Annotated in this window: 52 protein-coding genes and 1 pseudogene (1 of these 53 cut by a window edge); 30 read left to right on the forward strand and 23 right to left on the reverse strand. The window is 57.3% G+C overall.

Annotation, left to right across the window (positions count from 1 at the left end; all coding sequences use genetic code 11):
* Nucleotides 1–310: 310 nt before the first annotated feature.
* Nucleotides 311–3,835 carry a pyruvate:ferredoxin (flavodoxin) oxidoreductase gene (nifJ, locus tag HBA26_RS12075; protein WP_126345479.1) on the reverse strand — a complete coding sequence of 1,175 codons (3,525 nt, stop codon included), beginning with the start codon at nt 3,833–3,835 and terminating at the stop codon, nt 311–313.
* A gap of 271 nt (nt 3,836–4,106) precedes the next feature.
* On the opposite strand from nifJ, the gene HBA26_RS12080 reads away from it, so the two are divergent.
* Nucleotides 4,107–4,373, forward strand: coding sequence for a DUF333 domain-containing protein (locus HBA26_RS12080; protein WP_028013313.1), 267 nt, complete (start codon nt 4,107–4,109; stop codon nt 4,371–4,373).
* Here the strand turns inward: HBA26_RS12080 and hslJ are convergent, their stop codons facing one another.
* From hslJ to HBA26_RS12100, 4 genes are all read right to left on the reverse strand, one after another.
* On the reverse strand, nt 4,374–4,811 hold the full coding sequence (gene hslJ, locus HBA26_RS12085) for a heat shock protein HslJ (RefSeq protein WP_126345480.1): 438 nt from the start codon (nt 4,809–4,811) through the stop codon (nt 4,374–4,376).
* Between the two features lie 126 nt (nt 4,812–4,937).
* Nucleotides 4,938–5,066, reverse strand: a complete 129-nt coding sequence (locus HBA26_RS12090) for a DUF2474 domain-containing protein (protein WP_008501283.1) — start codon at nt 5,064–5,066, stop codon at nt 4,938–4,940.
* The gene (gene cydB / locus HBA26_RS12095) at nt 5,066–6,076 is read right to left on the reverse strand and encodes a cytochrome d ubiquinol oxidase subunit II (protein WP_126345481.1); all 1,011 of its coding nucleotides are present in this window, start codon (nt 6,074–6,076) and stop codon (nt 5,066–5,068) included. The genes HBA26_RS12090 and cydB overlap by 1 nt, the downstream gene beginning before the upstream one ends.
* Complete coding sequence (locus tag HBA26_RS12100; RefSeq protein WP_126345482.1) at nt 6,076–7,476, reverse strand: cytochrome ubiquinol oxidase subunit I; 1,401 nt, start codon at nt 7,474–7,476, stop codon at nt 6,076–6,078. Before HBA26_RS12100 ends, cydB begins: the two co-directional genes overlap by 1 nt.
* Nucleotides 7,477–7,869: 393 nt before the next feature.
* On the opposite strand from HBA26_RS12100, the gene HBA26_RS12105 reads away from it, so the two are divergent.
* From HBA26_RS12105 to patD, 7 genes are all read left to right on the forward strand, one after another.
* Nucleotides 7,870–8,058 (forward strand): hypothetical protein, encoded by a 189-nt coding sequence (locus HBA26_RS12105; RefSeq protein WP_028013309.1) that lies wholly within the window; start codon nt 7,870–7,872, stop codon nt 8,056–8,058.
* Between the two features lie 81 nt (nt 8,059–8,139).
* Nucleotides 8,140–9,549, forward strand: a complete 1,410-nt coding sequence (locus HBA26_RS12110; RefSeq protein WP_049136489.1) for a PLP-dependent aminotransferase family protein — start codon at nt 8,140–8,142, stop codon at nt 9,547–9,549.
* A 270-nt stretch (nt 9,550–9,819) separates the two neighbouring features.
* The gene (ydcS, locus tag HBA26_RS12115; RefSeq protein WP_126345483.1) at nt 9,820–10,965 is read left to right on the forward strand and encodes a putative ABC transporter substrate-binding protein YdcS; all 1,146 of its coding nucleotides are present in this window, start codon (nt 9,820–9,822) and stop codon (nt 10,963–10,965) included.
* A 17-nt stretch (nt 10,966–10,982) separates the two neighbouring features.
* A complete protein-coding gene (locus HBA26_RS12120) occupies nt 10,983–11,996 on the forward strand; it encodes an ABC transporter ATP-binding protein (RefSeq protein WP_126345484.1) in 1,014 nt (337 codons plus the stop codon).
* Nucleotide 11,997: 1 nt separating this feature from the next.
* On the forward strand, nt 11,998–12,942 hold the full coding sequence (locus HBA26_RS12125; protein ID WP_028013305.1) for an ABC transporter permease: 945 nt from the start codon (nt 11,998–12,000) through the stop codon (nt 12,940–12,942).
* Nucleotides 12,932–13,738, forward strand: a complete 807-nt coding sequence (locus HBA26_RS12130; protein WP_126345485.1) for an ABC transporter permease — start codon at nt 12,932–12,934, stop codon at nt 13,736–13,738. The genes HBA26_RS12125 and HBA26_RS12130 overlap by 11 nt, the downstream gene beginning before the upstream one ends.
* A gap of 24 nt (nt 13,739–13,762) precedes the next feature.
* Nucleotides 13,763–15,187 carry an aminobutyraldehyde dehydrogenase gene (gene patD / locus HBA26_RS12135; RefSeq protein WP_126345486.1) on the forward strand — a complete coding sequence of 475 codons (1,425 nt, stop codon included), beginning with the start codon at nt 13,763–13,765 and terminating at the stop codon, nt 15,185–15,187.
* A gap of 39 nt (nt 15,188–15,226) precedes the next feature.
* On the opposite strand, the gene HBA26_RS12140 is transcribed toward patD, so the two are convergent.
* Genes HBA26_RS12140 through HBA26_RS12150 form a run of 3 tightly spaced genes read right to left on the reverse strand, consistent with a single transcriptional unit; the run spans nt 15,227 to nt 16,121 of the window.
* Nucleotides 15,227–15,409: a DUF1869 domain-containing protein gene (locus HBA26_RS12140; protein ID WP_003856955.1), complete on the reverse strand. Its 183-nt coding sequence runs from the start codon at nt 15,407–15,409 to the stop codon at nt 15,227–15,229.
* A 4-nt stretch (nt 15,410–15,413) separates the two neighbouring features.
* Complete coding sequence (locus HBA26_RS12145) at nt 15,414–15,767, reverse strand: DUF1971 domain-containing protein (RefSeq protein WP_126345487.1); 354 nt, start codon at nt 15,765–15,767, stop codon at nt 15,414–15,416.
* Between the two features lie 27 nt (nt 15,768–15,794).
* The gene (locus HBA26_RS12150) at nt 15,795–16,121 is read right to left on the reverse strand and encodes a DUF1971 domain-containing protein (protein WP_041912006.1); all 327 of its coding nucleotides are present in this window, start codon (nt 16,119–16,121) and stop codon (nt 15,795–15,797) included.
* A gap of 244 nt (nt 16,122–16,365) precedes the next feature.
* Here HBA26_RS12150 and HBA26_RS12155 point away from each other — a divergent pair, with 244 nt between their 5' ends.
* The gene (locus tag HBA26_RS12155; RefSeq protein WP_014883956.1) at nt 16,366–16,539 is read left to right on the forward strand and encodes a GhoT/OrtT family toxin; all 174 of its coding nucleotides are present in this window, start codon (nt 16,366–16,368) and stop codon (nt 16,537–16,539) included.
* Between the two features lie 86 nt (nt 16,540–16,625).
* A complete protein-coding gene (locus tag HBA26_RS12160; RefSeq protein WP_047365021.1) occupies nt 16,626–17,381 on the forward strand; it encodes an alpha/beta hydrolase in 756 nt (251 codons plus the stop codon).
* 56 nt (nt 17,382–17,437) lie between these two features.
* On the opposite strand, the gene HBA26_RS12165 is transcribed toward HBA26_RS12160, so the two are convergent.
* Genes HBA26_RS12165 through HBA26_RS12175 form a run of 3 tightly spaced genes read right to left on the reverse strand, consistent with a single transcriptional unit; the run spans nt 17,438 to nt 23,935 of the window.
* Nucleotides 17,438–19,612: a virulence factor SrfC family protein gene (locus HBA26_RS12165; protein ID WP_126345488.1), complete on the reverse strand. Its 2,175-nt coding sequence runs from the start codon at nt 19,610–19,612 to the stop codon at nt 17,438–17,440.
* On the reverse strand, nt 19,609–22,590 hold the full coding sequence (locus tag HBA26_RS12170) for a virulence factor SrfB (protein WP_126345489.1): 2,982 nt from the start codon (nt 22,588–22,590) through the stop codon (nt 19,609–19,611). The genes HBA26_RS12165 and HBA26_RS12170 overlap by 4 nt, the downstream gene beginning before the upstream one ends.
* A 4-nt stretch (nt 22,591–22,594) precedes the next feature.
* Nucleotides 22,595–23,935: an SrfA family protein gene (locus HBA26_RS12175; RefSeq protein ID WP_126345490.1), complete on the reverse strand. Its 1,341-nt coding sequence runs from the start codon at nt 23,933–23,935 to the stop codon at nt 22,595–22,597.
* A gap of 283 nt (nt 23,936–24,218) precedes the next feature.
* Here HBA26_RS12175 and HBA26_RS12180 point away from each other — a divergent pair, with 283 nt between their 5' ends.
* Nucleotides 24,219–25,817, forward strand: coding sequence for an ABC transporter substrate-binding protein (locus HBA26_RS12180; protein ID WP_028013296.1), 1,599 nt, complete (start codon nt 24,219–24,221; stop codon nt 25,815–25,817).
* Nucleotides 25,818–25,872: 55 nt separating this feature from the next.
* Nucleotides 25,873–26,106: a YdcY family protein gene (locus HBA26_RS12185; protein WP_049136473.1), complete on the forward strand. Its 234-nt coding sequence runs from the start codon at nt 25,873–25,875 to the stop codon at nt 26,104–26,106.
* Here the strand turns inward: HBA26_RS12185 and HBA26_RS12190 are convergent, their stop codons facing one another.
* On the reverse strand, nt 26,107–26,556 hold the full coding sequence (locus HBA26_RS12190) for a DMT family transporter (protein WP_028013294.1): 450 nt from the start codon (nt 26,554–26,556) through the stop codon (nt 26,107–26,109). It lies immediately after the preceding gene.
* On the reverse strand, nt 26,553–27,071 hold the full coding sequence (locus HBA26_RS12195; RefSeq protein WP_126345491.1) for a GNAT family N-acetyltransferase: 519 nt from the start codon (nt 27,069–27,071) through the stop codon (nt 26,553–26,555). Before HBA26_RS12195 ends, HBA26_RS12190 begins: the two co-directional genes overlap by 4 nt.
* 135 nt (nt 27,072–27,206) lie before the next feature.
* On the opposite strand from HBA26_RS12195, the gene HBA26_RS12200 reads away from it, so the two are divergent.
* The 3 genes from HBA26_RS12200 (at nt 27,207) to HBA26_RS12210 (ending at nt 29,812) form a co-directional block, all read left to right on the forward strand.
* Nucleotides 27,207–27,782: an XRE family transcriptional regulator gene (locus tag HBA26_RS12200; protein ID WP_028013292.1), complete on the forward strand. Its 576-nt coding sequence runs from the start codon at nt 27,207–27,209 to the stop codon at nt 27,780–27,782.
* A 65-nt stretch (nt 27,783–27,847) separates the two neighbouring features.
* On the forward strand, nt 27,848–28,888 hold the full coding sequence (locus HBA26_RS12205) for an NADP-dependent oxidoreductase (RefSeq protein ID WP_126345492.1): 1,041 nt from the start codon (nt 27,848–27,850) through the stop codon (nt 28,886–28,888).
* A gap of 255 nt (nt 28,889–29,143) precedes the next feature.
* A complete protein-coding gene (locus tag HBA26_RS12210; RefSeq protein ID WP_045260622.1) occupies nt 29,144–29,812 on the forward strand; it encodes a GntR family transcriptional regulator in 669 nt (222 codons plus the stop codon).
* 119 nt (nt 29,813–29,931) lie between these two features.
* Here the strand turns inward: HBA26_RS12210 and pqqU are convergent, their stop codons facing one another.
* Complete coding sequence (pqqU, locus tag HBA26_RS12215; RefSeq protein WP_041909791.1) at nt 29,932–32,046, reverse strand: TonB-dependent receptor PqqU; 2,115 nt, start codon at nt 32,044–32,046, stop codon at nt 29,932–29,934.
* A gap of 243 nt (nt 32,047–32,289) precedes the next feature.
* On the opposite strand from pqqU, the gene HBA26_RS12220 reads away from it, so the two are divergent.
* On the forward strand, nt 32,290–33,351 hold the full coding sequence (locus HBA26_RS12220) for a YncE family protein (protein WP_126345493.1): 1,062 nt from the start codon (nt 32,290–32,292) through the stop codon (nt 33,349–33,351).
* A gap of 50 nt (nt 33,352–33,401) precedes the next feature.
* Here HBA26_RS12220 and ansP read toward each other — a convergent pair whose 3' ends face one another.
* Complete coding sequence (gene ansP / locus HBA26_RS12225; protein WP_028013287.1) at nt 33,402–34,898, reverse strand: L-asparagine permease; 1,497 nt, start codon at nt 34,896–34,898, stop codon at nt 33,402–33,404.
* Nucleotides 34,899–35,229: 331 nt separating this feature from the next.
* The gene (locus HBA26_RS12230; protein ID WP_126345494.1) at nt 35,230–36,117 is read right to left on the reverse strand and encodes a LysR family transcriptional regulator; all 888 of its coding nucleotides are present in this window, start codon (nt 36,115–36,117) and stop codon (nt 35,230–35,232) included.
* A gap of 108 nt (nt 36,118–36,225) precedes the next feature.
* Here HBA26_RS12230 and HBA26_RS12235 point away from each other — a divergent pair, with 108 nt between their 5' ends.
* The 12 genes and pseudogenes from HBA26_RS12235 to HBA26_RS12295 all read left to right on the forward strand — a co-directional run bounded on the left by HBA26_RS12235 (nt 36,226) and on the right by HBA26_RS12295 (nt 47,106).
* The gene (locus HBA26_RS12235) at nt 36,226–36,624 is read left to right on the forward strand and encodes a cupin domain-containing protein (protein WP_045260619.1); all 399 of its coding nucleotides are present in this window, start codon (nt 36,226–36,228) and stop codon (nt 36,622–36,624) included.
* 202 nt (nt 36,625–36,826) lie between these two features.
* Nucleotides 36,827–37,366 (forward strand): AAA family ATPase, encoded by a 540-nt coding sequence (locus HBA26_RS12240; protein ID WP_166720910.1) that lies wholly within the window; start codon nt 36,827–36,829, stop codon nt 37,364–37,366.
* Between the two features lie 110 nt (nt 37,367–37,476).
* On the forward strand, nt 37,477–38,478 hold the full coding sequence (locus tag HBA26_RS12245) for an LLM class flavin-dependent oxidoreductase (protein WP_126345495.1): 1,002 nt from the start codon (nt 37,477–37,479) through the stop codon (nt 38,476–38,478).
* The gene (locus HBA26_RS12250; protein WP_063942402.1) at nt 38,475–39,596 is read left to right on the forward strand and encodes an amidohydrolase; all 1,122 of its coding nucleotides are present in this window, start codon (nt 38,475–38,477) and stop codon (nt 39,594–39,596) included. The genes HBA26_RS12245 and HBA26_RS12250 overlap by 4 nt, the downstream gene beginning before the upstream one ends.
* A gap of 16 nt (nt 39,597–39,612) precedes the next feature.
* A pseudogene (locus HBA26_RS22920) lies at nt 39,613–41,876 on the forward strand (NtaA/DmoA family FMN-dependent monooxygenase).
* A 9-nt stretch (nt 41,877–41,885) separates the two neighbouring features.
* Nucleotides 41,886–42,395, forward strand: a complete 510-nt coding sequence (locus HBA26_RS12265) for a GNAT family N-acetyltransferase (RefSeq protein ID WP_028013279.1) — start codon at nt 41,886–41,888, stop codon at nt 42,393–42,395.
* Nucleotides 42,396–42,404: 9 nt separating this feature from the next.
* Nucleotides 42,405–43,331, forward strand: coding sequence for an amino acid ABC transporter permease (locus HBA26_RS12270; protein ID WP_047368635.1), 927 nt, complete (start codon nt 42,405–42,407; stop codon nt 43,329–43,331).
* Nucleotides 43,315–44,088 carry an amino acid ABC transporter ATP-binding protein gene (locus HBA26_RS12275; RefSeq protein WP_023292311.1) on the forward strand — a complete coding sequence of 258 codons (774 nt, stop codon included), beginning with the start codon at nt 43,315–43,317 and terminating at the stop codon, nt 44,086–44,088. The genes HBA26_RS12270 and HBA26_RS12275 overlap by 17 nt, the downstream gene beginning before the upstream one ends.
* A 9-nt stretch (nt 44,089–44,097) precedes the next feature.
* Nucleotides 44,098–44,985, forward strand: coding sequence for an ABC transporter substrate-binding protein (locus HBA26_RS12280; protein ID WP_100170224.1), 888 nt, complete (start codon nt 44,098–44,100; stop codon nt 44,983–44,985).
* Nucleotides 44,986–45,026: 41 nt separating this feature from the next.
* Entirely contained in the window at nt 45,027–45,644 is a 618-nt protein-coding gene (locus tag HBA26_RS12285; RefSeq protein ID WP_100170225.1) for a glutathione S-transferase family protein, read from the forward strand.
* A 37-nt stretch (nt 45,645–45,681) separates the two neighbouring features.
* Nucleotides 45,682–45,912, forward strand: coding sequence for a tautomerase PptA (gene pptA / locus HBA26_RS12290; RefSeq protein ID WP_028013275.1), 231 nt, complete (start codon nt 45,682–45,684; stop codon nt 45,910–45,912).
* Between the two features lie 192 nt (nt 45,913–46,104).
* On the forward strand, nt 46,105–47,106 hold the full coding sequence (locus HBA26_RS12295) for a Kdo(2)-lipid IV(A) acyltransferase (protein WP_100170226.1): 1,002 nt from the start codon (nt 46,105–46,107) through the stop codon (nt 47,104–47,106).
* Between the two features lie 25 nt (nt 47,107–47,131).
* Here HBA26_RS12295 and HBA26_RS12300 read toward each other — a convergent pair whose 3' ends face one another.
* The gene (locus tag HBA26_RS12300) at nt 47,132–47,446 is read right to left on the reverse strand and encodes a helix-turn-helix domain-containing protein (RefSeq protein ID WP_041909805.1); all 315 of its coding nucleotides are present in this window, start codon (nt 47,444–47,446) and stop codon (nt 47,132–47,134) included.
* 160 nt (nt 47,447–47,606) lie between these two features.
* Between HBA26_RS12300 and fusA the strand changes: the two genes are divergently transcribed.
* Nucleotides 47,607–49,706 (forward strand): elongation factor G, encoded by a 2,100-nt coding sequence (gene fusA, locus HBA26_RS12305; protein ID WP_126345496.1) that lies wholly within the window; start codon nt 47,607–47,609, stop codon nt 49,704–49,706.
* Nucleotides 49,707–49,774: 68 nt separating this feature from the next.
* On the opposite strand, the gene HBA26_RS12310 is transcribed toward fusA, so the two are convergent.
* Nucleotides 49,775–50,269 (reverse strand): DUF3828 domain-containing protein, encoded by a 495-nt coding sequence (locus HBA26_RS12310; RefSeq protein ID WP_206512919.1) that lies wholly within the window; start codon nt 50,267–50,269, stop codon nt 49,775–49,777.
* Between the two features lie 126 nt (nt 50,270–50,395).
* A complete protein-coding gene (locus HBA26_RS12320; protein WP_028013271.1) occupies nt 50,396–50,968 on the reverse strand; it encodes a flavin reductase family protein in 573 nt (190 codons plus the stop codon).
* A gap of 108 nt (nt 50,969–51,076) precedes the next feature.
* Between HBA26_RS12320 and nhoA the strand changes: the two genes are divergently transcribed.
* Nucleotides 51,077–51,922: an N-hydroxyarylamine O-acetyltransferase gene (nhoA, locus tag HBA26_RS12325; protein ID WP_088205495.1), complete on the forward strand. Its 846-nt coding sequence runs from the start codon at nt 51,077–51,079 to the stop codon at nt 51,920–51,922.
* A 78-nt stretch (nt 51,923–52,000) separates the two neighbouring features.
* Here nhoA and narI read toward each other — a convergent pair whose 3' ends face one another.
* The 4 genes in view from narI to HBA26_RS12345 are tightly spaced (each overlapping or abutting the next) and all read right to left on the reverse strand, a layout consistent with a single transcriptional unit that may run on beyond the window.
* Nucleotides 52,001–52,681: a respiratory nitrate reductase subunit gamma gene (gene narI / locus HBA26_RS12330; RefSeq protein ID WP_022648214.1), complete on the reverse strand. Its 681-nt coding sequence runs from the start codon at nt 52,679–52,681 to the stop codon at nt 52,001–52,003.
* Nucleotides 52,678–53,373 (reverse strand): nitrate reductase molybdenum cofactor assembly chaperone, encoded by a 696-nt coding sequence (gene narW, locus HBA26_RS12335; protein ID WP_166720911.1) that lies wholly within the window; start codon nt 53,371–53,373, stop codon nt 52,678–52,680. The genes narI and narW overlap by 4 nt, the downstream gene beginning before the upstream one ends.
* Nucleotides 53,373–54,917: a nitrate reductase subunit beta gene (gene narH, locus HBA26_RS12340; protein ID WP_041909817.1), complete on the reverse strand. Its 1,545-nt coding sequence runs from the start codon at nt 54,915–54,917 to the stop codon at nt 53,373–53,375. The genes narW and narH overlap by 1 nt, the downstream gene beginning before the upstream one ends.
* A protein-coding gene (locus HBA26_RS12345; RefSeq protein WP_063942411.1) for a nitrate reductase subunit alpha crosses the window boundary here: on the reverse strand, nt 54,914–57,010 show its 3' portion. The gene runs 1,644 nt beyond the window's last position; the window shows 2,097 of its 3,741 coding nt (coding positions 1,645–3,741); its start codon lies beyond the right edge, outside the window; it ends in the stop codon at nt 54,914–54,916. Before HBA26_RS12345 ends, narH begins: the two co-directional genes overlap by 4 nt.

A 57,010-nucleotide genomic window follows, 5' to 3' on the forward strand; every position in this document is an offset into this window, starting at 1 on the left:
AGATGTGTATAAGAGACAGAAATATAATTGTTACTAATTGAGTAAAATCTCAAATGAATAAATCCGCGGAAATGATCATTGTTGTGGTGAATGATTGAAAATGATTCATATTAAATAAAAATTATTAATCAGCGGTTGAATCAGGTAATCTCTGCGGCGTTATATGTCTTTAAGATTATTTATCCATAATTATCGTGAATGTCATTTGGGAAACTAAAGAGAGATTCATTAATTATCTGGATTAGCCCGGTGTGAAGACATCGGGCTTTTTTTATGGCAAAAAAATGCCCGGACAAGCCGGGCAGTGGAGTTAGTCGCTGGTTGATTTTTCGGCTTTACCCGCCATTTGTGCCAGGAAGTCATACCGTTTTTGCAGATCTTCGGCGGCGTCTTTCCAGAGCTGTTCTGCCACCTCAGGCTGTTGCGCATTAAGACGGCGGAAGCGCTGTTCCTGCATCAGCGTCTCTGCCAGGGCATCTGACGGCGGACGTGAATCCAGCGCCAGCGGTAATTTGCCCTCGTCCGCACGGCGCGGATCGAACCGGTAGAGCGGCCAGAAGCCGGTGGCCGTCAGCTGACGCATCTGATCGTGGCTGAGGGCCAGGTCGTAGCCATGCTCTTCGCACGGGCTGTAGGCAATGATCAGCGACGGCCCCGGATACGCTTCAGCCTCCTGAATGGCTTTCACCGTCTGGTTAAGCTGCGCCCCCAGCGAGATTTGCGCGACGTAAACGTGGCCGTACATCATCATGCTCACGCCGAGATCCTTACGTGCCTTGCGTTTACCGTGTTCACCAAATTTCGTGACGGCGCCCAGCGGCGTGGCTTTCGATGCCTGCCCACCGGTATTGGAATAACACTGCGTATCCAGAACCAGAATGTTGACGTTTTCGGTCAGGCTTAACACATGATCCAGCCCGCCAAAGCCGATGTCGTAAGCCCAGCCGTCACCGCCAATCAGCCAGATCGATTTTTCGACCAGGGCGTCAGCGTCGGTCAGAAGCTGTTCAGCGCCGTCAATTCCCTTGAGTGCGCTGCGAAGTGCAGCTACCTGCTCGCGACGAACCTCTGGCGTGGCTTCTGCGTGTAGCGCCGCGTTAAGTTCAGCCGGGATCTTATCGGCAAATTGTTCAAGCAGGCGCATGACACGCGCGCGGTGCTGGTCAACGGTGAGTCGGAAGCCCAGACCAAATTCGGCGTTATCCTCGAATAACGAGTTTGCCCATGCCGGACCGCGCCCATTCGCATCGGTGGTGTACGGCGTGGAGGGCAGGTTACCGCCATAGATAGACGAGCAGCCGGTGGCGTTGGCAATCAGCATCCTGTCACCATACAGCTGGGTAAGCAGTTTGATGTACGGCGTTTCACCGCAGCCGGAGCAGGCGCCGGAGTACTCGAACAGCGGCGTGATCAGCTGCGAGGTACGAATATCAATGCGTTCCAGCTTGCTGCGATCGATTTCCGGCAGGTTCAGGAAGAAGTCATAATTCACTTTTTCTTCTTCAACGTGTTCAAGGCGCGACATCATATTGATGGCTTTGATGTCCGGGTTCTGGCGATCTTTTGCCGGGCAGACCTCAACGCACAGGTTACACCCGGTGCAGTCTTCCGGTGCGACCTGCAGAACGTATTTCTGGCCGCGCATGTCGCGGGATTTTACATCCAGAGAGTGCAGGCTGGCCGGGGCATCTTCCATTGCTTCCGGTGACACCACTTTGGCGCGAATGGCCGAGTGCGGGCAGGCCGCGACGCAGTGGTTACACTGGGTACAGAGTTCTTCTTTCCAGATGGGGATCGCTTCGGCGATGTTGCGTTTTTCCCAGCGGGTGGTACCCATCGGCCAGGTTCCGTCCGGCGGCAGCGCAGAGACGGGCAGGGCGTCACCCAGCCCGGCCAGCATGGCGGCCGTGACGGTCTTCACGAAATCAGGTGCGGAATCCGAGACCACCGGAGGGCGATTCGGGCTGGCGTCATTGACCGGCTGCAGCGGCACCTCGAACAGGGACTCGCGCGCCAGCGCCAGCGCCTGCCAGTTTCGCTCTACCAGTTCCTGCCCCTTGCTGCTGTAGCTTTTGGCGATGGCGCCCTGAAGTTCCACCAGCGCGCTGTCGCCCGGCAGGATATTGGTCAGATGGAAGAAGGCCATTTGCATGACGGTATTAATACGCGCGGCTAGGCCACATTCGCGGGCAATTTTCGCCGCGTTAACCACATAGAATCGGGCTTTTTTCTGATTCAGCACCGTCTGTACTTCCTGCGGCAGGCGCGCCCAGACCTCATCCGAATTGTATGGCGTATTGAGGAGGAAAATACCGCCGGGCTTCAGGCGCTCAGCCATCTGGTACTTGTCGATAAACTGCAGCTGATGGCAGCCAACAAAGTCGGCCTGAGAAATAAGGTAGGCCGAGCGGATGGGCTGCTCGCTGACGCGCAGGTGAGAAACGGTCAGACCGCCGGCTTTCTTGGAGTCGTAGACGAAGTAACCCTGCGCGTACCACGGGGTTGAATTGCCGATGATCTTGATGTTGTTTTTGGTGGCCGAGACGCTGCCGTCGCTGCCCAGGCCGTAGAACAGCGCTTCAAGTTTGGCTGTCGCAGGCAGGGTATTTTCCGGTAAAGGCAGGGAAAGATTCGTTACGTCATCATAAATGCCGACCGTGAAACGCGGCTTAGGTTTCGCTTCCCTTAGCTCGTTAAACACGGCCAGCACGCAGTCCGGGCCAAACTCTTTGGAAGACAGGCCATAGCGACCGCCGATAACGCGCGGTAGCGTTTCACGTTCGCCGTTATTAAAGGCTTCAGCGAGGGCGGTCATCACGTCAAGATACAGCGGTTCCGCGTGTGCGCCAGGCTCTTTGGTTCGATCGAGCACCGCCACGGTACGCGCGCTTTCCGGCAGGGCAGAGAGCAGATGTTTAGCCGAGAACGGGCGGTAAAGACGCACTTTAAGCACGCCGACCTTTTCGCCGCGGGTCAGCAGCTCGTCAACGACTTCTTCACAGGTGCCGATAGCAGATCCCATCAGCACAATCACGCGCTCGGCCTGCGGATGGCCGTAGTATTCGAACGGCTTGTACTCGCGTCCGGTTGCGGCGGCAAAGTCATTCATTGCCTGCTCGACGTGGTCATAAACCGCGTTGTACCACGGGTTTGTGGCCTCGCGTGACTGGAAATAAGTATCCGGGTTTGCCGATGTCCCGCGAATTACCGGATGTTCCGGGTTCAGGGCGCGGGCGCGATGCGCGTCAATTTCCGCCTGCGGCAGCAGATCCAGGATAGTCTCGTCAGCCAGCGGGACGATTTTGTTGATTTCGTGAGAGGTGCGGAAACCATCAAAGAAGTGAATAAACGGCACGCGACTTTTAAGCGTGGCGATATGCGAAATTAAGGCAAAGTCCTGCGCTTCCTGAACGCTGCTGGCGCACAGCATCGCGCACCCGGTCTGGCGCACGGCCATCACGTCCGAGTGATCGCCAAAAATTGAAAGTGCGTGGGTGGCCACGGTACGCGCCGCGACGTGCAGGACGAAGGGGGTCAGTTGACCCGCGAGTTTGTACAGCGTTGGGATCATCAACAGCAATCCCTGAGAGGAGGTGAACGACGTGGAAAGCGCGCCAGTCTGCAGCGCACCGTGGACCGTAGCAATCGCACCCGCTTCAGACTGCATTTCAACCACTCTCGGGACATCGCCCCAGACGTTTTTTAACCCGTTTCCCGCCCAGGCATCCGCCTGCTCGGCCATAGTTGAACTTGGCGTGATCGGATAAATGGCGATAACTTCACTGGTGCGAAACGCGACTGAGGCAACTGCACCATTACCGTCAATAGTTTGCATAGGACGACACCCTTACATTGCGCAAAAAATAGGGGGCTGTCATAAGGCGACAAACCCTGAATATTATCTGTGTAGTCTAGCAAACAGGGGGTTTTACGATTTTCGCTTTTGTGTCCTCGGTATTCCCACCATCAATGGTTAGATCAAACTTAGGGCGAAAAAATTGCGAGAAATTGTTTCAGCGGCGCATAAATACGCACTTCCGCTCTCGACGACACGGGATGTGATGCCTATTATGCTTAGGTTTCGCACTAATTACGGGGAAGAGAGCATGCGTTCAGCATTTTGGGTAGGGTGTGCCGCGTTGTTGTTGTCGGCATGTAGCAGTGAACCTGTGCAGCAGGCCACGGCGGCCCACGTGGCGCCGGGAATGAAAGCGGCAATGTCCAGTTCAGGCCAGGCCAACTGCGCCATGATTGGCGGCTCGCTGTCTGTTGCCCGCCAGCTTGACGGTTCGGCTATTGGGATGTGCGCCTTGCCAAACGGCAAACGCTGCAGTGAACAGTCGCTTGCCGTTGGAAGCTGCGGTAGCTACTGATTATTCTGCTCGCTTAAACATCAGCGTCTTATCGGCCGTCGCCAGCGTCAGCTGGTCTTCAGTCAGGTCGACCTGCGCCCCTTTGCGCAGCATGTCGCCGATGGCCTGATCCAGCTCGTTAAGCTGTGGTTCGGTACAAAGTTTGCGGGTCATCGCCAGCGTTTTCACTTTCAGCTCACCTTCGGACAGCTTCCCCTGCCCGTTGAAGCGGTTACACATCTGGCCCGAAACGCTAATGTTATTAATGAGGCTAATGTCGGGAAGCGCGTTAAAAGCGATCTCAGGCTGCGTTGTCATGCCCTTCACGGATTTGCCGTCCACGTTTTCCAGAACAAAACGGTGGCTCTTCAGCTGATCCGGCTGAACGGATGCTTTGCCCGGATTAACGCAGCCGCTGAGGACAAGGCTGATAACACTTAACGCGATGAGCTTTTTCATTTTTCTTCTCAAATAATAAATTCTGTGAATCTTTTACCAGTGTAACGATACTCTGCGGTGCGTTAATGGGGTTTATCTGAAAGTGCGGGGTGGTGACGGGCAGCGCAGGGCTGCCCGGAATGAAGTTTAATGCGATTTAAACCCGGCAGCCGTCATCAGCATGCGAAAGAGCATGCTGACTGCTGCCAGCGCAAGTACGCTGCCGCCCCAGATAATGGCCAGCCACAGCAATCTTTTCCAGACAGGTTGTTGCATCAGTGATAACCCTCCCCAGGCTGAACTTTGCCGCGAAATACGTAGTAGCTCCAGAAGGTGTAGACCAGAATAACGGGAATGATCAACAGCGCGCCCACCAGCATAAAGCCCTGGCTTTGCGTCGGCGCGGCGGCCTGCCAAAGGGTGATCGACGGCGGTATGATATGCGGCCAGATGCTGATCCCAAGCCCGCTAAAGCCGAGAAATATTAGCCCCAGCGTCAGAATAAACGGCCAAGTATGGCTGTCAGGATTACTCAGGCAGCGCCACTGGTAGAAGCTAAACATGACGACCAGGGCAGGGACGGGCAGCAGATAAAACAGATTCGGCAGCGTAAACCAGCGCGCCGCGATGGCCGGGTGCGCCAGCGGCGTCCAGAGGCTGATCGCTGCGATAAACGCCAGCAGCACGATTAACAGCGTTTTCGACACCTCACGCATCCGCTGCTGCAGCGCATTTTCGCTTTTCATCACCAGCCAGGTTGAGCCTAACAGCGCGTAGGCCACCACCAGACCCGCGCCGCAGAACAAGTTAAACGCGGTAAACCAGTCAAACGGTCCGCCGGTATACGTTCTGCCAGTGACGCTAAAGCCGTTAATGACGGCACCTACCGTCACCCCCTGGGTAAAGGTCGCCAGAACGGAACCGCCAATAAACGCCTTATCCCAGAAAGGACGGTGGGCCGGCGTGGCTTTAAAGCGAAATTCAAACGCCACGCCGCGGAATATAAGTCCGATCAGCATTAACGTCAGCGGAATGGTCAGAGCATCAACAATCACCGCATAGGCCAGTGGGAATGCACCGAACAGGGCGGCACCACCTAGCACCAACCAGGTCTCATTGCCGTCCCAGACCGGTGCGACGCTGTTGACCATCACGTCGCGATCGTCGGCGTTTTGTGTTGCCGGGAACAGAATACCGATTCCCAGATCAAACCCGTCCATGACGATATACATCAGCGTGGCAAAGACGATGATGACAAACCAGATAATGGAAAGATCGATACCCATTATGGCTGCTCCTTATGTTCAGCTGTGACGGCAGAAAGCGGGCGCGCCGGGCGTCCATCGGACTCGGTGGCGAACGATTCATGCGGCTGCGGGCCTTTTCGGATGAGGCGCACCATATAGCTATAGCCCACGCCGAATACCGAGGTATAGACGACGAAGAAGGCCAGCAGGCTCACGCTCATATGCAGGTCACCATGGGCTGAAACCGCATCCTTTGTTCGCTGGAGTCCGTAGACCACCCACGGCTGGCGGCCGACTTCGGTGGTGACCCATCCGGCCAGAATGGCAATCAGCCCGGATGGCCCCATCAGCAGGGCAAACCACAGGAACGGACGCGAAGAATAAACCCGCTTTTTATAACGCAGCCAGAGCGCCACTACTCCAAGCAGCAGCATCAGCATCCCTAAACCCGCCATAATGCGGAACGACCAGAAGACGATGGTGGAATTAGGACGGTCTTCTTTTGGAAACTCTTTTAGCGCAGGGACCTGTTTATCCAGGCTGTGCGTCAGGATGAGGCTACCCAGCGCCGGGATCGCCAGTCCAAAGCGGGTGCGTTCCTGCTCCATGTCAGGCCAGCCAAACAGCAGCAGCGGGGTAGGCTCGCCCGGCGGATTTTCCCAATGGCCTTCAATAGCGGCAATCTTGGCGGGCTGATGCTTTAAGGTGTTCAAACCGTGCATATCGCCAACCAGGGCCTGGATGGGTGCAACAATCAGCGTCATCCACAGTGCCATCGAAAACATCGCCCGAATGGCAGGGGTATTATTCCCGCGCAGCAGATGCCATGCCGCGGATGCACCGACAAACAGGGCGCTACTCAGGAATGCCGCAATCGACATATGCAGCAGGCGGTAGGGGAAGGAGGGGTTAAATACCACGGCGAACCAGTCCACCGGTACCACCTGTCCGTTGACGATCTCGTAGCCTTGCGGGGTCTGCATCCAGCTGTTCGAGGAGAGGATCCAGAAGGTTGAGATAATGGTGCCCAGCGCCACCATGCAGGTGGAGAAGAAGTGCAGCCCTGGCCCCACTTTATTCCAGCCGAACAGCATCACGCCGAGGAACCCGGCTTCAAGGAAGAAGGCGGTAAGCACTTCATAGGTCAGCAGCGGGCCGGTAATGCTGCCTGCAAACTGCGAAAAGCCGCTCCAGTTGAAGCCAAACTGGTAGGCCATCACCAGCCCGGAGACCACGCCCATGCCAAAATTGACGGCGAAAATCTTCGACCAGAAATGGTACAGCGAGCGCCAGACCGGATTTTTTGTTTTCAGCCACAGCCCTTCGAGCACGGCAAGATAGCTGGCCAGGCCGATGGTGATGGCCGGGAAAATAATGTGAAAGGATACGGTAAAGGCAAACTGTATCCGCGCAAGGTGAAAAGCATCTAAACCAAACATGCACAGCCTCAATGTCAAACGGTGTACTGTTATGCTATAGGGGCAACGTTCGGACTTTCAGACGCAGAAAAGTCATTTTTAACCATAACAGTTGGCATAAAACGTATGCTTTAGCTATCAGATATACCTCGCCAACGAGGAATAAAAATATTCTTTTTATGAATTTTCCGCATTAAACCGCTTGCTTTGTCGTCATCGCCGTGCGTTAATGGTCTTCTGGTTTTGAGTCCAAAAAAATATCTGACGTAGTTTCATAAAGCAGTTCTCATCACGTTGTGCCTCTCCGCAGCCTCTCTTGGGTCTTTATCTACATTCCGATTAGTTTTGTTTAAAACCATTATTGCCTGATCGGCTCATGAGTAATTTACGTTTTTACGTTCACAGGAGAATCCTATGACTTCTTATATCCATTTCCGCTGCCCATGCTGTCATGGCTCGCAGTACCGCACCTCAGTCTTTGATGTATCTGAGAAAAACCCGCTCGGTGCGAAATGCATCTTTTGCAAATCGTCAATGATCACGCTCGATCACCTGGCCGCTGCGCGTCAGGCGCAAAGCCACGTTACCGAGTACCGTAAGTAATTTTTACTTAAACTATAACAGTTAGCAAAATCTTCTCTTTTTCTCCTGCTGATATACACTGTCGGCAATAAGGAGAATCTGATGAAAAAATACCAGCGTCTGGCGCAACAAATTATCTCGCAGATTGAGCTTGGCGTTTGGCTGCCGGGCGATAAGCTGCCTTCCCTGCGAGAGCAGGTGGCAAGCAGCGGCATGAGCTTTATGACCGTTGGCCACGCGTATCAGATGCTGGAAAGTCAGGGGCGCATTGTCGCCAGGCCGCAGTCGGGCTATTACGTTGCCTCGCGCCCGACCGCACAACAGCCTGCGCCGCCTGCCCAGGTAATGCGTGATGAAGCGGTAGATATAAACACCTATATCTTCGAGGTCTTACAGGCCAGCCGCGATCCGTCCGTTGTTCCCTTCGCCTCCGCGTTTCCCGACCCCCGGCTTTTCCCGCTTCAGCAGCTCAACCGCTCGCTGGCAAACGTCAGTAAAACCGCTACCGCAATGAGCGTGATTGAGAACCTGCCGCCCGGCAACGCTGAACTCCGTCACGCCATTGCGCGCCGTTATGCGCAGCAGGGGATGAACATCTCGCCAGACGAGATCGTCATTACCGCAGGCGCCCTTGAGGCCCTCAACCTGAGTTTGCAGGCGGTGACGGAGCCAGGAGACTGGGTGATTGTTGAAAACCCGTGTTTTTACGGCGCGCTGCAGGCGCTGGAGCGTCTGAAGCTAAAAGCGCTGTCAGTCGCCACAGACGTTCGGGAGGGGATCGATCTGAATGCGCTGGAGCAGGCGCTGAACGACTACCCCGTAAAAGCCTGCTGGCTCATGACCAACGGCCAAAACCCGCTTGGCTTTACGCTAAGTGCGGAAAAAAAAGCGCGTCTGGTCGCGCTCCTGACGGAGCACAACGTCACTTTGATCGAGGACGATGTCTACAGCGAGCTCTATTTTGGTCGCGAAAAACCGCTTCCGGCCAAAGCCTGGGACCGGGTAGATATGACGCTTCACTGCTCCTCCTTTTCAAAATGCCTGGTGGCGGGGTTTCGCATCGGCTGGGTGGCGGCAGGAAAACACGCGCGCCGCATTCAGCAGCTGCAGCTGATGAGCACGCTTTCAACCAGTTCCCCCATGCAGCTGGCGCTGGTGGACTATCTGGCGACAAAACGCTACGACGCCCATCTGCGCCGCCTGCGACGAACCCTCGCAGAGCGAAAACAGCAGGCGTGGCAGTCGCTTCTGCGCCATATGCCCGCCGGTGTCAAAATCCACCACAACGACAGCGGCTACTTTTTATGGCTGGAGCTACCTGCGCGGCTGGACGCGGGGCTGCTGAGCGAAAAGGCCTTAACGCACCACATCAGCATTGCGCCCGGAAAGATGTTTTCCACCTCTGACGCGTGGACGCCGTTCTTCCGGTTTAATACGTCCTGGGCGTGGGGCGAGCGGGAAGAGCAGGCGGTCATTCAGTTAGGTAAATTAATTAGCACAATGATGGAATAACTTTTCCCCTTTATTTGAATAATCATTTCTTATCCTGACGACGGCACGGCAAATATTTTGCGGTGCCGTATCATATGAAATCTGCATACCGGCTTTCGCGGCTAACTCCTTGTCTATAATCCAGTTAACGGGGAATGCGTCCTCGGTCACACCTTGATGAAATTTCCTTAAGCCGAACGGTGCGGCGCATTTGCGCGGTCTACGTTTAATAAGGGAGATATTTTTACGGCACGGCTGCCGCTAAATTTCATTGCGACAGGAGTAACTCTTATGAGCAAAAAATTTGCCCGCAGCAGCCTGTGCGCGCTCGGCATGGCTATCATGACCGCGCAAGCCGCAGAACCACCAAAGGCCATTGGCGACGGGGAAGGCCGACTGGATATTATCGCCTGGCCGGGGTACATCGAACGCGGACAGACGGATAAAAATTATGACTGGGTTACCCAGTTTGAAAAAGAGACCGGCTGCGCGGTCAACGTTAAAACGGCGGCCACGTCCGATGAAATGGTCAGCCTGATGGCGAAGGGAGGTTACGACCTTGTCACCGCGTCAGGTGATGCCTCGCTCCGCCTGATTATGGGAAAACGCGTTCAGCCGATTAACCCGGAACTGATCCCCAACTGGAAAACCCTTGACCCGCGCATCGTGAAGGGCGAGTGGTTTAACGTGGGCGGCAAGGTCTACGGCACGCCGTATCAGTGGGGGCCCAATCTGTTGATGTACAACACCAAAACCTTCCCGACGCCGCCGGACAGCTGGAGCGTGGTCTTTACGAAGCAGGATTTGCCGGACGGCAAAACCAATCAGGGACGCGTGCAGGCGTACGACGGCCCGATTTATATCGCCGATGCGGCGCTGTTCGTCAAAGCCACTCAGCCGCAGCTGGGTATTAGCGACCCGTATCAGCTCACTGAAGAACAGTATGCCGCCGTGCTCAAGGTACTTCGCGACCAGCATGCCCTGATCCACCGCTACTGGCATGACACCACCGTCCAGATGAGCGACTTCAAAAATGAAGGCGTCGTGGCCTCCAGCGCCTGGCCGTATCAGGCTAATGCCCTGAAGGGCGAGAACCAGCCCGTTGCCACCGTCTTCCCGAAAGAGGGGGTGACCGGCTGGGCGGATACCACCATGCTGCATGCGCAGGCAAAACACCCGATGTGCGCCTACAAGTGGATGAACTGGTCGCTCACGCCGAAAGTGCAGGGCGATCTGGCGGCATGGTTTGGCTCGCTGCCCGTCGTGCCTGAAGGGTGTAAGGCCAGCACGCTGCTGGGTGACAAGGGCTGTGAAACCAACGGCTATAACTATTTTGACAAAATCATGTTCTGGAAAACCCCCATCGCAGAAGGCGGAAAATATGTGCCTTACAGCCGCTGGACGCAGGATTACATCGCCATCATGGGTGGTCGTTAATCATCCGGGAGCAGAACATGACGTACGCGGTAGAGTTTAATGACGTTTCCCGTCTGTACGGCGACGTGCGGGCGGTGGATGGGGTCACCATTGCCGTTCGTGACGGAGAATTCTTCTCCATGCTGGGGCCTTCGGGCTCCGGCAAAACCACCTGCCTGCGTCTGATTGCCGGCTTTGAGCAGCTGTCAGGCGGCACGATATCTATCTTTGGCAAAGAGGCGAGCGCGCTGCCGCCGTGGGAGCGGGACGTGAACACCGTATTCCAGGATTACGCGCTGTTCCCGCATATGTCGATCCTCGATAACGTCGCCTACGGGCTGATGGTGAAAGGCGTCGACAAGAAAAAACGCCACGCGCAGGCTCGCGACGCGCTGGAAAAAGTGGGCTTAAGCTTTGCCGTCGCCCGCAAGCCTTCGCAGCTTTCCGGAGGCCAGCGCCAGCGTGTGGCCATCGCGCGGGCGCTGGTGAATGAACCGCGCGTCCTGCTGCTCGACGAGCCGTTAGGCGCGCTCGATCTCAAGCTGCGGGAGCAGATGCAGTTCGAGCTGAAGAAACTTCAGCAGGAACTCGGCATCACCTTTATTTTCGTCACCCACGATCAGGGTGAAGCCCTCTCCATGTCGGACCGGGTGGCGGTGTTCAATAATGGGCGCATCGAGCAGGTCGATACCCCGCGCGATCTCTACATGCGCCCGCGCACGCCGTTTGTCGCCGGTTTTGTCGGCACCTCGAACGTCTTCGATGCAGGCCTGGCGCATAAAGTCTGCGGCATGGAGGGCAGCTATTCCCTGCGTCCGGAACATATCCGCCTGAATGAGGGGGGTGAGGTTCAGGTGCAGGGCATCGTCCAGGCCGTTCAGTATCAGGGGGCTGCCACGCGCCTTGAGCTCAGGCTCGCCGACGGTGCCAAACTGCTGGTGAGCCAGGCCAATCTCAGCGATTTCTCGCCGCTAAGCGGCATTGCGCCGGGGCAGGCCGTCACGGCGTCGTGGTCGCGCGAGGCGATGATTCGCCTGCAGGAGGAGAGGTGAAATGGCTATGAGTGTCGCGCACCCTCCCGCCCCACGCGGCCGCATAAGCCGCATTACGTCACTGTTCTGGCGTAAACCGTCGCTCGGACTGTTCCTGCTTCTGCTTGCACCGCTGATGTGGTTTGGCATCGTCTATTTAGGATCGCTGCTGACCCTTTTGTGGCAGGGGTTTTACACCTTTGACGATTTCACCATGGCGGTCACGCCGGATCTGACCCTGGCGAACGTACTGGCGCTCTTCAACCCGGCAAACTACGACATCATCCTGCGCACGTTAACGATGGCGATTGCGGTGACGATTGCCAGCGCAATTCTGGCGTTCCCGATGGCCTGGTACATGGCGCGATACACCCGCGGCAAGTGGAAAGCGTTTTTCTATATCGCCGTGATGCTGCCAATGTGGGCGAGCTACATCGTCAAAGCCTACGCCTGGACGCTGCTGCTGGCGAAGGACGGCGTGGCACAATGGTTCCTCAACCACCTTGGGCTGGAGCCGCTCCTGACCTCGATCCTTACGCTACCAGCGGTAGGCGGCAACACCTTATCCACCTCCGGGCTGGGGCGGTTTCTGGTCTTCGTCTATATCTGGCTGCCGTTTATGATCCTGCCCGTTCAGGCGGCGCTGGAACGTCTGCCGGCTTCGCTGCTGCAGGCCTCAGCCGATCTCGGCGCGCGCCCGCGCCAGACCTTCCGCTATGTCGTTCTGCCGCTGGCTATCCCGGGCATTGCCGCGGGCTCAATCTTCACCTTTTCCCTGACGCTGGGGGATTTCATCGTACCGCAGCTGGTTGGGCCGCCGGGGTTTTTCATCGGTAACATGGTTTACTCCCAGCAGGGGGCGATCGGCAATATGCCCATGGCCGCCGCGTTCACGCTGGTTCCCATCGTGCTGATTTCACTTTATCTGGCGTTCGTGAAGCGTCTGGGAGCATTCGATGCACTCTGAACGCGCACCGCTGTTCCTGAAAGTGGCAGCGTGGGGAGGTGTCATCTTCCTGCACTTCCCGCTGCTGATTATCGCAGTCTATGCCTTTAATACCGAAGATGCTGCCTACAGCTTTCCGCCTCAGGGGCTGACGCTGAAGTGGTTTACGGCGGCGGCGGGGCGGGGCGATATCATCGAATCGGTGACGTTGTCACTTAAGGTTGCCGCGCTATCCACCGCGATAGCCCTGGTGCTTGGCACGCTTGCTGCAGCGGCGCTCTGGCGAAGCGAGTTTTTTGGCAAGAACGCGATCTCGCTATTGCTGCTGCTGCCGATTGCGTTGCCGGGGATCATCACCGGCCTGGCGCTGCTGACAGCGTTCAAAACAATCAACCTTGAGCCGGGGTTTTTCACCATCGTGGTTGGGCACGCCACGTTTTGCGTGGTGGTGGTCTTCAATAACGTGATTGCCCGGTTCAGACGCACCTCCTGGAGTCTGGTGGAAGCGTCGATGGATCTCGGGGCCGACGGATGGCAAACCTTCCGCTATGTGGTGCTGCCCAACCTGGGCTCCGCGCTGCTGGCCGGGGGAATGCTGGCGTTTGCCCTGTCGTTTGACGAAATTATCGTCACAACCTTTACGGCGGGACACGAACGCACGTTACCGCTGTGGTTGCTCAATCAGCTAGGCCGTCCGCGCGACGTGCCGGTCACCAACGTCGTTGCACTGCTGGTGATGCTGGTAACAACCATCCCCATTCTGGGAGCCTGGTGGCTAACCCGCGACGGCGAGAACATCGCCGGCGGCGGGAAATAACATTGATTTGAACAGGACAATGCTATGCAAACACATCTGCTGATAAAGGGTGAACTGGTTGCCGGAAAGGGAGAAAAACAGCCGGTCTATAACCCGGCCACCGGAGAGGTGCTGCTGGAGATTGCTGAAGCCTCAGCGGCACAGGTCGACGCAGCGGTTCAGGCCGCCGACCGGGCTTTTGCTGAGTGGGGACAAACGACACCGAAAACGCGCGCCGAGTGCCTGCTGAAGCTCGCGGATGCGATTGAAGCGCATGGCGAAGAGTTTGCCCGGCTCGAATCCCTCAACTGCGGCAAGCCGCTGCACTGTGCGCTGGGCGATGAAATTCCCGCAGTGGTCGACGTTTTCCGTTTCTTCGCCGGGGCGGCCCGCTGCCTGAACGGGCTGGCCGCGGGTGAGTATCTTGACGGCCACACGTCGATGATCCGCCGCGACCCGGTGGGCGTGGTTGCCTCTATCGCGCCGTGGAATTACCCGCTGATGATGGCGGCATGGAAGCTGGCGCCTGCGCTGGCGGCCGGTAACTGTGTGGTCATCAAGCCGTCTGAAATCACGCCGCTAACGGCGTTAAAGCTGGCGGAGCTGGCGAAAGATATCTTCCCGGCTGGCGTTCTCAACGTGCTGTTTGGCCGTGGAAAAACGGTGGGCGACCCGCTCACTGGACATGAAAAAGTGCGCATGGTGTCGCTGACCGGTTCGATTGCCACCGGGGAGCATATCATCGGCCACACGGCGTCCTCCATTAAGCGCACCCACATGGAGCTGGGCGGTAAAGCGCCGGTTATCGTGTTCGATGACGCCGACCTGGATGCGGTTGTAGAAGGCGTGCGGACGTTTGGTTTCTACAATGCCGGGCAGGACTGTACGGCGGCCTGCCGTATCTATGCCCAGAAGGGGATCTACACCCGGCTGGTGGAAAAGCTCGGTGCCGCGGTGGCCAGCCTCAAAATGGGTGCCCCGGAGGATGAGTCTACTGAACTCGGTCCGCTCAGCTCGGCTGCCCATCTTTCACGCGTCTGTCAGGCGGTTGACGAGGCGAAAGCCCTTGGCCATATCCGCGTGGTGACGGGCGGGAGCAAAAAAGAGGGGGCGGGCTACTACTTCCAGCCAACGTTGCTGGCCGGGGCGAAACAGGACGATGCCATCGTTCAGCGCGAAGTGTTTGGACCGGTGGTGAGCGTCACCGAATTCGACGATGAAGCGCAGGTCCTGGCCTGGGCGAACGATTCGCAATACGGCCTGGCGTCATCGGTCTGGACGAAAGACGTGGGACGCGCCCATCGCCTGAGCGCGCGTCTGCAGTACGGCTGCACCTGGGTCAATACCCACTTTATGCTGGTGAGCGAAATGCCGCACGGCGGCATGAAATTGTCTGGCTATGGAAAGGATATGTCGGTGTACGGGCTTGAGGATTATACGGTTGTCCGGCATGTGATGATTAAACACTAGAAAACCATGCCCGGCGGTCTGCATCGCCGGGCGTTTGCTTTACCAGCCACACACCTCGTGCTCATTTTCCGTGTCGTAAGCGCGGACGGTATTTACCAGATCTTTTACCACGTCTGCGGCGACGTCGGGGATGAGCAACTCCATGGGGGCCTCTGTTTCATAATCCACCGAGACGCCGTTGCTGTTGTTGGTCACGGTCACTGTGTACGTTGCTTTACCCACGCGGTTACTCCTTATGTGTATTGACCACTTTGCCGATGCCCGCGCCCTGAAGCGTAACGTCAGGATCGGCAAAAAAGTCGATATTGAAATAGGTATCGTCGGTCAATAATTCGATGCGGTGCCATTTCTCCGGCGGCGAGATGCCAAACGATCCGGCTTGAATCACCAATTCCAGATCCGGTTCGGTCGCGTCAGCGTTCGGGAAACCGAAATAGCGCACTGCACCCTGCATCACCGACAAACGGCCATATACGCTGGCTTTCGTATTATGGTGGGTGAAAAGGGCTTTTGGCGCGGTGTCTTTGTTCCAGAATGGCGTGGAGCGGGTATGAACAAAATTCTCAGGGATACGTAGCATAAAGGTTTCCTCGTAAATAAAAGCCGCTTAAAGCGACTTCAGCACCTCTGGTTCGACGAAAAATTCAATATTGAACAGCGTGTCGTCGCTCATCACCTCTATGTGATGCCATTTCTCAGGGGGAAAAACACCGAAGTGGCCGGCCCTGATAATCAGTGTGCTGTCAGGCTCAGGGGCATGTTCATCAGCATAACCCAGGTAGCGGACGGCACCCTGCATAACGGACAGGCGGGGATAAACGCCCGGACGGGTACCCGTGTCGAGATGACGCTGAAAGATCCCGGCGGGGGCAGTTTCTTTATTCCAGAAAGGGGTAGAGCGGGTATGAATACAGCTTTGCGGAATGCGTAGCATATTGCCTCCCATGTATGTCTGCCTTTATTAGACGCCTATGCGGAAGAGAGGATTTATCAAAAAGTGCATTTAACTTGCATGTTATCAATAAAGATAATGGGTGGCCCCCCTTGTTTGTAATACAAAATACTCAGTTGTTATTAGCCTTAATATTTAAGTGGTTATTATGTAATGAAAAAACTTGATCTGTATCAACATATGACGCATATTGCGTGCGGTTATTTTTTCGGCTCTGGTATACAGAATGACGTTGTATCAAAAGATGTTGGTTTTTTACGCAGTGATGGCTTCCATCTGTGCATTGATTACCTGGTTCCTTTCTAAAGACCGCAAGCGCATCCGCCTGCTTAGCGCGTTTCTGGTCGGGTCGACCTGGCCGATGAGTTTCCCCGTTGCGCTGCTGATTTCTCTTTTCTGAAGCATCCTTCCAATTTCGAAAGATGAACATAGCATTCCAGTTACGATAGCTGTATAAATACACAGTGCATCGTAAAAGGAGTGCTTATGAACAGTTTTTACTCGCAGCATGCGGGTTGCACCGTGCGCTGGCATGATTTGCCCGGCTCAGGCGATCCCGTAGTCTTTATCCACGGATTGGGCTGCGCCTCTTCCTATGAATATCCTCGCGTCGTCCGAGACCCTCAGTTTGGCGGGCGCAGAGCTATTCTCATCGATTTACCCGGCAGCGGTTACAGCGATAAGCCTGAACATTACAGCTATAAAACGACTGAACAGGCGCGCGTCGTGGCGGAGTTGATTGACCATCTTCAGCTGGATGCCTTCTGGTTATACGGTCACAGCATGGGCGGCAGCATTGCTATAGAAACGGCAGGGCTGCTGGCACCGCGCGTGAAGGGACTGATGGTGTCGGAGCCCAATTTTCACGCCGGTGGGGGGATGTTTAGCCGCGCTATTGCGGCGCAAACCGAACACCAGTTTGTGGCGCAGGGCTATAATGCCATGCTCCGTAAAGAGACCACCGCCTGGGCCGGGTGCCTGCAAAGCAATGCACCCTATGCCGTCTGGCGCGGCGCATCAAGCCTGGTCGCCGGTGTTGAGCCGGACTGGGAAGCGCAATTTCTGTCGCTGCCTTGCCCGGTGACGTTGATTTTTGGTGAGCTCTCACTGCCGGATGACGATGTGGATAATCTGAAGCTGAAGGGCGTTGAGGTCAAAATCATCCCTGCGGCGGGGCACTCCATGTCGTGGGAAAACCCGTCGGCACTGGCGCAGGCGTTAGCGGAGTGTATGGCGGCGTAATTATCGTCGCGGAATACAGGCCGGGTAAGCGCAGCGCTACCCGGCAAGAAAGGCCGCTACAGGATTAAAGCCCGCAGTGCCCGACGTGCGTCAGGCTGAACATCATGCGGGTGCTGATAATTAATGTTTTCGATTGCCCGGCTATAGAGGGCAACCAGCCAGTCGTAAACGTACGCGGTGGCCGCATGAACAGGCTGCTCCCCCAGACGCGTCAGGCGCGGTGCGGCACTGCTGACGACGGGCGTAACAAAGATTGCCTGACCTTTGCGAATGCGGCTTGCGGGGCGTTCTGCTGACGGGGTCTGGTCGTAACCCAGCCAGCCAACGAAATTCCCTATCACCGCATGCAGCTGCGCCGCGCTGCTTTTATCCGCGTCGACAATTCGCTGAAGCTGTTGCGGGAGATTAAGCCGGTAGCTGGTTACCACCAGCACATCCGCGATTTGCTGCAGCACCGCGGGCTCCAGACCAAGACGGGCGGCGGTAGCTTCATTGCGGCTCCACTGGCGCAGATGATTTATCCATACTCTGTGCGCCAGGCGCGCTTTGTCTTTTGTCTGGAATCGTCCTGCGCTTTCCTGGGCGTTATCGGCGAACAGATCGATGGTGTCCGTGAACAGCCCGTTCACCTGCTCCTCGCGCGGTTGCTGAACGGCGAGCAGCGTTTCAAAGGCTTTTAGCGGCGGCAGCAGGCCCTCAAGCAGCTCGCCGTGACGGGCGGCGCTGCTTTGCAGCGTGCGCACCATGTCTTCGGCCTGAGCACGTCGTGTACCCGGTTCCTCAACCAGCGGCGCCAGATAGCTTTGCATCAGCGACGCGATCTCCTGCCGCAGCAGGTTTTTCAGCGTGCCAAGGCGCTTCTGCCGCTGTGCCGGGAGCGTCGCCTGAGACAACCACTCAATGACGCGCTGCATGCTGTGGCTGTCCAGCGCCTGCAGAGTTCCCCAGCGCAGGCCTGGCTTGCCCAGCAGATGCTGTACGGCTTCATCGAGATTCTGTCGGGTAGTGAAACGAGCGTCATGCGGTGTGATCGCCCACACCAGCCCCGGCAGGGCAGACTCCTCGGCAGGCTGGGTCTCTTTAATCCAGTTAATTAACACTTTTGCTTTTTGGGCCGTCTGCTCGTGCCGCGCTGTCGCGTTGCAGATAACCAGCACATCCGGCTGGAGCTGCTGGCGGTAATGTTCAAGCAGCCACTGGCATTTAGCCTGTACTAAAGGATCGGCACTGCCGTCTTCAAAGACCGGAATATCAATGATATCAACGTTATCCAGCGCGCCATTCTCAACCGGCAAGACCAGCTCGCGGGTAAGGAAGGCAAGCACGTCGACCGGGATGCTGATAGCGTTGAGCATTTCACCGTTGTTCAGCGGATGAAGCAGCGTCTCCTGAGTTTCCTGCTGGGTTAAGGTACCGTGCGTCAGGAACCCTTCACCAGGCAGACCAAAGCTGTCCACCAGCAGGCTCAGCGGCGCAGCCAGCTCGCTCGCATGGCTGGTCTGATGCAGCACGTGGGCAAGCTTCAGCCACTGCTGGGTTAACTCCTGTTGCTCGCCCCACAGCAGCGACCAGACGCTGGCGCGGGTGCTGAGATCGAGCGATGGCACCAGCTGGGCAAACTCATGCCACAGGGCGTCATCAATTTGCTGTCTCGCGGCGGGTACCGTGCTTTGCCAGAAACGCGAAATCGCACCCACATCCTGCGCCGTGATGCCGGGCACGCTCTGCGGCTGGCGAAGGCCACGCCATTTCTCCAGACGCGTCTCAATGACAGCCTTATCCACCGCGCGCATCTGCGGGTGCAGCGTCGTGCGGGCAATAAACAGTTGTACCAGTTCGGCCTCGGTGACCAGGCTCAGACGCAGCGGAAACGCCTCATCCGCTACCTCCGGGGTGTCTCGGGTGAAGCGCACGGCCATGTTGGTCAGGGCATGCCCTGGGTTAATATGCGAAAAATAGTCAAAGGTGCGCTGGCCCGGCATCACGGCCAGGCGCCCGTTACCGCTGCCGCATAGCGACAGCAGCAGGTGCGCTTTGGCGCTCTGAGAATGGCCGTAAAGCCCAATGCTGCTCCGGCGGGTCAGGGCGCGTTCAATGGCCTGCTCCCGCGCCTGCGCCGCGTTGATACGAGCAAGCAGGGCATCAGCATCGTTATCCAGCACAGGGGCGTTCAGGCGCGTCTCATTAATCCACCCGATCAAGGCCTGGGTGGTGGTCGTGGTCGCTGTCATTTCAGGTATACGCTCCCGCTGTCGATCCAGTAGTGGCTACCGCTGTGTCGGCGATCGGCCAGGGTATTCAGTTTGAAGGTTAACGCGTCAGGCGCAACCGGCGTGCCGTCCTGCAGCCAGGCATCGCTGAGCTCGAAGGACTCAGGGCCCTCTAATTTGCTGCCGCCGCAGAGCTTAAGCCTCACGTTAAGCACGCCGTCGCCGGCAATCGCTTTTGCCAGTTCAGCCGAGTTGATGCTGAGCGTATAAAGCGGCGTGGCGGGCCAGCGCGCGTTCGCCAGCTGGCGGAAGCCGAGGGTTACGTTACCGCGCAGCGGGAAGTGCAGCCGCGCGTCAAGCTTCGCGCCGGGTTTATCGAGATCGATATCCTGATACCAGACGTTTTCCTCGCGCAGGGTATTGACGGTGTTATCCAGCACGCCCAGATAGCGCACGGTGGAATAGGCGCCAATGTCCGCGGCCTTAAAGTTAAAGCGCGGCAGACGCAGATCGAGCGCCAGGCTGCAGAGCATGGCCCCCACCGCGGCGGTCGATTTCGGGTTGCCTATGCGCCCCTGCTGGCTGAAGGGATACCACTCGTGAACCTGATATTTATCCAGCCAGACGATGCGGTTGACCGGCACCGGCTGCAGATGCCGAATCAGCGCCTGAACGCCCGGCAGGCAGCCCGGGCGCCCGGTGATGAGCAGAATATCGCAGCTGTAATGGGAAATCGCTTCACACACCGCGTGGAGCGGCGAGGTCAGCGTAAATTGACCGGCCAGCATTGCATCCTGCATTTCGCGGAAGTTCACGTGCAACGGCACGGCGAACAGGTCGAACGCCTCTGAGCCCGCCGGCAGGGCATGATCGATTGCCTGCTGAAGATAGTTCATCACGTTGCGGGTTGGTTTCTGCGCAAGGAGCTCGCCAAAGGTGGCATGCAGGCCCGCCAGCGGATCGTCAATATCGCTGGCTTCCCACGCGGAAAGAATGGCATGGCCAATCGGCATAAAGAGCTGAAGCGCCGTTTGCTGGCGCAGTACCGCCTGGGTATCAATACGCCCGGAGTCGCCGAACAGCGACGCCATCAGCAGCGAGGCGTCCGCAATGCCGGATTTCTGCAGCTGCGTTTGCAGGGCGGGCAGGACATAGCGCTGAATCACGTCCAGCAGGGTATCGTCGCCCGCCACCTTGAACCCTTCGCGGAACAGCAGCTGCGGGATGATTTTGACGTTATTACCGGAGCCGTCATCAAGCTGGTAGTGGGTTATTGCCATATCCGTGGTGCCACCGCCGATGTCGATAGACGCGACGCGTAATGCGCGGCCCGGCTGCACGCCCGGCTCAGGTTCACGATCCGTGCGGGCGAGGGAGGCGAAAAAGGCTTCCGTCTGGCCGCCAAAACGGGAAATCGCTTCGTTATACAGCCAGACCAGCTGACCGCAGCTGGCTTCATCCCACTCCATCTGGATCTCAGGGACCGGCACCACGCTTTTTTCCTGCTGCTTGCGGGTGGCAAAATCTTCATCCTGTGGGTGCCAGCCCATCGCTTTCCAGACGATGGCAATGGCTTCAAACATGCGGCGACGGAAAATCTCGCGCTCCTGCTTCGGCATGGCCGAGGGCAGGGTCAGGATCAGGGTGCGCAGCTGGCGCGGCGAGGCCGGGAAGCCCAGGCGCAGGCGGGTGGCGACGCTGTTGATCTGGCCCAGCGCCTGCGCCAGCAGCTCGCACAGCATGTGCGTCATCAGCGTGCTGCGGCTGTACTGCGGCGAAAAGACCGGCAGCCGCTCGTCCTGCGGCAGCGTAAACAGCGGCTCACCGTCATCGTTCATCAGGTTCATCAGCGGAAACGCCGTGGCGAGCGGTTCACGCTGGGTTTTGCCGTTCATCTGGCTGAAGCGCCAGTCCTGCACGACAGGCGTTTCATCCCACAGGTAGCGGCGCGGGCTGGAGATGCCGCTGTTACCTTCGGTTCCCAGGCGCTGCATCGCCAGCTTGCGGGCTTCATCGCCCACGCGAACAATCGACGGCCAGACAAACGCATCTTCGCGACCGCTTTCCACCGAGAAGTGCTGTTTGCCAAAACGCGCTTCGGAAAATTCAAGACGGCTGGTAAAGAGAGGCTCGTTCAGGAACTGCGGCTCGCTTAACGAACGAACCTGCAGCTCGGCGGTCTGCCGAAGCCCGTCGTTTGCATCACCGTGGTCTTCAATAATGACGCCGCAGGTGTGGGTGTTGCCCACGTCGAGGATCAGGTCGACCGGAATGGCAGGCGTGCTGAGCGTGTGGGTGACAAATTTCACTTCCGGAACGGTGAGCTGTTCACCGAGCATGGTCAGTACATTGAGCCAGTGGGCCTGATATTCAAAACTGCGCATCGCCTGATGCAGGTCGCGTTCAGAGCGGTTTTCAACGCCGTCGGCATACTGGGTAAATGCCTCGCGCAGCCAGCCGTCAATCCAGGTCTGGTCGAGGAAGCTTTCTACCTCACTATCGCGCCACGCCAGCGCAAAGCGGGTTCCATTCAGAATATCGTTTTCAACCGGCGACAGGGCGGAGGTGGCATGCTCCGCGATCTGGCTGTCGAGCGCGAGGGTGACGCGGTGCGAGTTGCCTGCCGTGTCGGGCTTCTCGAGCTTGCGCACCTGAACGCGCGCCCAGTTATCCGGTCCTTCCACAAAGGTCCGCGGTGGATTGAAGCGCAGGAAGGGCACGGGAAGCCAGACGCCGTCCAGCACGGCAAGGGACTGATGCAGCGGAATGGTGGTTTCCGGTTTAACCACTTCAGGCTGACCGCCGTTCGTCCCCGGCAGGGTATAGCGCCCGTTCACCAGGTCGAAATCGAGTCGCAAAAGGGGGCCGTTCGCGGTTTTACGTACGAAGCGCCCGTTGCTGGCGGTGTCCTGCGGCGTCAGGCCGAAATCCAGGAACTGCACGCCGCTGTTGGCAATAAGCGTGACGCTTTGTTTATAGTCGCAAAGATTTACCAGCATAGGATCAGGCACCTGCTTTCTTGAACGTCAGTGGGACGACGGTGTTGGCGTCATAGCGAGCGCGACATTCTGCGATATCGCTGGCCCCGGCTTTACAGGCGACTTCCGGCATCGGGTAGCGGGAACCGTCGGTGCAGCGGGCATTGCCGCGACTTTTAATCATCAGCTCGCCATTGCTGTGCAGCCCGGAGAAAATCTCCGCGCGGCAGACAATGTTGTCGCCGTGCACGACGCGGGCGAAACCTTTATTGTTCTGGATTTGATAGCGCATTGACGGCGGCTTGCCGGTGACCGGATCTTTCACGTCGAGAACCGCGCGCCAGGTACCGTTCAGGAAGCGCGTCGACCCGGCTTTCACCTGACCGGCTTCCATCACCATGGCATCTTTCGGGATCGGAACAATTACCACCGGTGCGGCTTCAGGTGCAGGAGCGGGTTCTTTTTCTTTACTGGCGACGACCTCAGCCTGATGCAGGGGGAGATTCATAGCCAGCGGCTCTACCGCTTTGATCGGCTGCGGTGCAATAGCCACGGGCTCAGGAGCCGGTGCCGGAGCGGGCTCTGCCGAAGGGGCCTGTTTTGGCCACAGCAGCGGCGCGGCAACGGCTGCCACAATCACGGCGGCAACCGGCAGGGTCCACAGGGGAACGCGACGTTTTTTCGTGACGGCAACAGGCGCAGGTTCCTGAGCGGGTTGCGCAACAACCGGCGCGAGCTCCGGCTCATACAGTTCTTCCGGCGTAATACGCACGGCGGCGACGGGCGCAATCAGCGGCTCGTCTGCTTTTTCAAAGGTGATGGCCGGTTCGGGCGCGGGTTCTGGCTCGGGCTCTTCAATCACAACGGGGGCAGGCTCGGGGATCAACGCTTCACGCAGGCAGTCGAGCACATCGTCGCGCGCATTTTCGTTCAGGTTTACAAAACCCCAGAAGCAAATAATCGGCTTTCCTGCGACCAGGAAAACAAAATTCTCGCCGGGAAACTGAAACGCTTTCGACAGCAGCGAGCCGAAAAGCTGCTGCGCGGTTTTGGGCGACTGGAGGCATTTCTTGCTTAACGACTCAACGCTGGCAAGCGTGTTTTCCAGATAGCGCAGGGCGCGACAGCGGTCGTCTTCACTGGCCGCCTTCCAGCTGGTGACGCTTCCCTCAACGGGGGAATACCAGTCCACGCGGTCGCCGCTGTCGTTGACCTGAGGAATAGCCAGACAGTCCACTATGGCCTGCTGTTTGCGCAATCGAAGCGCTTCCCGGATTTGTAACGCTGATTCAAAAACGGCCTGTCCGCCGCCGCCAACGGCCTGAAAATCATCCAGATTACCGCTGCGTAAAAGAGTTTTTGCCACGATTTGATCCCATATACTTCTTCACACCGTTACTTTAACGAAACGAGGAAGCAAACAAACGGAGGAAGAGACGCTAAAAGCGCCGATTTCTTGCGGCATAGATCGTGACGGTTGTGCTTGACGAATAACGTCACTTAAGGCAAATCACCTATTTTTGCACTGGCGGCAAAACCGGCAAAAAACGCGGCTTTAGAATAACCTGATAGTGTTTCGTTATTTGCCAGGTGATAAGGGCTGTGCTGTTATTACTGACCTATATAATAAAACTGTCAGGGTTATAACTATGTCTACAGGGAAAACGCTGCTCGCCCTTGCGCTGAGCGCTCTTTTACCAGCCGGTGCCGCATGGGCGGCAAACAACGACACCCTTATTTACTGCTCCGAGGCATCGCCAGAGTCGTTCAACCCGCAAATCGCCAGCTCCGGCCCGTCGTTCGTGGCCAGCTCTCAGGTTCTGTACAACCGCCTGATCAATTTCGACCCGGTGAAAAATACCCCGGTCCCGTCACTGGCGGAATCCTGGACGATTTCACCGGACGGCAAGACCTATACCTTTACCCTGCGCAAAGGGGTGAAGTTCAACAGCAACAAATACTTCAAGCCGACGCGCGACTTTAACGCCGATGACGTTATTTTCTCGGTGATGCGTCAGAAAGACCCTAAACACCCGTACCATAATGTGTCCCAGGGCAACTACGAATACTTCAACGATGTCGGGCTCGATAAGCTGATTCAGGACGTTAAAAAGGTCGACGATTATCACGTTCAGTTCACCCTGAGTGAACCCAACGCCGCGTTCCTGGCCGACTGGGGAATGGATTTCGCCTCGATCCTCTCCGCCGAATACGCCGATGTGATGCTGAAAAAAGGCACGCCTGAGAACGTAGATACTTGGCCGATCGGTACCGGGCCCTATGTGCTCCAGCAGTACAAGGTGGACTCGCTGATCCGCTACGTCGCTAATCCGAACTACTGGGATGGCGAGGTGCCGACCAAACATCTTATCTTCTCCATTACGCCAAACGTGGAAACCCGCCTGGCGAAATTACAGACCAACGAGTGTCAGATTATTCCTGCGCCGTCTCCGGTTCAGTTTGACGTGATTAAAAAGAACAAAGACCTGACGCTGCACTCTGTCGATGCGCTGAACGTCGGCTATCTGGCGTTTAACACCGAGAAAAAGCCGTTCGATAACGTGCTGGTGCGTCAGGCGCTGAACTACGCGACCGACAAGAAGGCTATCGTTAATGCGGTCTTTATGGGCTCCGGTACGGTGGCTAAATCGCCGATCCCGCCAAATATGCTGGGCTTTAATAAAGATCTGCAGGACTACAGCTACGATCCTGATAAAGCAAAAGCGCTGCTTAAGCAGGCCGGGCTGGAGAAGGGCGCAGAAGTCACGCTGTGGTCAATGCCGGTTCAGCGTCCGTATAACCCTAACTCGCGTCGTATCGCGGAGATGATCCAGAGCGACTGGGCGAAAGTCGGCGTGAAGGCCAAAATCGTCTCTTACGAGTGGGGCGAATACCTCTCCGGGATGCGCAAAGGAGAGCACGACTCCGCGCTGTTCGGCTGGATGTCCGATAACGGCGACCCGGACAACTTCGCCGATGTGCTGCTGGGCTGCAACAGCATTAAAACCGGATCAAACGCCGCGCGCTGGTGCGATAAGGGTTATGATGCCCTGGTGCAAAAAGCGAAGCTGACCAGCGATCCGGCCGAGCGTGCGAAACTGTACGGCCAGGCGCAGGAGATTTTCTACCAGCAGGCACCGTGGATCGCGCTGGCAAACGGCAAAACGTTCTTTGCAACCCGCAGCAACGTGACCGGATACAGCGTGAGCCTGATGGGCAGCGATTTCTCTAAAGCGAAGCTGAACTAAGCATTTATTGCCGGGTAAGGCGTAAGCCGCCACCCGGCAAAAACAAGGAGTGACAATGTCACATTTAAACGAAGTTACCGCCCGCGTGGATGCCGCCATCGAAGAGAGCGTCATCGCCCACATGAACGAACTGCTGATTGCATTGAGCGATGATGCCGATCTCAGCCGTGAAGACCGTTACGCCCAACAGCAGCGTCTGCGTACCGCGATTTCGCACCACGGTAAGCAGCACAAAGAGGAGATGGACGCGCGCCAGGAACAGCTGACCAAGGGCGGCACCATACTGTAATCAAAACTGGCGTCGCGCTACCAGCCAGGCCCCGACGACCAGCATCACCGCGCCGCATACCGGGCCGATCAGCGCGCGCAGGGGAATGCCATGGCTTCTCAGCACGTCAAGGACCAGCCCGCCAATCAACTGGCTTGCGACCAGCACCGCGATGGTCGTTGCCGCGCCCACGTTCTGGTAGCCGCTGATGCTGGCAAACACAAAAAACGACCCCAGCAGCCCCGGGATCAGCGTCCACCAGCGCACCGTTGCGGCCAGCTCACTGAACCCGGCGAAGCCCTGCTTCAGCAGCAGAATGCTGACAAACAGCACAATGCCGACCAGAGAGTTCAGCAGCATTGCGATAAGAATGGTGGAGGAGGACTGGGTGATACGCACCATTAAGGTGTTTTGCACCACCAGACCGATCCCCGCCGCCACCAGGAACGCCAGCGTCAGCGACTGATTCATGGGATTGCGTCCGGGTCGCAGCGCTCGTCCAGCTGCAGCTGCATAAAGGTTAAGTCCAGCCAGCGGCCAAACTTGGTTCCCACCTGCGGCATCTGCCCCGTGGTCACAAAACCGAGCGTTTCGTGGAGGTGAATCGAGGCCTTATTTTGCGCTTCAATGCCGGCCACCATCACGTGTTTGCCGATGGCGCGGGCCTCGTTGATCAGCGCTTTCATTAACGTGCGGCCAATGCCTTTACCCTGATGCTCCGGATGGACATACACCGAATGCTCAACCGTGTGACGAAAGCCGTCGAAGGCGCGCCAGTCGCCGAAAGAGGCGTACCCGGTAACCACACCATTTTCCTCAGCTACCAGAACCGGGTAACCCGCGAGCGTGCGGGCCTCGAACCAGGCGATTCGGTTATCGGTATCAACGGTTTTATCGTTCCAGATCGCGGCAGTATGCAGCACCGCATGGTTATAGATCTCTCCTATCGCAGCGCAGTCTTCTTTACAGGCGTGACGAACGATCATGATTAAACCTCTGTATGTTGTTTACTATAGTATTACGCTATAGATATGATATTACACAACTGTATCGTCAGAGCGCTACGTGAGAATGATTATGAGCCCCATTGAAACGGCCTTCAGACGCTTTAGTATGACGTTATGAACACAATAACAGACACAATGAATCAGCGTATTAGCGCCAGAATTCGCCTCGAACGTGAATCACGCGGCTGGTCTCTTAGCGAGCTGGCCGAGCGGGCAGGCGTATCTCGCGCCATGATCCACAAGATAGAGCGCGGCGACAGCAGCCCGACGGCAACCTTGCTTGCCCGCCTGTCAGGCGCGTTCGGGATCAGCATGTCGACCCTGATTGCCAGGGCCGAGATGCAGGAGGGAAAACTCCTGCGCCTGGCGAACCAGCCCGTCTGGCGCGATCCGCAAACCCACTACCTTCGTCGCCACGTTTCTCCCCGTACCGATCTGCCTATCGACCTCGTTCAGATTGAGCTACCCGCGGGGAGCGACGTCCCGATGCCGGCGTCCTCCTACGCGCTCGCGCGGCAGCTGATCTGGCTGCAGTCCGGCGAGCTGGTATTCCAGGAGGGCGATACTCGCCACGAGATGAAGGCCGGAGACTGTCTGGAGCTGGGGCCGCCAAACGACTGCCGTTTTATCAACGAAACGAACGAAACCTGCATCTATCTTGTGGTCCGGCTTAACCAGTCTGCCTCGTAATGTTAAGGCGATAATGCCGATCGTGAGCCAGGCTGTAATGACATTTGTACCAGAAGGAGAATCCGATGAATCAATCTGTTTCGCAAAACCGCCGCTGGGTGCTGGCCTCTCGCCCACAGGGCGCGCCGGTGGCGGAGAATTTTCGTCTGGAAGAGCAGCCCGTTCCTGCACCTCAGGCGGGGCAACTGCTGCTTCGCACCGTATGGCTGTCGCTGGACCCTTACATGCGGGGCCGCATGAGCGATGCGCCATCCTATTCTCCGCCGGTTGAGATTGGTGCGGTGATGGTAGGGGGAACGGTTAGCCGCGTTGAGCAGTCAAACCACCCCGACTTTAAAGCGGGTGAATGGGTGCTGAGCTACAGCGGCTGGCAGGAGTACGCGCTTTCGGACGGCAGCGGCCTGGTCAAGCTGGGCGATAATCCCACCCATCCCTCCTGGGCGCTGGGCATTCTTGGGATGCCAGGCTTTACCGCCTATATGGGGTTGCTGGATATCGGACAACCGCAAGCGGGTGAAACGCTGGTGGTCGCCGCCGCGACGGGCCCGGTTGGGGCGACAGTCGGGCAGATCGGTAAAATCAAAGGCTGCCGCGTGGTCGGGGTAGCCGGTGGGGCAGAAAAATGCCGCCACGCCGTTGAGGTTCTTGGGTTTGACGTGTGTCTCGATCACCACGCGGCGGATTTTGCTGAGCAGCTGAAACGCGCCTGCCCGAAAGGCATTGATGTCTACTTTGAAAACGTCGGCGGGAAAGTGTTTGACGCCGTGCTGCCGCTGCTGAATACCTCCGCGCGCGTGCCGGTGTGTGGCCTGGTGAGCGGCTACAATGCAACGAGGCTGCCTGACGGACCGGACCGTTTGCCGCTTCTGATGGGCACTATTCTGAAGAAACGCATCCGGATGCAGGGCTTTATCATTGCCCAGGACTACGGCCACCGCATTCATGAGTTTCAGGAAGAGATGGGGCGCTGGGTGCAGGAGGGTAAAATTCACTATCATGAACAGGTGACGGACGGGCTGGAAAACGCGCCTGAAGCGCTGATTGGCCTGCTGGAAGGAAAAAACTTCGGTAAAGTCGTGATTCGCGTCGCGGGTGACAATAAATAAAAGGCATTATGGCGGGGTTTCCCGCCATATTTATTTGTGAAGATACGATATATTGTCTTTAATTAACGGACATGGCTTTTCGCGCCATCATCCCGGATGAGCCCGAAACCGATAAAAAAAACACATTTTGCATTTTTTGCTGTTTTACGTACTTCCCACCACCAGGCATGACGATACAGGATATATCGGACCAGCGTCGTTTTATTAAAACTGGCGTTTAAAAATAGCATTAAGTTTTAGCTACAGGAATTGAACATGCTTGATTTGGATCACTTAGAAAAAGCCCAAAGGATCAGTCTTACCATGCAAGTTGAACTCAGTTTGAAAGGAGCGTTAATTACAGGCTCCCTTAAACCGGGTGCACGACTGATTACGAAAGAGATCGCCGATAAATTAGGAACCAGCATTACCCCAGTGCGCGAGGCGCTACTGCGTCTGGTGTCAGCAGGGGCATTACATGCCACGCCGGCACAGGCATTTCTGGTGCCAGAGGTGACGCTGGACCGTTATAACGAAATCAACGCTATTCGCAAGCAGCTTGAACCCATGGCGGTTGCCGCAGCCTGTCAGAATATGTCTGACCAAAAGATCGAGACGTTGCGCAAATTGTCGGAAGCGTTTCATGAGGCCATGCGCAACGGGAACGTTCAGCAGGCATTGCAGGCAAATCGCATCTTCCGCTTTACGCTTTATCAGTACGCGGAAATGCCCACGCTGAATGCATTAATTGAACAGCTATGGGTGCGCATCGGGCCTTGCATTAACTATCTGCACCGGGAGCTTAATGACATTAAGGAAGCGACATATCACTATGACGAACTGCTTTCAGCCCTGGAACGCCGGGATGTCGACGCCAGCCAGAAGGCGATTGAAAAATCGATTGATGAAGCGAATACGCTTTTACAGCGACAATATTTTAACTGAGAGATAATTTAACAGAGCGACTATATACCGCGTCTATTTATTTATCTGGTGAATAGCTCCTGGTGGCATTTTGCCATCAGGAGCGTTATTTTCGGTATAAAATAAACTTTACTTATTTGTTACTCGAATCGATAAGACACCGACAGACCCACACCGTAGTTACGGCCAGGCGCTGGCTCGTAATAACGCCCGTTGGATTCGTTGACAATAACCGAGCCAACGTACTCTTTGTCGAACAGGTTATCTACGCGGCCAAAGACGTCCATCCCCCAGTTGCCGTAGTTGAATTTATACCCGGTATTCAGCCCGACCACCGTGTACGATGGCGCTTTCGCCGTGTTCTCGTCGTCGGCCATGATATCGCTCATGTAGCGCACGTCCGAGCCCGCGTACCAGCCCTCTTCAGGCTGCCAGCCAAACGACGCATAGCCCATATTGCGGGCAATGCCCGGCATACGGTTACCGTTACAGTCCGCGTCGCCGCAGACGTTGGTCCGGTAGGTGGCATCAAGGTAGGTCCACGCCATTTTCAGCTTCCAGTTCTCAGCAAACTGCTGATCGAGAGACACTTCGACTCCCTGACGGCGGGTCTTTCCGGCATTTTTATAGCTTGTGCGGCCACCAGAGCTGGCATCCACCACGATCTCGTCATCCGTATCGGTGCGGAACAGCGCTGCCGTCAGCAGGCCATTGCCAATGCGGGTTTTGCTGCCCACCTCATACGTGTTGTTCGTGGAAGGCTGCAGGCCGATATTCAGGCCGCCCTGGTTATCGGCGCGATACGAAAGCTCGTTGATGGTTGGCGTTTCGAACCCACGCCCTGCGGCAGCGTAGAGGTTCCACGCGTCCGTCACCGCATACTTCACGGAGCCCGCCGGGAGCCACTTGTGATAGCTCGCGTCACCGCTGTCGTCGCCGTTGCCCGGCGTAACGTAATGGTCGTTAGAATCAAACCAGACCGAGCTATAACGCACGCCCGCATCCACGGACAGTTTCTGCGTCAGCTGCCAGCTGGTCTGCAGGTAAGGGTCGACGTTCCACATCAGGTTACGTTCGTTCCGGCGTTTATCACCCTTCACGCCGTAGTCCGGCACGCCGTTGTTCATCACGAAGTTCTCGTACCCGCGACGATCTTCACTCATGTTTTCATAGTTCAGACCGGTGGTGAAGGTGACCGGCACCAGCAGCTCGCCGCGGTGCGTCCAGCGGGTATCAACCCCCTGATAATGACGCTGCATATCGATCACGCCGCCGGAGTGAGAAGGCCTCAGCTGCGGCTGGTAGGGAATCGACTGGTACTGGGTCATTTCACGCTCGCCGGCGTACATCATCACGCTGAGATCGTCCTGAGCGCTAAGCTGGCGGTCGTAACGCAGCCCCGCCTGAGTCTGCTTGATGGTCTTGCGCGTGTTGTACTGATCGCCGCGCGGGGACTGACGCGGGTTATCCTGCCACTCCTGATAGCTCAGCCCGCCCGGATCGTTGGCTTTCATGTCCACGCTGTTAAAAATCAGCGTTAGCTTGCTGGCATCGTCAATGCGTACGCCCAGTTTGGCATTAGCGAGATTCTTCCGCGCGCCGCTGTGGTCGCGGTAGCCTTTAGTGGTGAAGCGAGTGGTGGATACGGTGTAATCCACGTCGCCGGCATGGGTACCATCGCCCATTGCGCCGGTGGCTTTCATGCCGTAGCGCCAAGTCCCGTAACTGCCGTAATAGCTGCTTGCCTCGATGGTCGGCGGCTGCTGCCCGGTTTGCGTATTGATGTTAATCACGCCGCCAGAGGCGTTGCCATACAGGGCGGAGAAGGGACCGCGCAGCACCTCAACGCTGTCAATGCTGGAGAGATCGATGTTGGAGGTCTGGCCCTGTCCGTCCGGCATGGTGGCTGGAATACCGTCGACGTACATGCGAATGCCGCGCACGCCAAACGTTGAGCGGGCACCAAACCCGCGCATCGAAAGCTGGAGATCCTGAGCATAGTTCTGACGGTTCTGAATCTGTAGTCCCGGAACGCTGCCAAGCGATTCGGAGAGATTAATGCGCGGCGCAGCGTGGCGCATATCCTCGCCATTCACGACGCTGACCGCCGCCGGAGTATCAAGCTCTGATACGGTTTGCGGCGTGGCGCTGACGATCATGGTCTGTTCCTCTGCGCTCATCGCGCTTAGAGGCGCAAAAACAACGGGAACCAGCAGCAGCGGGAGAGATGCCTTACGGGCAGATATGATTTTCATGAGTAAAACCGGTTGTGATGTATAAACGAACCAAATGGAACATGTCCATACATGTTAAAGGTTTTGTAAATGTTTTGAAAACTATAACCGCACATTGCGTTAATGAAAGGCAATAGGGAAAAGAAAAACTCCACTTTTAACTTATTAATGATTACTATTCTCATTATCAAAACGGCAATGCCATGACGTTGCCAGCCGGAAGCGATGTCTGCAGTACCCCCAATTTTCAAAAAAGGAATTGTTATGTCTTTACGCCATCTGTGCTCGCCACGCCTGAGTACGTCTCTGCTGTCTGCCGCTTTACTGTTTGCCGGAACCTTCCAGGCGCATGCCGCCGAAGAGATGCTGCGTAAAGCGGTGGGTAAAGGTGCCTATGAAATGGCGGTCAGCCAGCAGGAGAACGCGCTGTGGGTTGCGACGTCGCAAAGCCGTAAACTCGACAAGGGTGGCGTTATCTATCGCCTCGATCCTGCTACGCTGGAGGTGACGCAGGCCATTCATAGCGATCTCAAACCGTTTGGCGCCACCCTTGACGGCGCGACGCAAACCCTGTGGCTGGGTAATACGATCAACGGCGCGGTGACGGCCATTGATGCGAAAACGGGCGACGTGAAAGGCCGACTGGTGCTTGATAGCCGCCAGCGCAGTGAAACCGTCAAGCCGCTGCAGCCGCGCCAGCTGGTGGCGGATGACGCGAGCAACACGATTTACATCACCGGTGTCGGCAAAGAGAGCGTGATTTGGGTCGTGGATGGCGCAACGCTGAAGCTGAAAGAGACCATTGCCAATACCGGCACATACAGTACCGGTTTGGCGCTGGATGCAAAGGCGAAACGCCTGTACACCACCAATGCAGACGGTGAGCTGGTCACCATTGATACCGCCACCAACAAAATCCTGAGCCGCAAAAAAGTGCAGGACGACGGAAAAGAGCACTTCTATCTGAACCTGAGCCTGGACACCGCCGGTCAGCGCGCGTTCCTGACCGATTCAAAACAGCCGGAAGTGCTGGCGGTGAGCCTGAAAGACGGCAGCGTGATCGAGAAAATCGCCGCACCTGAATCCCTGTCCGTTCTGTTTAATCCGGCTCGCAATGAAGCCTACGTGACGCACCGTGAGGCCGGCAAGGTGAGCGTGATTGACGCGAAGACCTACAAAGTAACGAAAACGTTCGATACGCCGGTCTACCCGAACAGCCTGGCGCTCTCTGCGGATGGCAAAACGCTTTACGTGACGGTGAAGCAGAAATCTACCCGCCAGCAGGAAGCGACCCGGCCTGACGATGTGATTCGTATCGCGCTGTAACATAAAAAAGGGAAGGCATATGCCTTCCCTTTTTAATGCCTGTGTGATGCTTAACGCGAGGTCTCTTCCACCAGCGGCGCGTCGTGTTTTTCATCGTCTGGATGAACCGGCGCGGTGCTGTGAATTTCGTGAACGCGCTTACGCACGCCGAACCAGCCAGCGATCAGCAGCACGGCCAGCAGCGGGATGGTGGCGATGGTATAGGTGCCGTTCGGGTAGTCGAACGCCATCAGCACCAGCACGCTGAACAGGAAGAGCAGGGTGAGCCAGGAGGTCACCGGCGCGCCCGGCAGCTTAAAGCTGATATCTGCGGCTTTGCCTTCTTTAATGGCTTTACGCAGACGCATCTGGCAGACCACGATAAAGGCCCAGGAAGCGATAATGCCGAGTGCGGCCACGTTCAGAACGATCTCAAAGACCTGAGACGGCACCAGATAGTTCAGGAATACGCCGAAGACATACACCACCAGCGTGGCAAGAATGCCTGCGTAAGGCACGTGCTGCTTGCTCATCTTCGACATGAACTTCGGCGCTGAACCGCCCATCGACATGGAGCGCAGGATACGCCCGGTAGAGTAAAGACCGGAGTTCAGGCTGGAGAGCGCCGCCGTCAGCACCACGATGTTCATGATGCTGCCCACGTAAGGCACGCCGAGCTTCGAGAAGAAGGTGACGAACGGGCTCTGGCCGGCCTGATAGGCGTTCCACGGCAGCAGCAGAACCAGCAGCACCACGGAGCCGACGTAGAACAGACCGATACGCCAGATCACGCTGTTGATGGCTTTTGGCACCATCGTTTGTGGGTCTTTACATTCGCCCGCAGCGGTACCGACCAGCTCAATAGAGGCAAAGGCAAACACCACGCCCTGCACCAGAACCAGCGCAGGCAGCAGACCGTGCGGGAAGAAACCACCGTTATCGGTTATCAGGTGGAAGCCGGTAGCATTGCCATCCAGCGGCTTGCCGCTGCCGAGGAATACGGTACCGACCACCAGGAAAATCACAATGGCGAGCACTTTGACCAGCGCAAACCAGAACTCCATCTCGGCGAACCACTTCACGCCGATCATGTTCATGGTGCCGACGATCGCCAGCGCGCCAAGGGCAAAGACCCACTGCGGCACATCACCGAACGCGCCCCAGTAGTGCATATACAGCGCAACGGCGGTGATATCGACGATACCGGTCATCGCCCAGTTGACGAAGTACATCCAGCCTGCCACGTAGGCGGCTTTTTCACCGAGGAATTCTCGGGCGTAAGAGACGAAGCTTCCGCTGGAAGGGCGATGCAGTACCAGTTCACCCAGCGCGCGAAGAATGAAGAAAGAGAAGATCCCGCACACCAGATAGACCAGGGCGAGAGCCGGGCCCGCCATCTGTAGACGCGCGCCAGCACCTAAAAATAGACCCGTTCCGATAGCGCCGCCGATGGCGATCATTTGAACCTGACGGTTGCCCATCGCTTTGTGGTAGCCCTCTTCGTGGGAGTTCAACCAGCGACGTTTCGCAGCGTGATGATCGGCTGCGCTTTTATTGCTTGTTTTCATTGAGTTACCTGTTTGCCTGTCTGAACCATTATCGTGATAGTCCTGCCTGGCAGAGCGCAATACAAACGATTGCTTCTGCGCAAACACATGCCGCCTTCCCAGTCATTCTGCGTATGGATAAGGCGAAACATGGCGAGGCATCCTACCTGCAATTGATAAGCGACGCAAAATATAACCGTGCCGAAAGTGATGCACGTCGAAGGAAATCGTGTGGTCAGAGCAGACAAGGTTTACAACGCGCTGAATCGTGATGAGTTTTTAGTCAAAACAATCGCGACGTTGTTTATTTAATCATCAGATTCCCTTAATTATTACCAGATGGTATAAATTTTTACTGCCGCAGGGCATCGAGAAGCAACCTGAACGCGGTTGTGTGCTGTCGACGGCTTGGATAATACAGGTGATATCCTTCAAACGTGGGGCACCAGGACTCAAGGACCCTGACGAGCCGTCCGTGCTGAAGGGCGTCCAGGACCGAGGACTCGGGCACGTAGGCTAATCCGAGGCCACTCTCCGCCGCGTCGATGCGCTGCGACAGATTACTCAGCGTAAGCTGTCCTTCAACCCGCACCCGAAGCTCGCGCCCGTCGCGCTCAAACTCCCAGTCATACACTGCCCCTCGGGTGGGCAGGCGGAGATTGATACAGCGGTGTTCACCCAGCTGCTCCGGCACGAGCGGCACGCCAAAACGAGCCAGGTAATCCGGGGAGCCGACGACCGCCATGCGCATGTCCGGCGCTATTCGCACCGCAATCATATCTTTTGCCACCTGTTCACCCAGGCGTACCCCCGCGTCGAAGCGGCCATCGACGATATCTGTCAGGCCGTTGTCGACCGTCACTTCGACGTTGATTTCAGGATACTGCAGCATAAAAGCCTTCAGTGCCGGCCAGAGCACGGCGTCCATCGCGTGCTCGCCGGCGACGATGCGGATAGCGCCTGCGGGTTTGTCGCGGGTGCTGCAAAGCGCCGTGAGTTCCTGTTCGATCTCCTGCAGATGCGGGCTGAGGCGCGAAAAGAGCTGCTCACCCGCGGGTGTCGGAACCACGCTGCGGGTTGTGCGGGTTAACAGGCGAACGTCTAATCGCGCTTCAAGCTTGCGCATCGCATGACTCAGTGCCGATTGCGAGACGCCCAGCTGCGCCGCTGCGCGCGTAAAGCTGCGCTCGCGGGCCACTACCATAAAGGAGAGCAGGTCGTTGAAATTATCTTTTAGCATTGCGGTTCTATTTATGAATTTCAGTCATGTGTTCTATCTCATTATGTACCCTAATGCTCCAGAATGCTTTGCGCTACTGTTAACGCAACAGTCAACAAGGAGCAAAAGATGAAAATTATCCGCAGCGGTTCATTACCTTCAGCAACAGGCCCGGAGGCCTGGTTTACCGGCGCTGTTCGCATTGACGCGCCCTTTCAGGCGAGCGAACCTGCCAGCGTCGGCGGGGCAACCGTGACCTTTGAGCCGGGGGCGCGCACGGCCTGGCATACGCATCCCCTGGGACAAACGCTGATTGTGACGCAGGGGCGCGGCTGGTTACAGGCGTGGGGCGAAGAGGCGGAAATCCTGAATCAGGGCGATATCGCCTGGATCCCACCCGGCGTGAAGCACTGGCACGGCGCAAGTGCGCAAACGGCAATGACGCATATCGCCATTGCCGAAGCGGTAAACGGCAGCCCGGTAACGTGGCTGGAAAAAGTGACCGACGAACAGTACCCGAACGGCTAACCGCCAAAAACGGCAATCGCCTGCTACAGGCGCGGTTGATCAAACAGCAGCACCAGACTGGCCAGTTGCAGACGTTTCTCAGGGAATAAATAGACTGCCAGACAGGAGAGTAACACCGCCGCGGTAATACCAGGAAGCATTTCGTTAACAGAATGAAAACGTTATGATTCGGTCTCATTTTCGTAAATACAGGGAGGCTGAGGTGAAAATTAACGTCATCGGAACCAGCGGAAGTGGAAAAAGCACGCTGGCGAAGCAGATTGCGACCGAACTGGCTATTCCCTATATCGAGATGGACAGACTCTACTGGCGACCCGAATGGCAGGGAACGCCGGACGATGAGTTTCAGGAAAAGCTTGAGCAGGTGCTACAGGCGTCGCCAGACTGGGTACTCGACGGCAACTATAACCGCACGCGGCCCGTTAAATGGCGTAATGTAGACGTTGTCGTGTGGGTGGATTATGGGTTTGTCCGCACCCTCTGGCAGGCCGTCAACAGGGCAATCAAACGGGCCTGGCATAAACACGAGCTTTGGCCCGGAACCGGGAACAAAGAGAGTTTCCGGCGCGCCTTCTTCAGTAAAGAGTCGATTCTCATCTGGACGATGAAAACGTGGCGTAACAACCGCACGCGTTATGAAGCCGATCTGCAAAACCCGCAATATGGGCATATCCGCTTCGTCCATATTAACCGCCGCGGGCAGGCGGAAACGCTGATTGCCGCCTTAAAATCTTATTCTTAGTAGGGTTTTATATATCTGATTTCCGGCAAACCAAATGTAAATTAATTGTTTCTCAGTGGTGAAATACGCCTTTAATAATGTCGACATGTTAAGTTAAACGAGAACGCAACATGTCATGGCGAATCAGCATTCTGGATAAAAGCCCCATCGCTGAAAATGAAACGGCTGCCGATGCGCTGGCGCGGACGTTAGCGCTGGCGCAACAGGCAGAAAATCTGGGCTATCACCGCTTCTGGATTGCCGAACACCACAATACCCCGCAACTCGCCAGCCCCTCGCCGGAACTGCTGATTGCCTGGATCCTCGGGCAAACCAAGCGCATTCGCGTCGGATCCGGCGGCGTAATGCTTCAACACTACAGCCCTTATAAAGTCGCCGAGAACTTCAACGTGCTGGCCGCGCTGGCGCCCGGTCGCGTGGATCTGGGCGTCGGGAAAGCCCCCGGCGGTTTGCCGCTCTCAACCCGCGCGCTTCAGCAGGGCCTGAATCAGCAGGAAAAGGGCAGCTTTGCCGAACAGCTGGCCCAGCTCGACCGCTGGATCCGTCCTGAGCATCTCTCTGTTGAGGAGGCCGTCCGCGCCACGCCGCTGCCGCCGCTGCCCGCTGAGGGTTTCCTGCTGGGCGCGAGCACCGAAAGCGCGCTGCTGGCCGCCAGGCTCAACTGGCACTTTGTGTTTGCCGCACACCTGAACGGCGATCCGGACCTGCTGCGCGAGGTGGTATCGACCTGGCGTGAGAACAGCGCGCGGGAGGTGATTGTGGCGGTGCAGGCGATTGTGGCGCCGACGCAGGCCGAGGCAGACGCGCTGGCGCAGAAGGTGGAGGTGTGGGGCGTTGAGCTGGCAAACGGACAGCGTGTCACCGTGGCCAGCGAAGAGCAGGCCTACGCGTTTGCGCGCCAGGCGGGCAGTGAGCCGGTGCGTATTGCACGCCGGGCGCAGTCGCTGCTGGCGGGCACCGCTGAGTCGGTAGTGGAACAGCTCAACGCGCTGCACCAGCAGTGGGGCATTGACGAATTTATCATCGACACGCCGGTGGCGGAGGGGGGGACGCGCGTCGCGTCGCTGCGACTGCTTGCCGAGGCGCGTCTTAACAAGGAGGTCACCGTATGAGTTTTGGCGAACAGCTGATTGCCTGGCGCCGCGAGCTGCACCAGAACCCGGAGCTGTCCGGCCAGGAGGTCGAAACGACCGCGCGCCTGCGCCAGTGGCTGACGAATGCCGGGATCACCCCGCAGCCTTATGACCTGTCGACCGGGCTGGTGGCGGAAATCGGGACGGGCAGCAGGCTGGTTGCGCTGCGTGCCGACATTGACGCGCTGCCGATAGAGGAGCGCAGCGGCGTGCCGTTTAGCTCACAGCATGCAGGGGTGATGCACGCCTGCGGACACGATATCCACACCAGCGTTATCCTCGGCGCCGCGTTAAAGCTGAAAGAGCGGGAGGCCTCGCTTAACGGCCGGGTGCGCATCCTGTTTCAGCCTGCCGAGGAGAACTTTGGCGGTGCGAAGAGCATGGTGCGTGCTGGTGCCCTGCGTGACGTCAGCGCCATCTTCGGCATGCACAACGAGCCCGGCCTGCCGGTCGGTGAGTTCGCCACCCGCGGCGGACCGTTTTATGCCAACGTCGATCGCTTCGTGATCCGCATCACCGGCAAAGGCGCACATGCGGCCCGCCCGCACGAAGGCAACGACGCCATTGTGCTGGCGAGCCAGCTGGTGACGGCGCTGCAAAGCGTCGCCAGCCGCAACGTCAATACGCTGGACTCGGTGGTGCTGAGCGTCACCCGCATTGCAGGGGGTAACACCTGGAACGTGCTGCCGGAAAGCGTCGAGCTGGAGGGCACGCTTCGCACCCACCGCACGGAGGTTCAGCAGAACGTGAAGGCCCGCGTGGGCGAAATCGCCGCCGGGTTTGCCAGCGCCTTCAGCGCGCAGATCGACATCACCTGGTATGCCGGGCCCACCGCGCTGGTGAACGACGAGCGCTGGGCCGACTTCGCCACCTCGGTCGCGCGTGAGGCCGGTTATGAAACCCGGCACGCGGAACTGCATATGGGCGGGGAAGATTTTGCGGTCTACCTGCAGTCTGTTCCCGGCGCGTTTGTCAGCATCGGCAGCAACAGCCCGTATGGTTTACACCACCCGGCGTTTAATCCTGACGAAGCCCTGATTGAGCCCGCAGCCCGCTATTTTGCACAGCTGGCGGAAAAAGCCCTGCAACACGTTTAATTCTGGAGAGGTAAATATGTCTGCACATCGTCAACTGCGGCTTGGGACCATTTTGCATGGTGCATCGGGCAATATGTCCGCCTGGCGTCATCCGGCGGCGGTCGCGGATGCCAGCATTAATTTTGAATTTGTAAAAGAGACGGCGTTAAAAGCGGAGGAGGGCAAACTCGATTTTTTATTCGTTGCCGACGGTCTTTATATAAATGAGAAATCCATTCCGCATTTTTTAAACCGCTTTGAGCCGTTAACGGTATTATCCGCGCTGGCAAGCATCACCACGCGTCTGGGGCTGGTGGGAACATTATCCACCTCCTACAGCGAACCCTTTACCACGGCGCGCCAGTTCGCCAGCCTCGATCATCTGAGCAACGGACGTGCGGGCTGGAACGTAGTGACTTCGCCGCTGGAAGGGTCGGCAAAGAACTTCTCGCGCGAAAAACACCCCGAGCATGCGCTGCGCTATCGCATTGCGGATGAGTATCTCGACGTGGTGAAAGGGCTGTGGGACTCCTGGGAAGGCGACGCGTTTATACGCAACAAAGAGAGCGGTCAGTTTTTTGACCCGACCAGGCTGCATACCCTCGATCACCACGGTGACTTCTTCCAGGTCGCCGGTCCGCTGAATATTGGTCGCACCCCGCAAGGGCGTCCGATTGTTTTTCAGGCGGGCGCGTCGGACGACGGGAAAAAGCTAGCGGCAAAACATGCCGACGCCATTTTCACTCATCACGAAACGCTCGACGAGGCAAAAGCGTTTTACCGCGACGTTAAGCAGCAGCTGGAAACAAACGGCCGCCGCTCGTCAGATTTACATATCTTCCAGGGCGTCAGCGTGATTGTCGGTAAAGACGCCGATGACGTGGAAAACCAGTATCAAACCACGGCGGCGCTGGTGTCGGTTACCGATGCCCTCAATTACCTCGGGCGTTATTTTGAACATCACGATTTCAGCCAATACCCGCTCGACGAGCCGTTCCCGGATATCGGTGACTTAGGCAAAAACAGCTTCCGCAGCACCACCGATGAAATTAAGCGAAATGCCCGCGAGCGCAACTTAACCCTGCGCCAGGTGGCGCTTGAGGCCGCATCGCCGCGCCCGCGCTTTTCCGGCACGCCGGAGGAGGTCGCCGACGGTCTGCAGGCCTGGTTTGAAGGCTATGCCGCAGACGGCTTCATCATCCAGGGCGGTACGCCGGATACCTTTCCGCGCTTTGTTGACCAGGTGGTGCCCGTTTTACAGGCCCGCGGCCTGTTCCGCACCGACTACCCGGGAACCACGCTGCGCGAAAGCCTTGGCTTAGACCAACCGAAAAACCAGTTCACACAACAATAAAAGAGAACTCCGCTATGCAAAAAACATCGCTTATTCTGGCGCTCGCGCTGGCCTTTACCCCTGCCGTCTGGGCAGAGAATGTGAACATTAACGGCACCGGCGTGAGCATCGAGGCCAATAAAACGCCGATCAATACCGCCAAAAACAGCGATGCAGTGGCGCAGCTGCCGAAAGATTATCGCTTCGCCGTGCCGGGGAAATTTACCGTGGCGGTGGCGGGCCTCAATCAACCGCCGCTGACGGTATTTTCCGACGACAACAAAACGCTGCTCGGGAGTGAAGTTGACGTCGCCCGTCTGGTGGCCGACAGCCTCGGACTTGAGTTGAACGTGGTGCCAACGTCGTGGGAAGACTGGCCGCTGGGCGTGGCGTCCGGGAAATACGATGCCGCCATCAGCAACATTACCGTTACCAAAGCGCGAAAAGAGAAGTTCGATTTCGCTACCTACCGTAAGGACTCCCTCGGTTTCTACGTGAAATCGACCAGCCCGATCGAATCGCTTCAGAAGGCTGAGGACATCGCCGGGCTGCGGATTATCGTTGGTTCCGGGACCAATCAGGAGGCCATCCTGCTGGCATGGAATGCTGAAAACCTGAAGAAGGGGCTGAAACCGTTTACCCCGATCTATACGAAAGACGATGCGGCGCAAACGCTGGCGCTCCAGTCCGGGCGCGCGGATGCCTACTTTGGCCCGAACGTGATTGGCGCATGGAAGGCGGCGCTGAACGGGAAAACCAAACTGGTGGGCAGCGTCGACGGCGGCTGGCCGAAGGCGGCGCACATTGCGGTGACGCTGAAGAAAGGCAGCGGGCTGGTTGAGCCGGTGCAAACCGCGCTGAACGGCGTCATCAAAAACGGCGATTACGACAAAGTGCTGAACCGCTGGGGGGAAGGCGTTGAGCGTATTCCGCAGTCAGAAGTGAATCCTGATGGCCTGGGTGATTAAGGAGGCGCTATGCGTGAACAATTTCGTGACGTTTCACCGGAAGATGCCGAACTTCAGCCCATTATCGAGGGGCTGTTCGGTGAATATGCAGCCCGCTACGGTGACTACTTCTCTAAAGACGCGGAAGTGGAACTCACCGAGTGGTATTTAGCGCCGCAGGGGCTGTTTATCGTCCTGGAGCGTGACGGAAAAATCATCGCCACCGGTGCGTACAAACCCTTCGACGAACGCACCGCGGAAATCAAGCGCATCTGGACGGACAAAACCCTGCGTCAGCAGGGGCTTGCCGGACGCGTAGTGCAGGAGCTGGAGCGCAGGGCGGTGCTGGCAGGTTACAGCCAGATCTACCTGACAACCGGTTTTCGCCAGCCGGAAGCGGTCAGGCTCTATCTCAGCCAGGGCTACCAGCCACAGTTTGATCTGAACCGGGATCCGGAAGAGTACAGCCAGCCGCCGTTTGATGGTCGGCTGCGCTTCACTAAAACGCTGGTACGCGAAGCGTTCAGTAAAACCGCATGAGGAACGACGATGAGCAACGTTGAAACCATTAAGGTGGTCCCGGCGCGTTATCCGCTGCGGACCGTCGGCGCCGCGGTGGCGCTGTTTGTCCTGGCGATCGTGATCCAGTCCGTCGCTTTCAACCCGCGCTGGGAGTGGGCGGTGTTTGCCCGCTGGTTCTTCGACCCGGTTATTCTCGAAGGTGTAGGGCAGACTCTGCTGCTGACCCTGATCGGTACCGCGCTGAGCGTGGTGTTGGGCGGCATGCTGGCGCTGGCGAGACTCTCCTCGTCATGGCTGCTGAGCAGCCTGGCGTGGGGCTATATCTGGCTGTTTCGCTCGCTGCCGCTGATCGTGGTGCTGATCATTCTCTACAACTTTTCCTATCTCTACGACACGCTCTCCCTCGGCGTGCCGTTCACCAGCATTAGCTGGGGCAGCTTTGAGACCATTAACGTGCTCGGGCAGTTCTCCACTGCCGTGGTGGGGCTAACGCTGGTGCAGAGCGCCTATACCGCCGAGATCATTCGCGGTGGATTCCTCGGCGTCGATCACGGGCAGTATGAGGCCGCCGCCGCGCTTGGCCTGCCGGCCTGGCGACGTACGGTGCGGATAATCCTGCCTCAGGCGTTGCGCACCATTCTGCCGTCGGGATTCAATGAAATCATCAGCCTCGCCAAGGGGACGGCGATGGTCTACGTCCTGGCAATGCCGGAGCTGTTCTATACCATCCAGATGATCTACAACCGCACGCAGGAGGTGATCCCGCTGCTGATGGTCGGTGCCGCCTGGTATCTGGTGATTACCACCGTCTTGTCCGCTATTCAGTACGGTGTTGAACGCGCACTCGCCCGCAGCGAACGCCGCTCTGCGGTTAATCAGAACCGTGCCGCCCGTCGCACCCGTTCCGTCACCACCACGCCAGCACAGGAGCCTATCCATGCAAGCCTCTCCTGAAGGACATATCTCGATTACCGGCGTCAGCAAGTATTTTGGTCGCCATAAGGCGCTCGACAACGTTTCGCTTGAGATCCCGCCCGGTTCCGTGACGGTCATTCTCGGGCCCTCAGGCTCGGGCAAATCGACGCTGCTGCGCACCATTAACCACCTGGAGCGCGTCGACGAAGGCTTTATTCAGATCGACGGGGACTACATTGGCTACCGTCGTCAGGGCGACAAGCTCTATGAGCTGAAGGAGAAAGAGATCCTCAAGCAGCGCGTCAACGTGGGCTATGTGTTTCAGAACTTCAATCTCTTTCCTCACCTCACGGTGCTGGAAAACCTGATTGAGGCGCCCATCGCGCATAAGAAGCTCAGCAAAAAAGAGGCGGTGGAAAGGGCATACAGCCTGCTGGATGTGGTCGGGCTGCGGGATAAAGCCGATGCCTGGTCTCGCCATCTCTCCGGCGGGCAGCAGCAGCGCATTGCGATTGCCCGCGCGCTGGCGCTACGCCCCCGCGTGATGCTGTTTGATGAACCTACCTCGGCGCTGGATCCGGAGCTGGTGGGAGAGGTGCTGGACGTGATCAAAAAACTGGCCCGGTCCGGCACTACGCTGGTGGTGGTTACCCACGAGATCGGCTTTGCCCGCGAGGTGGCGGATCAGGTGGTGTTTATGGTCGACGGGAAAATCGTGGAGCAGGGCAGCAGCGACGCGGTATTGAACCGTCCGTCGCATGCGCGAACGCGCCAGTTCCTGTCAAAAGTGCTGTAAGGAGCGCAGATGAAATACGGACTTCTGGCGGGGCTGGTCTTCACAACGGCAAGCCACGCCAGCATCGATCTGAAAGCCAACGAGCAGCCGCTGCCGGTGACGGTGGATCGGCAGGCCGTGGCGAAGATCCCCGCCGGTTATAAATTCGTTGAGCCGGGTACGCTGACGGTCGCCGTCTCGATGCTGAACTCCCCGCCGCTGGCGCTGCTGGCCAGCGATAACCGCACGCGGATTGGCAGCGACCCGGATATCGCCCGCCTGCTGGCGGGCAGCCTGGGGCTGAAGCTAAAGCTGGTGCCAACGGCGTGGGAAGACTGGCCGCTGGGCATCGCTTCCGGGCGCTACGACGTGGCGCTGGTGAACATTGCGGTGACCGAACAGCGTAAAGAGAAGTTTGATTTTGCGACCTACCGCGTCGATTCGTTGGCGTTTTCGGTGAAGTCCACCAGCGAGATTCAGTCAATCAAAAGCGCGGAAGATCTGGCCGGAAAAAAGGTGATTGTCGGCTCGGGCACCAATCAGGAGCGCATCCTGCTGGGCTGGAACGAAGAGAATAAAAAGGCGGGGCGAGCGCCTGCGCTGCCGGTCTATCTCCACGACGATGCCTCGGGCAATCTCTATATCCAGTCCGGCAGGGCGGACGTGTTCTTTGGCCCTCAGTCGGTTTCAGCTTACAAAGCGGCGCTCACCGGCAAAACCCGCGTGGTCGGTTTAGGTCCGAAAAAAGCTTATGTCGCCACCACGACCAAAAAAGGCAATGGGCTGGTGTACGCGCTGCAGGCCGCGCTGAACGGGGCGATTGAGCGCGGAGAGTACCAGAAAGTGCTGGCGCGCTGGGGCGAACAGGGCGAAGCGGTGGCGCAATCGGAGGTCAACCCGCCTGGGATAAACTACTAATGGTGCTCTACACTTAGGATTTTCACTCCTGAGGGGGCAACATGATGAAACTCTATGGCGTACCCGGCTGGGGCTCGGCAATCAGTGAAGTGATGCTGACCCTGGCTGATATCCCTTATCAGTTTGTGAACGTTGACGGGTTTGACCAGCCCGGCCCGCAGCGTGAACTGCTGCAAAAACTCAACCCGCTGTGCCAGGTGCCCACGCTGGAGCTGGAAAATGGCGCCATCATGACCGAAACGGCGGCGATTGCCCTGATGGTGCTCGACCGTTGTCCCGATCTCGCCCCGCCCGTGGGGCAGGCCGAGCGTCAGCAGTATCAGCGTCTGCTTATCTGGTTCGTGGCGAACGTCTATCCCACCTTTACCTATGCCGATTATCCCGAACGCTGGGTGCCTGATGCGCCGGAACAGCTGCAGAAAAACTGCATTGAGTACCGGAAATCCCTCTATCTGTGGTTTGAAAATCAGCTTAAGGCCGCGCCGTTTGCGCTGGGTGAACGGCTGACGCTGCTGGATGTGTATATTGCGGTGGCGCGCACCTGGGGGCCTCGCCATGAGTGGTTTGCGACAAATACGCCGAAGCTTACGGCGATTGCGGATACCGTGTGTCAGCTGCCGGAACTGCACAAGGTGTTAAAGGCAAACAACATTATCTGATAACGTGGAATGCTCACACATAACAGGAAGCCTGCATATGCCACACGTAGATATCAAATGTTTTCCCCGCGATCTTAACGACGAGCAAAAAACCGCGCTGGCGGCAGATATCGCCGAGGTGATAATTCGCCATTTCAACAGCAAAGACGGTTCAGTATCGGTGGCGTTGAACCAGGTAAACCCGGAAGACTGGAAAGCACAGGTCTGGGATACCGAAATCGGACCGAAGCTGGACGAGTTGATTAAAAAGCCTGGGTATTCAATGTAATCTTTCGCCGGGTGAGGTCATCGTCTTACCCGGTTTCTCCTGCCGCTTACGCCTTCTTTTCGCAAAAAACGATAAAAATAAGTTTTATCTGATCCGTTACACTTAACGTTCACGACCGACATTTCATCAATCCTTAGGAAAGATCGACAACAGAATCAATTAAGGACAGTCACATTAAAGGATAATTTTCTCATGACAAAATTACCCCGGTTTTCACCTGCTTTTTTCCACCCGCGATACTGGCTAAGCTGGACAGGCATCGCCGCCCTGTGGCTTATCATGCTGCTGCCTTACCCGCTGTTGTTCAAACTCGGACACGCTCTGGGCCGGTTAGCCATGCGCCTTTTACCGCGCCGTGTCGAGATTGCCCGCCGCAACCTGGAGCTTTGCTTTCCGCAGATGGAAGCAGAAGCGCGTGAATCTTTGCTGCAGCGAAATTTTGAATCCGTGGGAATGGGGGTAATCGAAACCGGCATGGCGTGGTTCTGGCCTGAATGGCGGGTGCGTAAATGCTTTACCGTGCGCGGTTACGAACATATGGAGCAGGCCAGGGCGCAGGGGAAGGGCGTGGTGCTGGTTGGCATGCATTTTCTGACGCTTGAGCTGGGCGCGCGGATATTTGGCATGCTTAACCCCGGTATTGGGGTTTATCGTCCCAACAATAATGCGCTCCTGGACTGGCTACAAACGCGCGGTCGTCTGCGTTCGAATAAAACCATGCTGGATCGTCATGATTTAAAAGGTATGATCCGCGCCCTGAAGCAGAATGAAATTCTCTGGTACGCGCCGGATCATGACTATGGCAAAGCCAACAGCGTGTTTGCGCCATTCTTCGCCGTCCCGGATGCCGCCACGACGGCGGGCAGCTATATGCTGGTCAAAAGCGCGAAACCTGCCGTTATTCCGTTTGTGCCGCGCCGCAGAGAGGACGGTACAGGGTACGAGCTGATTATTCTTGAAGATATCAGCGCGTCATTGCAGGGTGCGGATAAAGAGTCTGTCGCAACCCAGATGAACCGGGCGATCGAGCGCGCGGTGCTGATGGCGCCGGAGCAGTATATGTGGCTGCACCGTCGCTTCAAGACGCGTCCTGAGGGCGTGCCGGACAGATATGCCCGTAAAAAAATCTCCGCGCCCCCTCGGGCTGGCTTAACCGACGATGAATTCTCGCAGCAGTCGGGCATGCAGCACTAAAACGCCACGCAAAAGGCTGCTGGAGCTAGTTTCCGGCAGCGCTTTTGGCCTTTAGCAGTATTTCCATCAGCCCGGGAAAACGGGCATCCAGATCCTCCCGACGCAGTGAAATCATATTTTCTCGTCCCTGCGGACGCTGCCAGATGACCCCACTGTCGCGCAACACGCGCCAGTGGTGGGTCATCGTGGACTTCACCACATCTTCCGGGCGCAGTGCGTTACAGCTGAGTTCGCTGCCATCGGCGAGCCGGCGAATAATCGATAGCCGGAGCGGGTTGCCGAGGGCAAACAGCACATTTTCCAGCAGTATTTGTTCAGTTTCAGGGTGGTTAGGGATCATCGTTTTCCTGCGCGTGATGTCAGATTGAGCTATATCAACAATAGGTCAACCCTTAAAAAATAGTTCGATAATACTCGTACAATAGGACTATTATAGCAAACGAACCAATGCACGACCATCCCGGTCGTCACAAACACGTCATAGTGACTAAGGAAATATCATGCCCCGACCCATTCCTCTCGAACGTTATCGCAACATCGGTATCTCCGCGCATATCGATGCCGGTAAAACCACCACCACTGAGCGCATCCTGTTTTATACCGGGATGAGCCACAAGCTGGGTGAAGTACACGATGGCGCGGCAACCACCGACTGGATGGCGCAGGAGCAAGAGCGCGGGATCACCATTACGTCCGCGGCGGTGAGCTGCTTCTGGCCAGGCATGGACAGAGGCTTTGAGCCGCACCGGATCAACATCATCGACACCCCGGGGCACGTGGACTTCACCATTGAGGTGGAGCGTTCCATGCGCGTGCTCGACGGCGCGGTGATGGTGTACGACTCCGTCGGCGGCGTGCAGCCGCAGTCGGAAACCGTCTGGCGTCAGGCCAATAAATATCACGTACCGCGTCTGGCCTTCGTCAACAAAATGGACCGTCCGGGTGCCGATTTCTTCCGCGTCGTGCGGATGATGCAGGAGCGCCTGAAGGCCAATCCGGTGCCGATTGTCATCCCGGTGGGGGCCGAAGATCATTTCACCGGCGTGGTGGATCTCATCAAGATGCGCACCATTCTGTGGGACGATGCGACGCAGGGTATGGTGTTTACCTATGCCCCCGTGCCGGACGATTTAGTCAGTACCGCCCAGGAGTGGCGGGAAAAAATGGTCTCCGCGGCGGCGGAAGCCAGCGATGAACTGATGGACAAATACCTGGAAACGGGCGACCTGACGGAGGCGGAAATTATCCAGGGGCTGCGCATTCGCACCATCTCGGGCGAAATCCAGCCGATGCTGTGCGGCAGCGCCTTTAAAAACAAAGGTGTGCAGCGCATGCTGGATGCGGTGATTGAGCTGATGCCGTCCCCGCTGGACGTGCCGGCCATTGATGGCGTGGATGAAAAAGGACAGCACGCGGAGCGTCATCCGAGTGATGATGAGCCGTTCTCGGCGCTGGCGTTCAAGCTGATGAGCGATCCGTACGTCGGGCAGTTGACCTTTATCCGGGTCTACTCTGGCGTGCTGCGCAAAGGCGACGCGGTCTATAACCCGGTGAAAGAGAAGAAAGAGCGCATCGGGCGCATCGTGCTGATGCATGCCAACGATCGCCATGAGGTGGATGAACTGCGCGCGGGCGATATCGCGGCCTGCGTGGGGCTGAAGGACGTGACCACCGGTGACACGCTCACCGATCCGAACGCCGTCATTACGCTTGAGCGCATGGAGTTCCCGGATCCGGTGATCTCGCTGGCGATTGAGCCGAAAACCAAAGGCGATCAGGAGAAAATGGGGATTGCGCTGCAGCGTCTGGCGGCGGAAGACCCGTCTTTCCGCCTGCACACTGACGAGGAGTCCGGTCAGACCATTATCTCCGGGATGGGTGAGCTACACCTCGAGATTATCGTCGACCGCATGAAGCGTGAGTTTGGCGTCGAGGCGAATATCGGTCGTCCGCAGGTGACGTACCGCGAAACCCTGCGCAAAGCGGTGAAGGATATCGAAGGCAAATTTGTCCGGCAGTCCGGCGGTAAAGGGCAGTACGGTCATGTGGTGCTGAGCCTGGAGCCGCTGGAGCCCGGAAGTGGTTTTGTATTTGAAGATGCCACCAAGGGCGGCGTGGTACCGCGCGAGTATATCCCGTCCGTGGAGAAAGGGCTGCGGGAAGCGATGAACAGCGGCGTGCTGGCGGGCTATCCGGTCGTCGATGTTAAGGCGACGCTGACGTTTGGCTCGTATCACGACGTCGACTCCTCGGAGATGGCGTTCCGCATGGCGGCGATCCTCGGCTTCAAGGAGGGCGCTCGCAGGGCGGATCCGGTGATCCTTGAGCCGATCATGCACGTGGAGGTGGAAACGCCGGAAGAGTACGCCGGGAACATCATGGGCGATCTCTCTTCCCGCCGCGGCATGGTGCAGGGAATGGCGGAGCAGTACGGAAGCCAGATTATCCGCGCCGATGTGCCGCTGGCCGAGATGTTTGGTTACGCCACCACGCTGCGTTCGATGTCCCAGGGACGCGCGACGTACACGATGGAGTTCCATCATTTTGCGGAGGCACCGCGGAATGTTGCGGATGAGATTGTAGCGAAGCGTGCGAAGTAGTTAATTAATTGCACATGGTAGTCGGTGGGCTACCATGTGCTTTTTTTACGACACGGAGATTATCCATGTTACTTAATTAGCGTTGCCGAGCGGACTTTCCATTTCCCTTGTTCTTCACTAAGACAATCTGCAACAACGTGATCTTGCTTCTTACCAAACGCGATATAAACGTTTGTGCAAACGGCGTCAAAATCAGAGTGCAGGATGGTTATCTGATTCCAGTCCTCATCCCAATCCTGTGATTTGATGAACATATCCGCATCGGGCATGTCTTTTTCGTTACTTTCTCCTGAGTACATTTCTTTAATTGCATTAATTGTCCCTGACGCAACGTATTCATTCATGATGTCTGGATTAAGAACGGGCGGTTTGTCCTCATTTAGCTGAGCCATATACCACTGATTGAATTTTAGCGCTGCCAGCCCTGGGGCATTGACGCTTTCAGCGACCGCGAGCGGAGACAGGGCAAGAAGGAAAAAGACGTAGTGAGCACAATACCCCGTGCTCTTCGGTTGGGCGTGTGATTTAGCATATGAGATTGCGCCATCTTTATTCCATGTCATTGATATTTCCTTAACGCGAGAGTGCTAATGCTGCAACTCAGGAAATATCCTCCGTTTTAGAACGCAATAGTAAACATAAAATGCCATAGAAATTCGCTATAATTCAGTAGGATATAATTTAGGAAATCAATCCAGCGCCTTCACCATCTTTCCGCTCGCCACAAACGTCCCAGCCCCTAAATGATGCAGGGTATTCAACTTATCCCCGTCAAACTGCCAGCGCCCGGCGACAAACGCGCGCTCATCGGCTGCCGCTGAAACCACTTCTCCAAACAGCGTGTCGTATTTCTCTGCCGCAGAGGTGACGGGAAGTAATCGGCACTCCATCCACGCCAGACATTTTTCTTCAATCACCGGCAGCCCGAGCTCAGGGCCGTTCACGACCGGGATCCCGTAGCAGTTGAATTTGTCCTCGTCGCGCCCGCTGACGCTGCCGACAGCGTATGTCCAGTTAGCTGCCGCCACGCCGGGGATGACGATGCCAAACTTCCCGCTGTGCTCAATCAGCTCACGTGACCAGGTACTTTTATCCACCACAATCGCGATGCGCGGCGGTTCAAACTCAACGGGCATTGACCATGCGGCGGCCATAACGTTACGTCTGTCCAGGGTTTCATCGCGGCTGGTGATCAGCACGGTAGGGCCGTGGTTCAGCAGACGGCTGGCATGACGTAATTCAACAGGGCGAAAGTGGCTCATAGGATCTCCTCATCTGTAACGATGAGTATGACGAAAAAGCACGTAAATCAAAGTGAGTGCGTAAAATTAGTTTATAAACAGAACATCACAATCAAAGGAAAATGATGTATGTCCCCCTTTCTGACTGACTATTTTGCCCGCATTGGGTGGGCGCAACCGACACGGGTTGATATCGAAACCCTGCGCGCGCTGCATTTACACCACAACTGTGCGATCCCGTTCGAAAATATTGATGTCGTCCTGCCGCGCGAAATCCATCTTGACGATCAATGTCTGGTCGACAAGCTGGTGACGGCGCGACGCGGAGGATATTGCTTTGAGCAAAACGGCCTTTTCGAGCGCGTGTTGCGTGAAGTCGGGTTTAACGTGCGCAGCGTGCTGGGGCGGGTCGTACTGGCAAATCCATCGCAAATGCCGCCGCGCACGCACCGCCTGCTGCTGGTTGAGCTGAACGGCGAGCGCTGGATTGCCGACGTGGGGTTTGGTGGACAGACGCTGACGGCGCCGATTCGCCTGCTCGCCAACGAGGAACAGGAAACCCCGCACGGCATGTACCGTCTTCTGAGCGAGGGTAACGACTGGGTATTACAGTTCCGTCACCACGAGCACTGGCAGTCGATGTACCACTTTGACCTGACGACGCAGTATTTCAGCGATTACGTGATGGGGAACTTCTGGTCGGCGCACTGGCCGCAGTCCCATTTTCGTCATCATCTGCTGATGTGTCGCCACCTGCCGGACGGCGGCAAGCTGACGCTGACTAACTTCAACTTTACCCACTGGCAGAACGGTCACGTGGAGGAGCAGATCCATTTGCCGGATGCGGAGGCGCTGTATAAGCTGATGCAGGAGCGGTTTGGCCTTGGCGTTGATGATCCGAAGCACGGCTTTACACTGGCCGAGCTGACGGCAGTGATGGCGGGGTTTGATACGCATCCGCAGGCAGGGAAATAGCCCGGTGGCGGCTACGCCTTACCGGGCCTACGGGAGTGTGAACGTAGGTCGGGTAAGGCGTAGCCGCACCCGACAAAATCAACGGCGCGATCTCACCACCTGATACCGACGGGTAAAATACTCAAACGGCGCGCTCCACACGTGTACCAGACGGGTGAACGGGAAGATGAGGAAGATCGTCATCCCCAGCACCAAATGCACGCGGAAGATCGGCGCGACGCCGCTCAACATCTCCGACGAACCCCCCTTAAACGTCACGATCCCCTGCGCCCAGCCGACCAGCTTCATCATCTCGCTTCCGTCAGGATATTGCGCGGAGAAAGGAATGGTCGACAGCCCGAGGATGCACTGAAGCAGCAGGATACTCATGATGATAATATCCGGCGTGGTGGACGTGGCGCGTACCCGCTGGTTGAAGAGGCGGCGGATCAGCAGCATTGACCCACCAATCAGCGTCAGTACGCCGCAAATGCCTCCCGCAATCATGGCCAGCTGCTGTTTAACCGCGACGGGTAAAAACCAGGCGTACATCCAGTGCGGGGTTAACATGCCGAACAGGTGCCCGAAGAAGATCCCCAGAATCCCGATATGAAACAGGTTAGAGGCCCAGTTCATCCCGCGCTTGCTGAGCATCTGGCTCGATGAGGCCCGCCAGGTGTATTGCCCGTAGTCGTAGCGCAGCCAGCTGCCGAGGAAAAAGACGGTAGCACAGATATAGGGGTAAATATCATAGAAAAACACGTTCAGGTAATGCGTCATTTTGGGCCTCCGGCGCTGACGTTCACGTACTGCGGCGCGACGTCCTGGCTAAAGCGTCGTTGATATTGCTGCATCGGCGAACTGTCGCACGATGTGGCGTTGTCTTCGATAAACTTCACCTGTTCCTCTTCCCACACGGCGTCCAGCGCCTGACGGGTATCATCCCGTTTTTCACCGGACACCTGCTTCGCCACGCTGTCGCTGGAAAGACGTGTACCGGCCATCGTCAGCAAGGCGTCAAACAGCTGGTAATGCGCCACGCCGCGCTGCTTGAGGCGACCACCAATCAGCGCCAGGATCGGCGCGACATTTTGCAATCCTTCACGCGCCTCGTCGTCGGTGACGAGGCTGAGGTATTCCAGGTAGAGCGGCAGATAGTCGGGCAGCTCGCGGCAGTCCAGCTCCAGCCCGGCTTTCTCATACTGGCTCATCAGATCGACCATCGCCTGACCACGATCGCGGGACTCGGCGTGAACGTGCTCGAACAGCAGCAACGACGTTGCGCGCCCGCGTTCAAACACTTCGCACCATTCGGCCTGTTTATCCAGCAGCGGGGCGCTCAGGTGCTGCCGGGCAAACGGCAGCAGCATGGGCGCGTCCTGCTCAACCAGGGAAAGCGCCTCATCGCGGTTTTCCCACAGCAGCTCATCGGGATACTCAATCAGCAGCGCGATGATTTTAAGGATCTGCATTATTCTCCCTCCCCGTGTTCGCGCACTTCGGTGATGTTAATCGCGTCGATGCGGCTGCTGTTGAAGAGGTTGAATTTGGTGTCGGAGCCGTGGCAGCCGTCGCCAAAGGTGAAGCCGCAGCCGTTTTTCTCCGGGAAGGCGTCGCGCGCCATTTCGCGGTGGCTGGTCGGGATCACGAAGCGATCTTCGTAGTTAGCGATGGCGAGATAGCGGTACATCTCCTCAACCTGCGCTTCGGTCAGGCCCACTTCCTCAATGGCGCGGGTATCGGTCACGCCTTCCACGGTCTGGGAGCGTTTATAGTGACGCATCGCCATCATGCGCTTCAGGGCGCGCAGCACCGGGCCGGTATCGCCCGCGCTGAGCATGTTTGCCAGGTACTGCACCGGAATGCGCAGGCTTTCCACGGCAGGCAGGACGCCGTCACTCTGCGGCAGGCCGCCCGCATCCGCGTAGGACTGAATCGGCGACAGCGGCGGCACGTACCAGACCATCGGCAGGGTGCGGTATTCCGGATGCAGCGGCAGGGCCAGTTTCCAGTCCATCGCCATCTTGTAGACCGGCGAACGCTGGGCGGCATCAATCACGTTCTGCGGGATGCCCTGTTTCAGCGCTTCCTCAATCACCGCCGGATCGTTCGGGTTGAGGAACACGTCACACTGGCGCTCGTACAGATCTGTTTCATGCTCGGTGCTGGCGGCCTCTTCAATACGGTCCGCGTCGTACAGCAGCACGCCGAGATAACGGATGCGTCCGACGCAGGTTTCCGAGCAGACAGTCGGCTGGCCGGACTCAATGCGCGGGTAGCAGAAGATGCATTTTTCTGACTTGCCGCTTTTCCAGTTGAAGTAGATTTTCTTGTACGGGCAGCCGCTGATGCACAGGCGCCAGCCGCGACATTTATCCTGGTCGATCAGCACAATGCCGTCCTCTTCGCGCTTGTAAATCGCGCCGCTCGGGCAGGTGGCCACGCAGCTCGGGTTCAGGCAGTGCTCGCACAGGCGCGGCAGATACATCATGAAGGTGTTTTCAAACTGGCCGTACATCTCCTTCTGGATCTTCTGGAAGTTGCGGTCGCGGGCGCGCTTTTCGAACTCGCCGCCCAGCAGTTCCTCCCAGTTTGGCCCCCAGACGATTTTGTCCATCCGCTTGCCGTCGATCAGCGAGCGGGGGCGGGCGGTAGGGAGATGCTCCCCCTCCGGCGCGCGGTGCAGATCCTGATAGTCAAAGGTGAAGGGTTCGTAATAATCGTCAATCTGCGGCAGGACGGGGTTGGCGAAAATCTTCGACAGCACGCCCATTTTGCCACCGAGGCGCGGGGTCAGCTTGCCGTGAATGCCGCGGATCCATCCGCCTTGCCACTCCTCCTGATCTTCCCAGTTTTTCGGGTAGCCAATCCCCGGTTTGGTCTCCACGTTGTTAAACCACGCATACTCCATCCCTTCGCGCCCGGTCCAGACGTTCTTGCAGGTGACCGAGCAGGTGTGGCAGCCGATGCATTTATCGAGATTCAGAACCATGCCAACCTGTGAGCGTATTTTCATTTTTTCGCCTCCTGTACCTGATCCCGACCTTCGCCGTCCAGCCAGTTAATATTTTTCATTTTGCGGATCATGATGAACTCGTCGCGGTTCGAGCCGACGGTGCCGTAATAGTTGAAGCTGTACGCCAGTTGGGCATAGCCGCCGATCATGTGCGTCGGTTTTGGGCAGACGCGGGTGACCGAGTTGTGGATCCCGCCGCGCCGTCCGGTCACTTCTGACCCCGGAATGTTCAGGATGCGCTCCTGGGCGTGGTACATCATGGTCATGCCTGGCGGCACGCGCTGGCTGACCACCGCGCGGGCGGTGAGGGCGCCGTTGGCGTTGAAGGCTTCGATCCAGTCGTTGTCCTCTATGCCCAGCTCGCGGGCGTCGGTTTCGCTGATCCAGACGATGGGCCCCCCGCGCGACAGGGTCTGCATCAGCAGGTTTTCGCTGTAGGTGGAGTGGATGCCCCATTTCTGGTGCGGCGTCAGGAAGTTCAGCGCTTTTTCCGGGAAGCCGTTCGGCGGGATCTCGCGCATGTGGGTCACGCTGCGGGTATCAATCGGTGGGCGATAGGCCACCAGGCTCTCCCCGAAGGCGCGCATCCACGGATGATCCTGATACAGCTGCTGGCGGCCCGAAAGGGTGCGCCACGGGATCAGCTCGTGGACGTTGGTATAGCCCGCGTTATAGGAGACGTGCTCGCTCTCAAGGCCGGACCACGTCGGGCTGGAGATGATTTTGCGCGGCTGCGCCTGAATGTCGCGGAAGCGGATTTTCTCGTCTTCCTTGTTCAGCGCCAGATGGGTGTGGTCGCGCCCGGTCAGTTCCCCGAGCGCTTCCCAGGCCTTCACCGCCACCTGTCCGTTAGTTTCCGGGGCGAGGGCGAGGATAACCTCCGAGGCGTCAATGGCGGTTTCAATGCGCGGGCGGCCTTTCGCCGGGCCGTCGAGCTTGACGTAGTTCAGCTTGCCGAGGAAATCGACCTCGTTCTGCGTGTTCCACGAAATGCCTTTCCCGCCGTTGCCGAGCTTGTCCATCAGCGGGCCGAGGGCGGTGAAGCGTTCGTAAGTTTCCGGGTAGTTACGCTCGACCACCGCGATGTTCGGTGCCGTTTTACCGGGGATCAGGTCACATTCCCCTTTGCGCCAGTCCTGAATATCAAACGGCTGCGACAGCTCCGCCGGGGAGTCATGCTGCAGCGGCTGGAGCACCACGTCGGTTTCTGTGCCCAGATGGCCAACGCACACCTCGGAGAAGACTTTGGCGATGCCTTTGTAGATCTCCCAGTCGCTGCGCGATTCCCACGCCGGGTCAACGGCGGCGGAAAGCGGATGAATAAACGGGTGCATGTCCGAGGTATTCATGTCGTCCTTTTCATACCAGGTGGCGGTCGGCAGGACGATATCGGAGAACAGGCAGGTGCTGGACATGCGGAAATCGAGCGTCACCAGCAGGTCGAGCTTGCCCTCGATGGCGGCGGTTTGCCACTCCACCTCTTCAGGCTTCACGTCATCCGTTGAGCCTAAATCTTCACCCTGAATGCCGCTCTCGGTGCCGAGCAGGTATTTCAGCATGTACTCGTGGCCTTTCCCGGACGAGCCGAGCAGGTTAGAGCGCCAGACGAACAAGTTGCGCGGGTGGTTCTTGCCGTTGTCCGGCTGTTCGCAGGCGAAGCGGATATCGCCCGATTTCAACGCCTGAACGGTGTACTCCTGCGGCGTCATGCCCGCCGCGTCCGCACGCGCCTTGACATGCAGCGGGTTGAGGTTGAGCTGCGGGGCCGACGGCAGCCAGCCCATGCGCTCGGCGCGAACGTTAAAGTCGATCAGATGTCCGGTGAACTTCGACGCGTCCGCCAGCGGGGAGAGCAGCTCCTGCGCAGTGAGCTTCTCGTAGCGCCACTGGCTGGCGTGGTTGTAGAAGAACGAGGTGCTGTTCATCTGGCGCGGCGGGCGGTTCCAGTCCAGCGCGAAGGCCAGCGGCAGCCAGCCGGTTTGCGGGCGGAGCTTCTCCTGGCCGACATAGTGGGACCAGCCGCCGCCGCTCTGCCCGACGCAGCCGCAGAAGACCAGCATATTGATCATCCCACGGTAGTTCATGTCCATGTG

Origin of the sequence: Enterobacter sp. 725m/11, assembly GCF_011683705.1 — a bacterium.
GTDB lineage: Bacteria > Pseudomonadota > Gammaproteobacteria > Enterobacterales > Enterobacteriaceae > Enterobacter > Enterobacter bugandensis.

Bases quoted from the DNA above. Each gene is read 5' to 3' on its own strand.
- nifJ (WP_126345479.1), bottom strand. From the start codon at position 3,835: ATGCAAACTATTGACGGTAATGGTGCAGTTGCCTCAGTCGCGTTTCGC.
- HBA26_RS12080 (WP_028013313.1), top strand. From the start codon at position 4,107: ATGCGTTCAGCATTTTGGGTAGGGTGTGCCGCGTTGTTGTTGTCGGCA.
- hslJ (WP_126345480.1), bottom strand. From the start codon at position 4,811: ATGAAAAAGCTCATCGCGTTAAGTGTTATCAGCCTTGTCCTCAGCGGC.
- HBA26_RS12090 (WP_008501283.1), bottom strand. From the start codon at position 5,066: ATGCAACAACCTGTCTGGAAAAGATTGCTGTGGCTGGCCATTATCTGG.
- cydB (WP_126345481.1), bottom strand. From the start codon at position 6,076: ATGGGTATCGATCTTTCCATTATCTGGTTTGTCATCATCGTCTTTGCC.
- HBA26_RS12100 (WP_126345482.1), bottom strand. From the start codon at position 7,476: ATGTTTGGTTTAGATGCTTTTCACCTTGCGCGGATACAGTTTGCCTTT.
- HBA26_RS12105 (WP_028013309.1), top strand. From the start codon at position 7,870: ATGACTTCTTATATCCATTTCCGCTGCCCATGCTGTCATGGCTCGCAG.
- HBA26_RS12110 (WP_049136489.1), top strand. From the start codon at position 8,140: ATGAAAAAATACCAGCGTCTGGCGCAACAAATTATCTCGCAGATTGAG.
- ydcS (WP_126345483.1), top strand. From the start codon at position 9,820: ATGAGCAAAAAATTTGCCCGCAGCAGCCTGTGCGCGCTCGGCATGGCT.
- HBA26_RS12120 (WP_126345484.1), top strand. From the start codon at position 10,983: ATGACGTACGCGGTAGAGTTTAATGACGTTTCCCGTCTGTACGGCGAC.
- HBA26_RS12125 (WP_028013305.1), top strand. From the start codon at position 11,998: ATGGCTATGAGTGTCGCGCACCCTCCCGCCCCACGCGGCCGCATAAGC.
- HBA26_RS12130 (WP_126345485.1), top strand. From the start codon at position 12,932: ATGCACTCTGAACGCGCACCGCTGTTCCTGAAAGTGGCAGCGTGGGGA.
- patD (WP_126345486.1), top strand. From the start codon at position 13,763: ATGCAAACACATCTGCTGATAAAGGGTGAACTGGTTGCCGGAAAGGGA.
- HBA26_RS12145 (WP_126345487.1), bottom strand. From the start codon at position 15,767: ATGCTACGTATCCCTGAGAATTTTGTTCATACCCGCTCCACGCCATTC.
- HBA26_RS12150 (WP_041912006.1), bottom strand. From the start codon at position 16,121: ATGCTACGCATTCCGCAAAGCTGTATTCATACCCGCTCTACCCCTTTC.
- HBA26_RS12155 (WP_014883956.1), top strand. From the start codon at position 16,366: ATGACGTTGTATCAAAAGATGTTGGTTTTTTACGCAGTGATGGCTTCC.
- HBA26_RS12160 (WP_047365021.1), top strand. From the start codon at position 16,626: ATGAACAGTTTTTACTCGCAGCATGCGGGTTGCACCGTGCGCTGGCAT.
- HBA26_RS12165 (WP_126345488.1), bottom strand. From the start codon at position 19,612: ATGACAGCGACCACGACCACCACCCAGGCCTTGATCGGGTGGATTAAT.
- HBA26_RS12170 (WP_126345489.1), bottom strand. From the start codon at position 22,590: ATGCTGGTAAATCTTTGCGACTATAAACAAAGCGTCACGCTTATTGCC.
- HBA26_RS12180 (WP_028013296.1), top strand. From the start codon at position 24,219: ATGTCTACAGGGAAAACGCTGCTCGCCCTTGCGCTGAGCGCTCTTTTA.
- HBA26_RS12185 (WP_049136473.1), top strand. From the start codon at position 25,873: ATGTCACATTTAAACGAAGTTACCGCCCGCGTGGATGCCGCCATCGAA.
- HBA26_RS12190 (WP_028013294.1), bottom strand. From the start codon at position 26,556: ATGAATCAGTCGCTGACGCTGGCGTTCCTGGTGGCGGCGGGGATCGGT.
- HBA26_RS12195 (WP_126345491.1), bottom strand. From the start codon at position 27,071: ATGATCGTTCGTCACGCCTGTAAAGAAGACTGCGCTGCGATAGGAGAG.
- HBA26_RS12200 (WP_028013292.1), top strand. From the start codon at position 27,207: ATGAACACAATAACAGACACAATGAATCAGCGTATTAGCGCCAGAATT.
- HBA26_RS12205 (WP_126345492.1), top strand. From the start codon at position 27,848: ATGAATCAATCTGTTTCGCAAAACCGCCGCTGGGTGCTGGCCTCTCGC.
- HBA26_RS12210 (WP_045260622.1), top strand. From the start codon at position 29,144: ATGCTTGATTTGGATCACTTAGAAAAAGCCCAAAGGATCAGTCTTACC.
- pqqU (WP_041909791.1), bottom strand. From the start codon at position 32,046: ATGAAAATCATATCTGCCCGTAAGGCATCTCTCCCGCTGCTGCTGGTT.
- HBA26_RS12220 (WP_126345493.1), top strand. From the start codon at position 32,290: ATGTCTTTACGCCATCTGTGCTCGCCACGCCTGAGTACGTCTCTGCTG.
- ansP (WP_028013287.1), bottom strand. From the start codon at position 34,898: ATGAAAACAAGCAATAAAAGCGCAGCCGATCATCACGCTGCGAAACGT.
- HBA26_RS12230 (WP_126345494.1), bottom strand. From the start codon at position 36,117: ATGCTAAAAGATAATTTCAACGACCTGCTCTCCTTTATGGTAGTGGCC.
- HBA26_RS12235 (WP_045260619.1), top strand. From the start codon at position 36,226: ATGAAAATTATCCGCAGCGGTTCATTACCTTCAGCAACAGGCCCGGAG.
- HBA26_RS12245 (WP_126345495.1), top strand. From the start codon at position 37,477: ATGTCATGGCGAATCAGCATTCTGGATAAAAGCCCCATCGCTGAAAAT.
- HBA26_RS12250 (WP_063942402.1), top strand. From the start codon at position 38,475: ATGAGTTTTGGCGAACAGCTGATTGCCTGGCGCCGCGAGCTGCACCAG.
- HBA26_RS12265 (WP_028013279.1), top strand. From the start codon at position 41,886: ATGCGTGAACAATTTCGTGACGTTTCACCGGAAGATGCCGAACTTCAG.
- HBA26_RS12270 (WP_047368635.1), top strand. From the start codon at position 42,405: ATGAGCAACGTTGAAACCATTAAGGTGGTCCCGGCGCGTTATCCGCTG.
- HBA26_RS12275 (WP_023292311.1), top strand. From the start codon at position 43,315: ATGCAAGCCTCTCCTGAAGGACATATCTCGATTACCGGCGTCAGCAAG.
- HBA26_RS12280 (WP_100170224.1), top strand. From the start codon at position 44,098: ATGAAATACGGACTTCTGGCGGGGCTGGTCTTCACAACGGCAAGCCAC.
- HBA26_RS12285 (WP_100170225.1), top strand. From the start codon at position 45,027: ATGATGAAACTCTATGGCGTACCCGGCTGGGGCTCGGCAATCAGTGAA.
- pptA (WP_028013275.1), top strand. From the start codon at position 45,682: ATGCCACACGTAGATATCAAATGTTTTCCCCGCGATCTTAACGACGAG.
- HBA26_RS12295 (WP_100170226.1), top strand. From the start codon at position 46,105: ATGACAAAATTACCCCGGTTTTCACCTGCTTTTTTCCACCCGCGATAC.
- HBA26_RS12300 (WP_041909805.1), bottom strand. From the start codon at position 47,446: ATGATCCCTAACCACCCTGAAACTGAACAAATACTGCTGGAAAATGTG.
- fusA (WP_126345496.1), top strand. From the start codon at position 47,607: ATGCCCCGACCCATTCCTCTCGAACGTTATCGCAACATCGGTATCTCC.
- HBA26_RS12310 (WP_206512919.1), bottom strand. From the start codon at position 50,269: ATGACATGGAATAAAGATGGCGCAATCTCATATGCTAAATCACACGCC.
- HBA26_RS12320 (WP_028013271.1), bottom strand. From the start codon at position 50,968: ATGAGCCACTTTCGCCCTGTTGAATTACGTCATGCCAGCCGTCTGCTG.
- nhoA (WP_088205495.1), top strand. From the start codon at position 51,077: ATGTCCCCCTTTCTGACTGACTATTTTGCCCGCATTGGGTGGGCGCAA.
- narI (WP_022648214.1), bottom strand. From the start codon at position 52,681: ATGACGCATTACCTGAACGTGTTTTTCTATGATATTTACCCCTATATC.
- narW (WP_166720911.1), bottom strand. From the start codon at position 53,373: ATGCAGATCCTTAAAATCATCGCGCTGCTGATTGAGTATCCCGATGAG.
- narH (WP_041909817.1), bottom strand. From the start codon at position 54,917: ATGAAAATACGCTCACAGGTTGGCATGGTTCTGAATCTCGATAAATGC.